Origin of the sequence: Raineyella antarctica, from assembly GCF_900092135.1 — a bacterium.
In the GTDB taxonomy this organism is placed as follows: domain Bacteria; phylum Actinomycetota; class Actinomycetes; order Propionibacteriales; family Propionibacteriaceae; genus Raineyella; species Raineyella antarctica.
On sequence record NZ_FMYF01000009.1, the window covers coordinates 56,876 to 112,045 of the forward strand.

The 55,170-nt window shown below is 71.1% G+C and carries 52 protein-coding genes and 3 riboswitches (2 of these 55 only partly in view); of the genes, 24 read left to right on the forward strand and 28 right to left on the reverse strand.

Translation table 11 applies throughout. The annotated features are described in order from the left end of the window. Window positions 1-661: the 5' portion of a phosphodiester glycosidase family protein gene (locus GA0111570_RS13000; RefSeq protein WP_092612030.1), read on the reverse strand. The gene continues 497 nt to the left of window position 1, outside the view; 661 of the gene's 1,158 nt are visible here — the first part of the coding sequence; it begins with the start codon at window positions 659-661; its stop codon lies off the left edge, out of view. 168 nt (window positions 662-829) lie between these two features. Beyond that, window positions 830-2,329 (reverse strand): amino acid permease, encoded by a 1,500-nt coding sequence (locus GA0111570_RS13005; protein ID WP_217634163.1) that lies wholly within the window; start codon window positions 2,327-2,329, stop codon window positions 830-832. 51 nt (window positions 2,330-2,380) lie between these two features. Beyond that, a riboswitch (glycine riboswitch) is annotated at window positions 2,381-2,484 on the reverse strand. Next, window positions 2,485-2,580: riboswitch (glycine riboswitch) on the reverse strand. 381 nt (window positions 2,581-2,961) lie between these two features. After that, a riboswitch (glycine riboswitch) is annotated at window positions 2,962-3,060 on the forward strand. Between the two features lie 140 nt (window positions 3,061-3,200). On the opposite strand from GA0111570_RS13005, the gene gcvP reads away from it, so the two are divergent. From gcvP to lipA, 6 genes are all read left to right on the forward strand, one after another. Beyond that, a complete protein-coding gene (gene gcvP / locus GA0111570_RS13010) occupies window positions 3,201-6,059 on the forward strand; it encodes an aminomethyl-transferring glycine dehydrogenase (RefSeq protein ID WP_092612033.1) in 2,859 nt (952 codons plus the stop codon). A gap of 54 nt (window positions 6,060-6,113) precedes the next feature. After that, window positions 6,114-7,235 carry a glycine cleavage system aminomethyltransferase GcvT gene (gcvT, locus tag GA0111570_RS13015; protein WP_092612036.1) on the forward strand — a complete coding sequence of 374 codons (1,122 nt, stop codon included), beginning with the start codon at window positions 6,114-6,116 and terminating at the stop codon, window positions 7,233-7,235. A gap of 84 nt (window positions 7,236-7,319) precedes the next feature. Continuing rightward, a complete protein-coding gene (gcvH, locus tag GA0111570_RS13020) occupies window positions 7,320-7,700 on the forward strand; it encodes a glycine cleavage system protein GcvH (protein ID WP_092612039.1) in 381 nt (126 codons plus the stop codon). Then, complete coding sequence (glyA, locus tag GA0111570_RS13025) at window positions 7,697-9,016, forward strand: serine hydroxymethyltransferase (RefSeq protein WP_092612042.1); 1,320 nt, start codon at window positions 7,697-7,699, stop codon at window positions 9,014-9,016. Before gcvH ends, glyA begins: the two co-directional genes overlap by 4 nt. A 37-nt stretch (window positions 9,017-9,053) precedes the next feature. Continuing rightward, the gene (locus tag GA0111570_RS13030; RefSeq protein WP_092612045.1) at window positions 9,054-10,451 is read left to right on the forward strand and encodes an L-serine ammonia-lyase; all 1,398 of its coding nucleotides are present in this window, start codon (window positions 9,054-9,056) and stop codon (window positions 10,449-10,451) included. A gap of 25 nt (window positions 10,452-10,476) precedes the next feature. Further along, window positions 10,477-11,487, forward strand: coding sequence for a lipoyl synthase (gene lipA / locus GA0111570_RS13035; RefSeq protein WP_092612048.1), 1,011 nt, complete (start codon window positions 10,477-10,479; stop codon window positions 11,485-11,487). A gap of 30 nt (window positions 11,488-11,517) precedes the next feature. On the opposite strand, the gene GA0111570_RS13040 is transcribed toward lipA, so the two are convergent. From GA0111570_RS13040 to GA0111570_RS13050, 3 genes are all read right to left on the reverse strand, one after another. Next, the gene (locus GA0111570_RS13040; RefSeq protein WP_092612051.1) at window positions 11,518-12,375 is read right to left on the reverse strand and encodes an aminodeoxychorismate lyase; all 858 of its coding nucleotides are present in this window, start codon (window positions 12,373-12,375) and stop codon (window positions 11,518-11,520) included. Window positions 12,376-12,445: 70 nt separating this feature from the next. Further along, the gene (locus GA0111570_RS13045; protein ID WP_092612054.1) at window positions 12,446-12,820 is read right to left on the reverse strand and encodes an ankyrin repeat domain-containing protein; all 375 of its coding nucleotides are present in this window, start codon (window positions 12,818-12,820) and stop codon (window positions 12,446-12,448) included. Between the two features lie 130 nt (window positions 12,821-12,950). After that, the gene (locus GA0111570_RS13050) at window positions 12,951-13,934 is read right to left on the reverse strand and encodes an aldo/keto reductase (protein WP_092612057.1); all 984 of its coding nucleotides are present in this window, start codon (window positions 13,932-13,934) and stop codon (window positions 12,951-12,953) included. Between the two features lie 191 nt (window positions 13,935-14,125). Between GA0111570_RS13050 and GA0111570_RS13055 the strand changes: the two genes are divergently transcribed. Together GA0111570_RS13055 and GA0111570_RS13060 are read left to right on the forward strand one after the other, a co-directional pair. After that, complete coding sequence (locus GA0111570_RS13055) at window positions 14,126-16,519, forward strand: heavy metal translocating P-type ATPase (protein WP_245703200.1); 2,394 nt, start codon at window positions 14,126-14,128, stop codon at window positions 16,517-16,519. Between the two features lie 100 nt (window positions 16,520-16,619). Next, on the forward strand, window positions 16,620-17,633 hold the full coding sequence (locus GA0111570_RS13060) for a zinc-dependent alcohol dehydrogenase family protein (RefSeq protein WP_092612063.1): 1,014 nt from the start codon (window positions 16,620-16,622) through the stop codon (window positions 17,631-17,633). Window positions 17,634-17,754: 121 nt separating this feature from the next. Here GA0111570_RS13060 and GA0111570_RS17405 read toward each other — a convergent pair whose 3' ends face one another. Continuing rightward, entirely contained in the window at window positions 17,755-18,453 is a 699-nt protein-coding gene (locus tag GA0111570_RS17405; RefSeq protein ID WP_175557485.1) for a hypothetical protein, read from the reverse strand. A gap of 199 nt (window positions 18,454-18,652) precedes the next feature. Here GA0111570_RS17405 and GA0111570_RS13065 point away from each other — a divergent pair, with 199 nt between their 5' ends. Further along, entirely contained in the window at window positions 18,653-20,704 is a 2,052-nt protein-coding gene (locus tag GA0111570_RS13065) for a sensor histidine kinase (protein ID WP_175557486.1), read from the forward strand. Next, a complete protein-coding gene (locus tag GA0111570_RS13070) occupies window positions 20,701-21,396 on the forward strand; it encodes a response regulator transcription factor (RefSeq protein WP_217634165.1) in 696 nt (231 codons plus the stop codon). The genes GA0111570_RS13065 and GA0111570_RS13070 overlap by 4 nt, the downstream gene beginning before the upstream one ends. A 164-nt stretch (window positions 21,397-21,560) precedes the next feature. Here GA0111570_RS13070 and GA0111570_RS13075 read toward each other — a convergent pair whose 3' ends face one another. The 5 genes from GA0111570_RS13075 to GA0111570_RS13095 form a co-directional block, all read right to left on the reverse strand. Then, complete coding sequence (locus GA0111570_RS13075; RefSeq protein ID WP_092612069.1) at window positions 21,561-21,908, reverse strand: type II toxin-antitoxin system PemK/MazF family toxin; 348 nt, start codon at window positions 21,906-21,908, stop codon at window positions 21,561-21,563. Then, window positions 21,895-22,134: a ribbon-helix-helix domain-containing protein gene (locus tag GA0111570_RS13080; protein WP_245703202.1), complete on the reverse strand. Its 240-nt coding sequence runs from the start codon at window positions 22,132-22,134 to the stop codon at window positions 21,895-21,897. The genes GA0111570_RS13075 and GA0111570_RS13080 overlap by 14 nt, the downstream gene beginning before the upstream one ends. A 90-nt stretch (window positions 22,135-22,224) precedes the next feature. Next, entirely contained in the window at window positions 22,225-23,418 is a 1,194-nt protein-coding gene (locus tag GA0111570_RS13085) for a sensor histidine kinase (protein WP_092612072.1), read from the reverse strand. Then, a complete protein-coding gene (locus tag GA0111570_RS13090; RefSeq protein WP_092612240.1) occupies window positions 23,415-24,131 on the reverse strand; it encodes a response regulator transcription factor in 717 nt (238 codons plus the stop codon). Before GA0111570_RS13090 ends, GA0111570_RS13085 begins: the two co-directional genes overlap by 4 nt. Window positions 24,132-24,274: 143 nt before the next feature. Beyond that, window positions 24,275-24,886 carry a CueP family metal-binding protein gene (locus GA0111570_RS13095; protein ID WP_092612075.1) on the reverse strand — a complete coding sequence of 204 codons (612 nt, stop codon included), beginning with the start codon at window positions 24,884-24,886 and terminating at the stop codon, window positions 24,275-24,277. 292 nt (window positions 24,887-25,178) lie between these two features. Between GA0111570_RS13095 and GA0111570_RS13100 the strand changes: the two genes are divergently transcribed. Beyond that, on the forward strand, window positions 25,179-26,507 hold the full coding sequence (locus tag GA0111570_RS13100) for an FAD-dependent oxidoreductase (RefSeq protein ID WP_092612078.1): 1,329 nt from the start codon (window positions 25,179-25,181) through the stop codon (window positions 26,505-26,507). Between the two features lie 18 nt (window positions 26,508-26,525). Here GA0111570_RS13100 and GA0111570_RS13105 read toward each other — a convergent pair whose 3' ends face one another. After that, window positions 26,526-26,987 (reverse strand): GNAT family N-acetyltransferase, encoded by a 462-nt coding sequence (locus GA0111570_RS13105; protein WP_175557487.1) that lies wholly within the window; start codon window positions 26,985-26,987, stop codon window positions 26,526-26,528. A gap of 263 nt (window positions 26,988-27,250) precedes the next feature. Between GA0111570_RS13105 and GA0111570_RS13110 the strand changes: the two genes are divergently transcribed. From GA0111570_RS13110 to GA0111570_RS13120, 3 genes are all read left to right on the forward strand, one after another. Further along, window positions 27,251-27,778, forward strand: a complete 528-nt coding sequence (locus GA0111570_RS13110) for a DUF4395 domain-containing protein (RefSeq protein WP_092612084.1) — start codon at window positions 27,251-27,253, stop codon at window positions 27,776-27,778. A 92-nt stretch (window positions 27,779-27,870) separates the two neighbouring features. Continuing rightward, window positions 27,871-28,632, forward strand: coding sequence for a glycerophosphodiester phosphodiesterase (locus GA0111570_RS13115; RefSeq protein WP_092612086.1), 762 nt, complete (start codon window positions 27,871-27,873; stop codon window positions 28,630-28,632). 82 nt (window positions 28,633-28,714) lie between these two features. Next, a complete protein-coding gene (locus GA0111570_RS13120; protein WP_092612089.1) occupies window positions 28,715-29,149 on the forward strand; it encodes a GNAT family N-acetyltransferase in 435 nt (144 codons plus the stop codon). A gap of 68 nt (window positions 29,150-29,217) precedes the next feature. Here the strand turns inward: GA0111570_RS13120 and GA0111570_RS13125 are convergent, their stop codons facing one another. After that, the gene (locus GA0111570_RS13125) at window positions 29,218-30,153 is read right to left on the reverse strand and encodes a Gfo/Idh/MocA family protein (protein WP_092612092.1); all 936 of its coding nucleotides are present in this window, start codon (window positions 30,151-30,153) and stop codon (window positions 29,218-29,220) included. Between the two features lie 116 nt (window positions 30,154-30,269). Here GA0111570_RS13125 and GA0111570_RS13130 point away from each other — a divergent pair, with 116 nt between their 5' ends. After that, window positions 30,270-31,448 carry an alpha/beta fold hydrolase gene (locus GA0111570_RS13130; RefSeq protein WP_092612095.1) on the forward strand — a complete coding sequence of 393 codons (1,179 nt, stop codon included), beginning with the start codon at window positions 30,270-30,272 and terminating at the stop codon, window positions 31,446-31,448. A gap of 19 nt (window positions 31,449-31,467) precedes the next feature. Here the strand turns inward: GA0111570_RS13130 and GA0111570_RS13135 are convergent, their stop codons facing one another. From GA0111570_RS13135 to GA0111570_RS13155, 5 genes are read right to left on the reverse strand one after another with little or no spacing between them, the layout of a single operon-like run. After that, window positions 31,468-32,586 carry an enolase C-terminal domain-like protein gene (locus GA0111570_RS13135; protein ID WP_092612098.1) on the reverse strand — a complete coding sequence of 373 codons (1,119 nt, stop codon included), beginning with the start codon at window positions 32,584-32,586 and terminating at the stop codon, window positions 31,468-31,470. Beyond that, window positions 32,583-34,385 (reverse strand): thiamine pyrophosphate-requiring protein, encoded by a 1,803-nt coding sequence (locus GA0111570_RS13140; protein WP_092612101.1) that lies wholly within the window; start codon window positions 34,383-34,385, stop codon window positions 32,583-32,585. The genes GA0111570_RS13135 and GA0111570_RS13140 overlap by 4 nt, the downstream gene beginning before the upstream one ends. Window positions 34,386-34,403: 18 nt before the next feature. Continuing rightward, a complete protein-coding gene (locus GA0111570_RS13145) occupies window positions 34,404-36,032 on the reverse strand; it encodes a GMC family oxidoreductase (RefSeq protein WP_092612104.1) in 1,629 nt (542 codons plus the stop codon). Then, window positions 36,032-36,676, reverse strand: coding sequence for a gluconate 2-dehydrogenase subunit 3 family protein (locus GA0111570_RS13150; RefSeq protein ID WP_092612107.1), 645 nt, complete (start codon window positions 36,674-36,676; stop codon window positions 36,032-36,034). The genes GA0111570_RS13145 and GA0111570_RS13150 overlap by 1 nt, the downstream gene beginning before the upstream one ends. Beyond that, window positions 36,673-37,194: a hypothetical protein gene (locus GA0111570_RS13155; protein ID WP_217634166.1), complete on the reverse strand. Its 522-nt coding sequence runs from the start codon at window positions 37,192-37,194 to the stop codon at window positions 36,673-36,675. Before GA0111570_RS13155 ends, GA0111570_RS13150 begins: the two co-directional genes overlap by 4 nt. Window positions 37,195-37,296: 102 nt before the next feature. On the opposite strand from GA0111570_RS13155, the gene GA0111570_RS13160 reads away from it, so the two are divergent. Further along, window positions 37,297-37,782, forward strand: a complete 486-nt coding sequence (locus tag GA0111570_RS13160; RefSeq protein ID WP_092612110.1) for a MarR family winged helix-turn-helix transcriptional regulator — start codon at window positions 37,297-37,299, stop codon at window positions 37,780-37,782. Between the two features lie 79 nt (window positions 37,783-37,861). Here GA0111570_RS13160 and GA0111570_RS13165 read toward each other — a convergent pair whose 3' ends face one another. Together GA0111570_RS13165 and GA0111570_RS13170 are read right to left on the reverse strand one after the other, a co-directional pair. Continuing rightward, the gene (locus GA0111570_RS13165) at window positions 37,862-38,179 is read right to left on the reverse strand and encodes a hypothetical protein (protein ID WP_092612113.1); all 318 of its coding nucleotides are present in this window, start codon (window positions 38,177-38,179) and stop codon (window positions 37,862-37,864) included. Beyond that, entirely contained in the window at window positions 38,179-39,195 is a 1,017-nt protein-coding gene (locus tag GA0111570_RS13170; RefSeq protein WP_092612116.1) for an SDR family oxidoreductase, read from the reverse strand. Before GA0111570_RS13170 ends, GA0111570_RS13165 begins: the two co-directional genes overlap by 1 nt. Before the next feature lie 125 nt (window positions 39,196-39,320). On the opposite strand from GA0111570_RS13170, the gene GA0111570_RS13175 reads away from it, so the two are divergent. Further along, window positions 39,321-41,093, forward strand: a complete 1,773-nt coding sequence (locus tag GA0111570_RS13175; protein WP_092612119.1) for a glycoside hydrolase family 15 protein — start codon at window positions 39,321-39,323, stop codon at window positions 41,091-41,093. A 71-nt stretch (window positions 41,094-41,164) separates the two neighbouring features. On the opposite strand, the gene GA0111570_RS13180 is transcribed toward GA0111570_RS13175, so the two are convergent. Both GA0111570_RS13180 and GA0111570_RS13185 read right to left on the reverse strand, forming a co-directional pair. Continuing rightward, a complete protein-coding gene (locus GA0111570_RS13180; protein WP_245703204.1) occupies window positions 41,165-41,899 on the reverse strand; it encodes a queuosine precursor transporter in 735 nt (244 codons plus the stop codon). 10 nt (window positions 41,900-41,909) lie between these two features. Then, the gene (locus GA0111570_RS13185) at window positions 41,910-42,716 is read right to left on the reverse strand and encodes a COG4705 family protein (protein ID WP_217634167.1); all 807 of its coding nucleotides are present in this window, start codon (window positions 42,714-42,716) and stop codon (window positions 41,910-41,912) included. Between the two features lie 268 nt (window positions 42,717-42,984). Between GA0111570_RS13185 and glf the strand changes: the two genes are divergently transcribed. Together glf and GA0111570_RS13195 are read left to right on the forward strand one after the other, a co-directional pair. Next, window positions 42,985-44,226, forward strand: coding sequence for a UDP-galactopyranose mutase (gene glf, locus GA0111570_RS13190; protein ID WP_217634168.1), 1,242 nt, complete (start codon window positions 42,985-42,987; stop codon window positions 44,224-44,226). Further along, the gene (locus tag GA0111570_RS13195; RefSeq protein WP_092612125.1) at window positions 44,227-45,273 is read left to right on the forward strand and encodes a glycosyltransferase family 2 protein; all 1,047 of its coding nucleotides are present in this window, start codon (window positions 44,227-44,229) and stop codon (window positions 45,271-45,273) included. It begins immediately after the preceding gene. Window positions 45,274-45,295: 22 nt separating this feature from the next. On the opposite strand, the gene GA0111570_RS13200 is transcribed toward GA0111570_RS13195, so the two are convergent. The 3 genes from GA0111570_RS13200 to GA0111570_RS13210 all read right to left on the reverse strand — a co-directional run bounded on the left by GA0111570_RS13200 (window position 45,296) and on the right by GA0111570_RS13210 (window position 48,746). Next, entirely contained in the window at window positions 45,296-46,192 is an 897-nt protein-coding gene (locus GA0111570_RS13200; RefSeq protein ID WP_092612128.1) for a DMT family protein, read from the reverse strand. Window positions 46,193-46,346: 154 nt separating this feature from the next. Continuing rightward, complete coding sequence (locus tag GA0111570_RS13205; protein ID WP_092612131.1) at window positions 46,347-48,041, reverse strand: ABC-F family ATP-binding cassette domain-containing protein; 1,695 nt, start codon at window positions 48,039-48,041, stop codon at window positions 46,347-46,349. Window positions 48,042-48,128: 87 nt separating this feature from the next. Beyond that, window positions 48,129-48,746, reverse strand: a complete 618-nt coding sequence (locus tag GA0111570_RS13210; RefSeq protein WP_092612134.1) for a TetR/AcrR family transcriptional regulator — start codon at window positions 48,744-48,746, stop codon at window positions 48,129-48,131. Between the two features lie 67 nt (window positions 48,747-48,813). Between GA0111570_RS13210 and GA0111570_RS13215 the strand changes: the two genes are divergently transcribed. Continuing rightward, window positions 48,814-50,094: an alpha-amylase family glycosyl hydrolase gene (locus GA0111570_RS13215; protein WP_092612136.1), complete on the forward strand. Its 1,281-nt coding sequence runs from the start codon at window positions 48,814-48,816 to the stop codon at window positions 50,092-50,094. Between the two features lie 28 nt (window positions 50,095-50,122). On the opposite strand, the gene GA0111570_RS13220 is transcribed toward GA0111570_RS13215, so the two are convergent. Further along, window positions 50,123-50,788, reverse strand: coding sequence for a hypothetical protein (locus GA0111570_RS13220; RefSeq protein WP_092612139.1), 666 nt, complete (start codon window positions 50,786-50,788; stop codon window positions 50,123-50,125). Window positions 50,789-51,009: 221 nt separating this feature from the next. Between GA0111570_RS13220 and GA0111570_RS13225 the strand changes: the two genes are divergently transcribed. Continuing rightward, the gene (locus GA0111570_RS13225) at window positions 51,010-51,339 is read left to right on the forward strand and encodes a hypothetical protein (protein WP_092612142.1); all 330 of its coding nucleotides are present in this window, start codon (window positions 51,010-51,012) and stop codon (window positions 51,337-51,339) included. 9 nt (window positions 51,340-51,348) lie between these two features. Here GA0111570_RS13225 and GA0111570_RS13230 read toward each other — a convergent pair whose 3' ends face one another. After that, on the reverse strand, window positions 51,349-51,894 hold the full coding sequence (locus GA0111570_RS13230) for a DinB family protein (RefSeq protein ID WP_217634169.1): 546 nt from the start codon (window positions 51,892-51,894) through the stop codon (window positions 51,349-51,351). Between the two features lie 178 nt (window positions 51,895-52,072). Between GA0111570_RS13230 and GA0111570_RS13235 the strand changes: the two genes are divergently transcribed. After that, on the forward strand, window positions 52,073-52,732 hold the full coding sequence (locus tag GA0111570_RS13235) for a DedA family protein (protein WP_175557488.1): 660 nt from the start codon (window positions 52,073-52,075) through the stop codon (window positions 52,730-52,732). Between the two features lie 77 nt (window positions 52,733-52,809). Further along, window positions 52,810-53,709 carry a universal stress protein gene (locus GA0111570_RS13240; protein WP_092612151.1) on the forward strand — a complete coding sequence of 300 codons (900 nt, stop codon included), beginning with the start codon at window positions 52,810-52,812 and terminating at the stop codon, window positions 53,707-53,709. A gap of 15 nt (window positions 53,710-53,724) precedes the next feature. Here GA0111570_RS13240 and GA0111570_RS13245 read toward each other — a convergent pair whose 3' ends face one another. Continuing rightward, window positions 53,725-54,375 carry a DUF1345 domain-containing protein gene (locus tag GA0111570_RS13245; protein WP_092612154.1) on the reverse strand — a complete coding sequence of 217 codons (651 nt, stop codon included), beginning with the start codon at window positions 54,373-54,375 and terminating at the stop codon, window positions 53,725-53,727. A 130-nt stretch (window positions 54,376-54,505) separates the two neighbouring features. Here GA0111570_RS13245 and GA0111570_RS13250 point away from each other — a divergent pair, with 130 nt between their 5' ends. After that, window positions 54,506-55,170, forward strand: the 5' portion of a protein-coding gene (locus GA0111570_RS13250) for a DUF808 domain-containing protein (RefSeq protein WP_092612157.1). Its footprint extends 325 nt past the window's final position; the window shows 665 of its 990 coding nt (coding positions 1-665); its start codon is at window positions 54,506-54,508; its stop codon lies beyond the right edge, outside the window.

Here is a 55,170-nt window from a genome sequence, read left to right on the forward strand (position 1 = left end):
CATGCCCGTCCTGCCAGTAGCCGCCCTGTGCGTCGTCCATCTTGAAGCCACTGTTGAACGAGGCCAGCACGGTCGAGGCTGCCTTGCCGGTGAGCTGGCTCGACTCGTGCGCGACCGGCCCCGGCTCCTTGCTGCCCGGGTGCAGGACGAACGAGTTCAGCCTCGGGTCCAGCCAGACCGCGTGGACGACGTACGAGGTGTGCACCCCATCGGGCCGCAGGGAGGTGACCAGCGCCGCGGTGTGGCCCTGGTAGGAGTACAGCGGCCGCCACTGGCCCTCGCCCGGCAGGGCCGGTCCCGCCTGCGAGGGCACCGCGGCGGGGCGGCGGGTCTCGGTACGAACCGCCCCGGCGGCGCCCACCTGCAGGTCCCCCTGGGTGGGCGCCCCTCCCGTCTTCGGCGGGTTGAGCTTGTACTGCCACTGCTCGAGGAGGGTGATCAGACCACTCATGTGGTGGTCACGCCCCCACTCCGCGATGCGAGCGGCGGTGCTGTCGGTGCCGGGCGCATCGAGGGCCTGCCCGAGTGAGACCGCCGTCCACAGCACCACCGACGCGACGAGCAGTGCGGGCACGGCCAGCCATCGACGACGCAGCCGGGGGGCCGTGGCGACCGCCCGTCGCGGACGTCCGGACGTGGCGCTCGTGGTGAAACCTGGCACGGGGTCCTTCCTCGGCACACCGGTGGGTGGTGGGCCTCGACCATCGACAGCTCTGCGCCGCCATTGTGCGTCCGGCGCCGTAAGAAACCCCTGAGACGTACGTCCCGCCGGCCACGTGGACCGCGGCCGGCGGGAGGACCGGCCACGTACGGACCGGCGTCGTACGGGTCAGTCGCCGGTCAGCACCTTCTCGTCGGCGGCGACCTGCGGTGCGGGCCGGGGTCCGCCGTTCTTCTCGTCCGCGAGCGCCTGCTGGAACCCGGCGTAGCGGACCAGGTGTGCGGGCCGGCGGCGCAGGATGGCCCAGGCGAGGCCGAGGAAGACGAACCACACGGGCGTGACCAGGAGCGCGACCAGGGTGTCCGGTTGGGTCGTCAGCGTCCACAGGACGAAGCCGAAGAAGGCGAAGACCACCCAGACCATCGTCGTGCCACCGGGCATCTTGAACTTCGATGCCTCGTGCAGCGCCGCCCGGCGCCGGCGGAAGGCCAGGTAGCTGGCCAGGATGATCGACCAGACGAAGATGAAGCAGACCGCCGACACGGTGGTCACCATGTCGAAGGCGCGGCCGATGCTCTGGCCCGCGTACAGGAACGCGACGCCCGACAGCAGCAACACGCAGGACAGGAAGAGGGCGTTGCGCGGCACCTTGCGCGGGGACAGCCGGCCGAACAGTGCGGGTGCGTCGCCCTCCTGCGCCAGGCCGTAGACCATCCGGGAAGTGGAGTAGACGCCGGAGTTGGCGCTCGACATCGCCGAGGTGAGCACCACCAGGTTGACGATGGTGGCCGCAGCGCCCAGGCCGGCGAGGGAGAACATCGCGATGAACGGGCTGTGGCCGGCGATGAACTGGGTCCAGGGCATCACCGACATCAGGATGATCAGCGCGCCGACGTAGAAGAGGAGGACGCGGATCGGGATCGAGTTGATCGCCTTCGGCAGGACGTTCTCGGGATCCTTGGCCTCGGCGGCCGTCGTACCGACCAGCTCGATGCCCACGAACGCGAACACGGCGATCTGGAAGCCTGCGACGAATCCCATGAAGCCCTGCGGGAAGATGCCGCCGTGGGACCACAGGTTGGTGAACGTCGCCGGGCCCGCCTCGGAGCGGAAGCCGACGAAGATCATCACCAGGCCGGTGACGATCAGCGCGACGATGGCGACGATCTTGATCAGCGCGAACCAGAACTCGGTCTCGCCGAAGGCCTTCACCGTCGCCAGGTTGAGCAGCAGGAGGACCACGACGGTGATCACGCCGGGCAGCCACATCGGGATCCCGGGCAGGAGTTCCTGGGAGTAGCCGGCGATGGCGATGACGTCGGCGGTCCCGGTGACGACCCAACAGAACCAGTAGGTCGCGCCGGTGAAGAAGCCGGCCCAGGGGCCCAGTAGATCCGCCGCGACGTCGCTGAACGACTTGTAGTGCAGGTTGGAGAGGAGGACCTCGCCCATGGCCCGCATCACGAAGAACAGCATGAAGCCGATGATCGTGTAGACGAGGATGACCGACGGCCCGGCGGCCGAGATGGTCTTGCCCGACCCCATGAAGAGGCCGGTCCCGATCGCCCCACCGATCGCGATCAGCTGGATGTGGCGGTTGGTCAGCTGGCGGTCCAGCTGCGGCTGTTGCTGCACGCTCCCGGGGGAGTGTTCGGTCATCGTCGTCATAGGAGAACTCCGTTGTTCAAGCGACCCGGAACGGGCCGCGACGAATGGCGTCCTCCCCGCTCTGTCATCGACCTGAGAGATTCGCAACTCCCGACTGTAGGGCGGGGGTGCTTGCACCGTCGGTGAGCCCCTTGGGGGACTACTTTCCAGAGTGTCCTACCGCGGCGGTGCTGGGCCTGAGAGATTCCTGGGGAGGATTTGCTCCTACGGCACCTGCTGACGTGATCGGCAGGTTCTCCCGCCGCGGGTCATTGGCATGTTCAGTTGGTGCAGGCAGGGGGCACAGCGGGTCATCGGAGACGGGCCGTGGCCGGAGCCGCGGACTTCAGTGTGGTCGCCGTCACGTACCGGTGTCAATGGTTTTCTGCTCGTCCTCAGGTGGGTCGCGATCCAGGAGTCCGGCCTCGGGCCGGTGGGCACGGCGAACAACGGGTGGCGTACGGGCCGGTGGGAGGGCGTCGTACGTGATCGTGGGTAGGCGAGATGCGGGGTGGCGTGCGCAGCGAGGGGTGCGCCGGCGCGCGGCCGGACCAAGGATCCCGCCGGGCCGTGGCAACTGGCGGAGGGGGCTTGCTGGCGCAGAAATTGGCGTGTAGCGTGTGCCACACGTCACCAATGGTGGCGACGCCTTCCGAGTTGTGGCGGGAGAGTCCTGTCAGTGAGAATTGGCAGGCGCCGTAGGAGCAAACCCTCCCCGGGAATCTCTCAGGCACCCGTACCGCCACAGCGAGGCAACTCTGGAAAGTAGCCCTTCGGGGCTCACCGACGGTGCAAGCCGGCCCACTGGGTCGGCGGAAACTCTCAGGTCCCACACAGAGCGGGGAGGAACCCAGCCTTTGCCGGCCTGGCCGGCCTGTCACCGGAGTTCCCCATGTTCCCTGCTCAGTCAGCAGCCTTCGTCGACCGACACATCGGTGTCCGCCGCGACGAGGACGTCAAGCTCATGTTGAACGCGGTCGGGCAGGACAGTGCCGACGCGCTCGCCGCGACCGCCGTCCCCGACAGCATCAAGCAGTCCGCCCCGCTCGCCATGGACGCCGCCCTGAGCGAGTCCGAGGTGCTCGACGGCCTGCGTCGCCTGGCCGGCAAGAACAAGCCGCGGGTGCAGATGATCGGCCAGGGCTACTACGACACCCTCACCCCGGCCGTGATCCGTCGCAACGTGGTCGAGAACCCGGGCTGGTACACCGCCTACACGCCTTACCAGCCCGAGATCTCCCAGGGCCGGCTGGAGGCACTGCTGAACTTCCAGACCGCCGTCGAGGACCTCACCGGCCTCGAGATCGCCAACGCTTCCCTGCTGGACGAGGCCACCGCCGTGGTGGAGGCCGTCCTGCTGATGCGCCGGGCGAACAAGAACAAGCAGGCCGCCGCCGGCCGGATCGTCCTCGACGCGGACCTGTTCCCGCAGTCGATCGCGATCGTCACCGCCCGGGCCCGTGCGCTCGCCTTCGAGGTCGAGGTCGCCGACCTGTCCCAGGGGCTCCCGGAGGGCCCGATCTGCGGCCTGGTGATCCAGCAGCCGGGCGCCTCGGGCCGCGTCGCCGACGCCACCGCCCTGGTCGCCGAGGCGAAGGAGCGCGGCGCTATGGTCACCATCGCCGCCGACCTGCTGGCCCTGACCCTGATCACACCCCCCGGCGAGCAGGGCGCCGACATCGCCGTCGGCAGCGCCCAGCGCTTCGGTGTGCCGCTGTTCTACGGCGGCCCGCACGCCGCCTTCATGGCCGTCCACAAGGGCCTCGAGCGCCAGCTGCCCGGCCGGATCGTCGGCGTCTCCAAGGACGACGCCGGTCGTCCCGCGTACCGCCTGGCCCTGCAGACCCGCGAGCAGCACATCCGCCGCGAGAAGGCCACCTCCAACATCTGTACCGCCCAGGCGCTGCTGGCCATCGTCGCCTCGATGTACGCCGTCTACCACGGCCCGGAGGGCCTGCGCGCCATCGCCGAGCGTACGCACGGCCACGCGCTCAGCCTGGCCACCGCCCTGGAGTCCGCGGGCGTCGAGGTCGTGCACGGCAGCTTCTTCGACACCCTGGCCGTCCGCGTCCCGGGCCGGGCCGCCGAGCTGGTCGCGGCGGCCGAGGCCGAGGGCGTCAACCTGCGCCTCGTCGACACCGACACCGTGGGGATCTCCTGCGACGAGGCGACCACGCCCGAGATCGTCGCCACGGTCGCCGGCGTGTTCGGGGCACAGCCCGCAGCCGGCGCCCCGGCCGAGCGTTTCGCCCTGGACCCCGCCGTGCTGCGTACGAGCTCCTACCTGACCCACCCGGTGTTCCACGCCCACCGCTCCGAGACCCAGCTGATGCGCTACCTGCGTCGCCTCTCGGACCGCGACCTGGCGCTGGACCGGACGATGATCCCGCTGGGCTCGTGCACCATGAAGCTCAACGCGGCCGTCGAGATGGAACCCATCACCTGGCCCGAGTTCGCCGGCATCCACCCGTTCGCCCCCGATGACCAGACCGAGGGCTGGCGCGAGCTGATCGCCGGCCTCGAGGCCGACCTCGCGGCGATCACCGGCTACGACCAGGTCTCGATCCAGCCGAACGCCGGTTCGCAGGGCGAGCTCGCCGGCCTGCTGGCGATCCGCGGCTACCACCGCTCGCGCGGCCAGGAGCAGCGCAACATCTGCCTGATCCCCGCCTCCGCCCACGGCACGAACGCGGCCTCCGCGGTCCTGTCCGGGATGAAGGTCGTGGTCGTCGCGACCGCCGCGGACGGCACCATCGACAGCGCCGACCTGAAGGCCAAGATCGAGGCGAACTGCGACACGCTCGCCGCGATCATGATCACCTACCCCTCGACCCACGGCGTGTACGACGCCGACGTCAGCGAGGTCTGCGAGGCGGTGCACGCCGCCGGCGGCCAGGTCTACATCGACGGGGCCAACCTGAACGCCCTGGTCGGCCTGGCCCAGCCTGGCAAGTTCGGCGGCGACGTCTCGCACCTGAACCTGCACAAGACCTTCTGCATCCCCCACGGCGGCGGTGGCCCGGGCGTCGGCCCGGTCGCGGCGCGCGCCCACCTGGCCCCGTTCATGCCCGGTGACGCGGCGACCTGGTCCGGTGCCGAGGGCGAGACCGACCTGCCGGTCGCCGCGACCCGCTTCGGCTCGGCCGGCGTGCTGCCGATCTCGTGGGCGTACGTCAAGCTGATGGGCGGGGAGGGCCTGACCCAGGCGACGAAGTCGGCGCTGCTGGCGGCGAACTACATCGCCAAGCGCCTGGACCCGTACTTCCCGGTGCTCTACACCGGCGAGGACGGCCTGGTCGCGCACGAGTGCATCCTCGACCTGCGCGAGCTCACCGCGCGGACCGGCGTCACCGCCGAGGACGTGGCCAAGCGCCTGATCGACTTCGGCTTCCACGCCCCGACCCTGTCGTTCCCGGTCGCGGGGACGCTGATGGTCGAGCCGACCGAGTCCGAGGACCTGGGCGAGATCGAGCGGTTCATCGAGGCGATGATCGCGATCCGCGCCGAGATCGACCAGGTCGCCGACGGTGACTTCGCGGTCGCCGACTCGCCGCTGCGCCGGGCCCCGCACACCGCGGCCGCCCTGGTCAGCTCCGAGTGGGAGCGCCCGTACAGCCGCGAGCAGGGCGCCTTCCCGGGGCACACGTCCAGCCAGGACAAGTACTTCGCCCCCGTGGGCCGGATCGACAACGCCGGCGGCGACCGCAACCTGGTCTGCTCCTGCCCGCCCGCCGAGGCCTTCCAGAACTGACGGCCCCGGCCCCCCGGCCGCCGGCCCTCTCCCGTATCGACAAGGATGTCTTCCATGGCCCAGAAATTCACCGCCCTGCACGCCGAGCACGAGCGCCTCGGCGCTTCCTTCACCGACTTCGGCGGCTGGCAGATGCCGCTGAAGTACAAGTCCGAGCTCGCCGAGCACCGGGCCGTCCGCGAGGCCGCCGGCCTGTTCGACCTGTCCCACATGGGCGAGGTCCGGGTCACCGGACCGCAGGCCGGCGCGTACCTCGACTACGCGCTGGTCGGCAAGCTCTCGGCGATCGCGGTCGGCAAGGCGAAGTACTCGCTGATCTGCCAGCCCGACGGCGGGATCATCGACGACCTGATCGTGTACCGGCTCGGCGACGAGGACTACATGGTGGTCCCCAACGCCGGCAACGCGCCGACGGTCGTGGCCGAGCTCACCGAGCGTGCGGCGGGCTTCGACGTGAGCGTGGAGGACGTCTCCGGGCAGACCTCCCTGGTCGCGGTCCAGGGCCCCCGGGCCGCCGAGATCATGCGCAAGCTGCTCAGCGCCGAGGACGGGGACCTGGTCACCGGACTGAAGTACTACTCGGCCACCAGGGCCACGGTCACCGGCCACGACGCCCTGGTCGCCCGGACCGGCTACACCGGCGAGGATGGCTTCGAGCTGTTCGTCGCGAACGAGGACGCCGCGGCCGTGTGGGCCGCGGCGGAGGCTGCCGGTGAGGAGTACGGGATGATCCCGTGCGGCCTGGCCTGCCGCGACTCGCTGCGCCTGGAGGCCGGCATGCCGCTGTACGGCAACGAGCTCTCCCGCGACGGCTCCCCGTACGAGGCCGGCCTGGGCGGTGTCGTCGCGCTGTCCAAGGAGGGCGACTTCGTCGGCCGCGCCGCCCTGCAGCAGAAGAAGGACGCGGGCGTCGGCACCACCACCGGCCAGCGGCTCGTCGGCCTGAAGGGCCTGGGCCGTCGCGCGGCCCGTTCGCACTACCCCGTGCTCAGCGAGGGCACCCAGATCGGCGAGGTGACCTCCGGCCAGCCGAGCCCGACGCTGGGCCACCCGATCGCGCTCGCGTACGTCGCGGTCGGGTGCTCCGAGCCCGGCACGCAGCTGGATGTCGACCTGCGTGGAAAGCCCGAGGCGTTCGAGGTCGTCGCACTACCGTTCTACAAGCGACAGAAGTAAGCCCTCGTCCCGCGGGCCCCCGCGGGCGGACCGAACCAGGCGTGCGGTGTGACCGCCGTACGTCCACGAGCACAGGAGCATCCCATGAGCAATGTCAAGACCGGCCTCCGCTACTCCGAGGACCACGAGTGGCTCGACACCGACGCCACGCCCGCCAAGGTGGGCGTCTCCGCCATCGCCGCCGACTCCCTCGGTGACGTGGTCCACCTCGAGCTGCCCGAGGTGGGCGCCGAGCTGACCGCCGGCGTGGCCTGTGGCGAGATCGAGTCGACCAAGAGCGTCACCGACCTGTATGCGCCGGTGACCGGCACCGTCGTCGCGATCAACGACGAGGTCGTCGACAACCCGGCCCTGGTCAACGAGGACCCGTACGGTGCCGGCTGGCTGTTCTCCGTCGAGGTCACCTCCGAGGGCCCGCTGCTGTCGGCCGAGGACTACGCCGCCAAGAACGGTGGCGACCTATGAGCACCGCGCAGGCGCTGCAGTTCGAGCAGGTCCGTTCTGCCTCCCTCGACGCGGACATCGCCACCCTCGATCCCGAGGTCGCCGCCTCGATCGACGCCGAGCTGGCCCGCCAGCGCAGCGGCCTGGAGATGATCGCCTCGGAGAACCACACCGCGTACGCGGTGATGCAGGCCCAGGGGTCGGTGCTCACCAACAAGTACGCCGAGGGCTACCCCGGACGCCGGTACTACGGCGGCTGCGAGCATGTCGACGTGATCGAGCAGCTGGCGATCGACCGGGTCAAGGCCCTCTTCGGGGCCGAGTACGCCAATGTCCAGCCGCACTCCGGCGCCCAGGCGAACGCCTCGGTCATGCACGCCCTGATCAAGCCGGGCGACACGATCATGGGCCTGAACCTGGCCCACGGCGGCCACCTGACGCACGGCATGAAGATCAACTTCTCCGGCCGGCTCTACAACGTCATCCCCTACCAGGTGCGGGAGGACGACCACCGGATCGATATGGCCGAGGTCGAGCGCCTGGCCCAGGAGCACAAGCCGCAGCTGATCGTGGCCGGCTGGTCCGCGTACGCCCGCCAGCTCGACTTCGCCGAGTTCCGCCGGATCGCGGACGAGGTCGGTGCCTACCTGATGGTGGACATGGCGCACTTCGCCGGCCTGGTCGCCGCCGGTCTGCACCCGAGCCCGGTCCCGTACGCCCACGTCACCACGTCCACCACGCACAAGACCCTCGCCGGTCCGCGCGGCGGGATCATCCTGACCAACGACGCGGCCCTCGCCAAGAAGATCAACTCCGCGGTGTTCCCCGGCCAGCAGGGCGGCCCGCTCGAGCACGTCATCGCCGGCAAGGCCGTCGCCTTCAAGGTCGCGGCCTCCCCGGAGTTCCGCGAGCGTATGGAGCGGGTCCTCTCCGGGGCGAAGATCCTGGCCGAGCGGCTGACCCGGGACGACGTCAGCGCGAAGGGCATCGGCGTGGTCTCCGGCGGCACCGACGTGCACCTGGTGCTCGTCGACCTGCGCAACGCCGACCTCGACGGCCAGCAGGCGGAGGACCGCCTCGCGGCGATCGACATCACCGTCAACCGCAACGCCGTCCCGTTCGACCCGCGCCCGCCCATGGTCACCTCCGGCCTGCGGATCGGCACCCCGGCCCTCGCCACCCGCGGGTTCGGTGAGGCGGCGTTCCGCGAGGTCGCCGACATCATCGCCGAGGCGCTGGTCGCCGGACCGGACGACGACCTGACCGCGCTCAAGGACCGCGTCGAGGTCCTCGCCGCGGCCCACCCGCTCTACCCGGGCATCGCCAACCTCTCGTAGGCGACGTATCGGCTATTCAACAAAGAAGGGATCCGGCATGGCTGTCGGCGTCTTCGACCTCTTCTCGATCGGCATCGGCCCCTCGAGTTCCCACACCGTGGGGCCCATGCGGGCGGCAGCGGTCTACGCAGGTGAGCTGCGCGAACGGGGTCTGCTGGACGACGTCGATTCCCTGCGCGTCGACCTGTACGGCTCGCTCGCCGCGACCGGCCGGGGCCACGGGACCTTCACGGCAGTGCTCCTCGGGCTCGAAGGGTTCGAGCCCGAGGAGATCCTTCCCGAGCAGGTCGAGGAGCGGCTCTCGTCCATGGCCGAGACCGGCCTGCTCAACCTCGCCGGTGGGCGCGAGCTCGCCTACCGGGTCGAGGACATCGTCCTGCATCCCCTCACCGTCCTGCCGAGGCACTCGAACGGGATGCGCTTCCAGGTCTCGGCCAGCGACGGGAGCGTCCTGCACGAGGCGACCTTCTTCTCCGTGGGTGGCGGTTTCATCGTCCGGGAGGGCGAGGAGCAGGTCGCCCAGAAGGAGCTCGAGGAGTCGCGGAAGGAACTGCCGTTCCCGTTCCGTACGGCCGCCGAACTCCTCGGCCGCTGTGCCTCGAAGGGGCTCTCCACCAGCGACATCATGCTCCTGAACGAGAAGGCCTCCCGCCCGGAGGCGGACATCCGGGCGGGACTGCTGCACATCTGGCGCGTCATGGAGGACTGTGTCGCGGCGAGCCTGCAGCGGGAGGGTTTCCTCCCCGGCGGGCTCAAGGTCCGCCGTCGTGCGCCCGACTGGTACCGGCGTCTCCTTGAGCTGGACAAGGACCGCGACCCCCGGTACTGGCAGGAATGGGTGAACCTGATCGCCCTCGCCGTCAACGAGGAGAATGCCTCCGGGGGCCGGGTGGTCACGGCACCGACCAACGGGGCGGCGGGAATCATCCCGGCGGTCCTCTACTACGCGCTCAACTACGGCCCGGGGATGCAGGGCGCGACGCAGGAGGCCAGGGACGACGTCGTCGTGCGCTTCCTGCTCACCGCCGGTGCCGTCGGGGTGCTGTACAAGGAGCAGGCCTCGATCTCCGGCGCCGAGGTGGGCTGCCAGGGCGAGGTTGGCTCCGCAGCGTCCATGGCCGCTGCCGCACTCGCCGAGGTGATGGGTGGGAACCCCGCCCAGGTCGAGAACGCGGCCGAGATCGCCATGGAGCACAACCTCGGCCTCACCTGTGACCCGATCGGGGGCCTGGTGCAGGTCCCCTGCATCGAGCGCAACGCGATCGCCGCGAGCGAGGCGATCAACGCGGCGAAGATGGCCGTCTGGGGTGACGGCTCCCACAAGGTTTCCCTCGACGAGGTGATCGTGACCATGCGCGAGACCGGCAAGGACATGAGCAGCAAGTACAAGGAGACGGCCATGGGGGGCCTGGCCGTCAACGTCCCCGAATGCTGACCCCCGAACGGGAAGGAACCCGACGATGACGATCGCGCCCGAGGGCCGTCGCCTGCTGCGGATCGAGCAGCGCAACGCCGAGACCCCTGTCCAGCGCAAGCCGGAATGGATGAAGGCCAAGCTCCACCTGGGGCCGGAATTCGTCCACACCAGCAAGCAGGTCAAGAGGGACGGCCTGCACACGGTGTGCGAGGAGGCCGGCTGCCCCAACATCTACGAGTGCTGGGAGGACAAGGAGGCCACCTTCCTGATCGGCGGCTCGCAGTGCACCCGCCGCTGCGACTTCTGCCAGATCGACACCGGCCGGCCCGCACCGCTGGACCGGACCGAGCCGCTCAGCGTCGCCGAGTCGGTCCGGTCGATGGGCCTGCGGTACGCGACGGTCACCGGCGTGGCGCGCGACGACCTGCCGGACGAGGGCGCCTGGCTGTACGCCGAGACGATCCGCCGGATCCACGAGCTCAACCCGGGCACCGGCGTGGAAATCCTGATCCCCGACTTCTCCGGCCGGCCCGAGCACATCACAGCCATCTGCGAGGCCGCCCCCGAGGTCTTCGCCCACAACCTGGAGACCGTGCCGCGCCTGGTCAAGCGGATCCGCCCGGGCTTCCGGTACGAGCGCTCGCTCGACGTCCTCACCCAGGGCCACGACCAGGGCATGGTGACCAAGTCGAACCTGATCCTCGGGATGGGCGAGACCCGCGAGGAGGTCTCGGAGACGATGCGCGACCTGTATGCGGCGGGTTGCGACCTGCTGACGATCACCCAGTACCTGCGCCCCTCCGAGCTACACCACCCGGTCGACCGCTGGGTGCGCCCCGAGGAGTTCCTCGAGCTCTCCCAGGAGGCCGAGGAGATCGGCTTCCTCGGCGTGATGAGCGGGCCCCTGGTCCGTTCCTCCTACCGGGCCGGCCGGCTCTGGGCCACGGCGATGCGCAGGAAGGGCCGGGAGATCCCCGCCCAGCTGGCGCACATCGAGTCCTCCGGCAGCACCCGCCAGGAGGCCGCGACGATCCTGGCCGCGCGGCAGGCCTGACCGTACGTTCAGCGGGCCGTACGGCTGTGCTCAGAAGCCCGCCCACTCCGTGACGCGGGCGGTGAGGCCGGCGTCCTGCGGGACGGGAGCGCCGTCGAGCTCGAGCACCGGGCAGACGCCGCGGACGGTCGACACCAGCCAGGTGCCGAGACAGGTGGACAGGTCGCCCGGGCGCAGCAACTCCTCGGACGTCCGCCAGCCGGCGGCCCAGGCGGCGGCCATCGCGGTCGCGACGGTGACCGACTCCAGCACGCCGGTCGCTCCGGTGGGCACCGCCACCAGCTCCTGCTCCCGGGCGACCAGCAGCCCGGAGGTCGGCCCCTCCAGCAGGTACCCGTCGGTGGAGACGAACAGCACGTCGTCCGCGCCGCGGGCCGTCGCCTCGCGCTTGGCCGCCACGTTCACCCCGTACGACAGGGTCTTGGCGCCTCCCAGCAGCCACGGTGCGGTGGCGAAGACGTCGGAGCGGTAGCCCCGGTCCAGGGTCACCACCCGCAGCCCGCTACGTGCCCGTTCCTGGGCCGCGCCGTCCACCACGGTCAGCAGCAGCAGGCCGGTCGGGGCGCCGGACAGGTGGGCGGGGCCGCGGGTCAGGATGAGCTTCAGGCTGGCCTCGCCCGGCTCGGGCCACGCCGCGAGGGCAGTGGCGACAAGTTTGCGCCAGGCCGCCAGGTCGGGGACAGGCAGGTCGAGGAGCTCGGCGGAGCGTGCGAAGCGCGCCAGGTGCTCGTCCAGGTGGAGGGCGCGGGCCGAGGACCCGTCGTGCACCACCCGACAGGTGTCGAAGCACCCGTCGCCGCGGGTCAGGCCGGCATCATCGGCGTACAGGACGGGGGTCTCGGGATCGACGACCCCTCGCCCCAGCACGGCGACCAGCTGCGCGTTCATCCCACCAGCGTAGGTGGGGGCGTGGGTGGACGGCTGGCGATCGGACCCGTGGGTCGATCGTGGCGCCTTCTCAGGGCAGCAGGTCGGCCTTCTTCCACTGCACGGCCAGGTCCCGCGCGCTGGGCTGCCCGGCCTGGGGGTCGGCGCCGGCGCGCAGCAGCCGCTCCACGATCGTGGCCTGCCCCCGATACAGGGCAGCGCCCAGGGCCGTACGTCCCCGCTGCGGGTCGACGTAGTGGACGCTGGCGCCGTGCTGGAGCAGCAGTTCGACGGTGGAGAGGTTGCCGTGGGCCGAGGCATGCATCAGCAGGGAGGACTGCCTGCGGTCGACGGTGTCGGCGGAGGCACCCGCGTTCAGCTCGGCGGCCAGGTCCCCGGTGCGGCCCTCGATGGCCATCTCCGTGAGCTCCTCCGGGCCGGCGACGGGCGTGGAACGTTCAGTCATGGTCCTTCACGCTAGTCGCGCCGTTCCCGGTCCCGGATCGAGTTGGCGCTTCTTGGCTCGAGGGGGGCGCGGCTGACATTCGGCGTGAAGGACGGAGGGCACCGGCTCTCGTGGCCCGCCCCAGCGGCTGCTACGCGTGGCCCTCGGGATTGCGGGGGGTGTACGGGGCCACCAGCTCGACCAGTTCCTCGTCGGTCAGGCGGAGGTCGATCGCGGCGATCGCGTCATCGAGGTGAGAGGGCTTGGTGACGCCGACGATGGGCGAGGTCACGGCGTGCTGGGCCATCACCCAGGCCAGCGCCACCTGTGCCATCGAGACCCCATGGTTCTCGGCGACGCGCTGGACCACACCGATCACGGCCGCATCGGAGTCCTCGTTGTTGGAGTACATGCCGCCGCGCACCAGCCGGTCGGTGTCCTGGCGCGGGGTGTGGGTGCCCAGCGGGTGGGTCAGCTTGCCGCGGGCCATCGGGGACCAGGGCAGGATGCCGACGCCCTGGTCGACGCAGAACGGATGCATCTCGCGCTCCTCCTCGCGCATCAGCAGGTTGTAGTGGTCCTGCATCGACACGAACCGGGTCCAGCCGTTCAGGTCGGCGGTGTACTGCATCATCGCGAACTGCCAGGCCCACATGGAGGAGGCGCCGATGTAGCGGGCCTTGCCGGCCTTGACCACGTCGTGCAGCGCCTCCATCGTCTCCTCCACCGGCGTCTCCGGGTCGAAGCGGTGGATCTGGTAGAGGTCGACGTAGTCGGTGCCGAGCCGGGACAGGCTCGCGTCGATGGCGGCCATGATGTGCTTGCGGGACAGGCCACGGTCGTACGGGCCCTCGCTCATCGGGAAGAAGACCTTGGTGGCGACCACCACGTTCTCGCGCCGGGTCATGTCGGCCAGCGCCTTGCCGAGGATCTCCTCGCTGCGCCCGGTCGCGTACATGTCGGCCGTGTCGAAGGTGGTCAGGCCGGCGTCCAGGGCCGTACGGATGACCTCGCGGCTGTCGTCCTCGCCGAGCGCCCACTTCTGCGGGCCCTCGCCGGGAGTGCCGAAACTCATGCAGCCGATGGTGATCGGGCTGACCTTCAGTCCCGAGTTGCCCAGGCGGATCTGGTCCATGGTGTGTGCCTCCGTGTGTACGTCGATGTCCGAGTCGTCGCGGCGCGGGAGTGACCGGGATGGCCGGGACGTTTCGGATCCTGTTCGGAGCCTAGCGAGGACCGGTCCGGCGCGGAGGGCCCGGGAGGAGGAAGGCACCCCTTGCCTATATACCCCCTGGGGGTATGCTGATGGCGAGGAAAGGACCTGCGATGCCTGCTCACTCTGATGCCAGCTTCACCGTCACCACTGTCACCGACCCGGTGTGCGGTATGACGATCGATCCGTCCATGGCGGCTGGCCACGCCGACCACGGCGGCCGGACCTACTACTTCTGCTCCGAGAAGTGCCTGCACACGTTCGAGGCAGACCCCGGCGCGTACGCCACCCCGGCCGAGGGTCATGACCACGCCCTCCATGGCGATGCGGGCCACCACAACGCCGACCACGCCGACCACCGCCGGCGACGCGCGGCCGCCGCCGCCGACCAGAGCCAGGTCGAGTACACCTGCCCGATGCACCCCGAGATCCGTCAGCTGGGCCCGGGGTCCTGCCCCAAGTGCGGCATGGCGCTCGAGCCCGTCGTGATGACCGCCGACTCCGGACCGAACCCCGAGCTGGCCGACATGACGCGCCGCTTCTGGATCTCCTCGGCGCTGGCGCTACTGGTCGTGCTGCTCTCGATGATCGTCCCCTTCATCCCGGCGGCGCGCGATGCGATCCCGCTGGGAGCCTCGCAGTGGATCCAGTTCGTTCTCGCCACCCCGATCGTGGTGTGGGCCGCCGCGCCGTTCTTCGCCCGTGGAGCCCGCTCGCTGGTCACCCGCGAGCTGAACATGTTCACCCTGATCGCCATGGGCGTGGGGGCCGCGTACGTGTTCAGCGTCGTCGCGCTGCTCGCCCCCGGCATCTTCCCCGCCTCGTTCCGCCACGAGGGCCGGGTGGAGGTCTACTTCGAGGCCGCCTCGGTCATCGTCGCCCTGGTCGCGCTCGGCCAGGTGCTGGAACTGCGCGCCCGGGAACGTACGTCCGGGGCGATCAAGGCTCTGCTGGACCTCGCCCCCGCCACGGCGCGCAGGATCCGCGAGGACGGCGCCGAGGAGCAGGTCGGCCTGGACGAGCTGCAGGTCGGCGACCGGGTCCGGGTCCGTCCCGGTGACAAGGTCGCCGTCGACGGCACCGTCGAGTCGGGCAGCTCCCACGTGGACGAGTCGCTGGTGACCGGTGAGTCCCTGCCGGTGTCGAAGTCGGCAGGCGACCGCGTCGTCGGCGGCACGATCAACGGCAGCGGTTCCCTCGTCGTCCGGGCGGAGAAGCTCGGCGCAGACTCGATGCTGGCGCGGATCGTCGACATGGTCGCCCAGGCGCAGCGCTCCCGCGCCCCGATCCAGGGGCTGGTGGACAAGGTCGCGGCGATCTTCGTCCCGGCGGTGATCGGGATCGCGATCGTGGCGTTCCTGGTCTGGACCTTCGTCGGGCCGATGCCCCGCGTCCCGCACGCCCTGGTCGCCGCCGTCTCGGTGCTGATCATCGCCTGCCCCTGCGCCCTCGGACTGGCCACTCCGATGTCGATCATGGTCGGTGTCGGTCGCGGCGCGCGCTCCGGCGTGCTGGTCAGGGATGCCGAGGCGCTCCAGGTGATGGAGACCATCGACACCATCGTCGTCGACAAGACCGGCACCCTGACCGAGGGACGCCCGACCGTCACCCGGATCGTCGCGCTGGACGGCGCCGACGAGCAGCGGGCCCTCCGGCTGGCCGCCGCTGTCGAGCAGGGTTCCGAACACCCGCTCGGCCAGGCCGTCGTCTCCGCAGCGAAGGACGCAGGGCTGGCGCTGCCCGAGGTGCACGACTTCACCTCCGAGGCGGGCGGTGGGGTGCGAGGCACCGTGGACGGCCACGCCGTCCTGGTCGGCAACTCCTCGTACGTCCTGGGCGAGGCCACCGACGCCGACCGGATCGAGGCGCGGGCCGACGAGCTGCGCGCCGACGGGGCCACCGCCATCCACCTGTCGGTCGACGGCAACCCGTACGCCGTGCTGGCGATCGCCGACCCGGTGAAGGAGACCACACCGGAGGCCCTGGCCGGCCTGCGCGAGGCCGGGATCCGCGTGGTGATGCTGACCGGTGACAACCGGACCACCGCCGAGGCGGTCGCCCGCCGGCTCGGTATCGACGAGGTCCGCGCCGAGGTGCTGCCCGAGCACAAGAGCGAGGTCGTCCAGCAGCTGACGGCCGAGGGCCGCAAGGTCGCGATGGCCGGCGACGGCGTCAACGACGCCCCCGCGCTGGCCGCTGCCGCGGTCGGCATCGCGATGGGCACCGGCACCGACGTGGCGATCGAGAGCGCCGGGATCACCCTGCTGAAGGGCGACCTGACCGGGATCGTCCGGGCCCGCAACCTGTCGCACGCGACGATGCGTAACATCCGGCAGAACCTGGTCTTCGCGTTCATCTACAACGTGATCGGCATCCCGATCGCTGCGGGTGTGCTCTATCCGGCCTTCGGGCTGCTGCTGTCCCCGATGATCGCGGCCGCCGCGATGGCACTGTCCTCGGTGAGCGTGATCAGCAACGCGTCGCGGCTGCGTACGGTGAAGATCTGAGCCGTCGGGAGGTGCGCCGAGGCACTGCCACTACCCCTCTCGCCAATGGGGGCACTGACAGTGCCTCCCGGCCGCGGGTGGGGTGTGGTGGGCTGGTCGCATGTTTGGAGCTGTGATTCATGCACCCGGTGACGTCCGCTACGAGGAGCGTCCCGATCCCACGATTCTCGAGCCGACGGACGCCATCGTTCGTACGGTCGCCGCCTGCGTGTGCGGGTCGGACCTGTGGCGCTACCGCGGTATCTCATCGGTGCCCGCACCGACCCCGATCGGGCACGAGTTCTGCGGTGTCGTCGAGGCCGTCGGGGACGCGGTGACGACGGTGAACGTCGGCGACTTCGTGGTCGGCGGCTTCAACCCCTCGGACAACACCTGCCCGGTCTGCCGCAAGGGCGCCCACGCCAACTGCCTGAACGGCGCCCACTACGAGGGGTGCCAGGCGGACATGATCCGGGTGCCGTGGGCCGACGGCACCCTGCTGGCCACCCCGCAACGGCCTGCGGATGACCTGGTCCCCAGCATCCTGGCCCTGTCGGACGTCATGTGTACCGGCTGGCACGCGGCAGTCAGCGCCGGCGTCGGCCCGGGAACGAGCGTGGCCGTGGTGGGGGACGGGGCGGTCGGCCTGTGCGCGGTGCTCGCCTCGGTCCAGCTCGGCGCGCAGACCGTGATCGCGATGAGCCGACACGCGGATCGCCAGCAGGTGGCCCGCGAGTTCGGTGCCACCCATGTCGTCGCCGAGCGTGACGAGGCGGGCATCGCCAGGATCAAGGAGCTCACCGAGGGCATCGGCGCCGACTGCGTCCTGGAGTGCGTGGGCACCGAGGCGGCCCGGAGCCAGGCGGTCGGGTGCGTCCGGTCCGGCGGGAACATCGGGTTGGTCGGTGTCCCGCACGGAGAGCTGCCCGTGAACGACCTGTTCTGGCGCAACGTGGGGATCAAGGGCGGCCCCGCCCATTGCCGGGCCTACCTGCCGCACCTCCTGGACCTGGTCCTCTCCCGGACGATCAACCCCGGCCGGGTCTTCGACCTCGAGCTGCCGCTGTCCGAGATCGGCGAGGCGTACGCGGCGATGGATGAGCGCCGCGCCATCAAGACCCTGGTCCGGCCGTGAGCCCCCTGACGGTCCTGGCCGTCGGTGCGTCCGGCAGCATCGGACGCCACGTCGTCGCCCAGGACCTCGAGGTAGCTGGCCCCGGCCCCATCCGGGACCGGGGCCAGCGGTGGCTCGGGGATCAGCCAGCCATCGTGGCCGCGGGCATCGCTGCTGCGTTCTCGATGGGTGCCTCGGCCCGCTCGTGCAGCAGCAGCCAGGCGTACGCCACGAACCCGCAGACCAGCAGGGCGTTGGAGACGACCGAGCCGACCTCCTCCAGTCCGACGCTGCCCAGGAGGGCGTCGGTGACCCCCGCCAGTCCGACCGCGACCGCCGCCCAGCGGGGGCCGACACCACCGCGCCACAGCCCGAGCCCGAGCAGGAGCGCGCCGGCCGCCATCAGGTAGTGCCCGGCCAGCAGCGGGATGACGATCGTCGTCTCGTGGGTCATCCGTTCGAACAGGGCCACCATCGCCACCCGATCCATCGCCGGATCTGCCATCGCCACGAACATGACGTTCAGCCCGACGAGGGCGACGTTCGCGACCAGTCCGTAGTAGAGCAGGGCGAGGCCCGCGTCGGCGATGGCCGTGCCGCGGCGCATCGGCCGGGAGAGCAGGCCGAACAGCCCCGGTACGAAGAGCAGCGAGGACAGCAGGGTCGCTGCCAGACCCATCGTCGCGGTGGGCCCGGCCGCCGCGAGGGCGTCGAGCAGTTCCCCCGGCGTGCCGTCGCTCTGCGGGGTCAGGAACTCGGCGGTGGTGAACAGCAGCGGGGCGAGCACGAGGCAGGCGGCTGCGATGCGGCGCCGGCCCGGGCTGAGGAACGAACGGTTCATGGCAGGATCCCTCCGTGATCGTCGGGTGCGCGGATCGCTCCCGGCATGTTCGACGCTACGGATCGGCCGGCCCCGCGGGCACCGGGCGGGCCACCGGCCCGACCACCGTGCAGGAGGGGGTGCCGGGGGCGGTTCTCCGCCATCGGCGCGGAGGTTTTCCGCCTTCCCCGAGGGAGGTGACCCAGCGCACAATTGCCGCGTGGCCCCGCGACGACGCGAGCTGGCGATGCTGGCCTGCGGTGCAGTGTGTACGGCCGTCGTCCCGGCGGCCGGGATCGCCGCGGGCCGGATCTTCCCCGCCCTCCTCCCGGTGCCCAACGCCTTGGCCTATCTCGGCGTCGCCGGCTACGCCGCCTGGAAGCGACCCGACCACCGCGCGGCGCAACGGATGGTCCTCTGGGCAGTCACGATGGCGGCCGGCTACGGTGCTGGCGCCGCGTACTCGGCCTGGGTGATCGGCACCGGCCGGACGGACTGGGGCTGGGCCGGGCTGCTTGCCCTCCAAATGCTCTCCTGGCTCGGCGCGCTCGCGCTGGTAGCCCTGTTCCTGGTCTTCCCCGACGGGACGTACCGGCGGCCGTTCGACCGAGGTGTGGTGCGCGGTGCGCTCGTCGCGCTGCTCGTCCTCGCCCTGTGCCAGGTCCTCGGTTCCCAGCGGATCAGCACCGGAGACCTGGTCTGGTCGGACTCCGCGCAGGCGACGAATCCGTGGGCCCTGCCCGCGCTGTCCTGGCTCGGTATCGTCGGGGCGATCGGCCTGGGGCCCGGTGGGGCGCTATTGACGGTGCTCGGGGCGGTGCTGCTCCTGCTGCGCTGGCGCGCCTCGGGCCCGCAGGACCGCCGCCGGATCGCGTGGCCGCTGCTCGGCATCGCAGCCACCGCCGTCGCCTCGCTGGTGCTCGGCGGCCTGCACGCGCTGCTGCCGCCCTGGCCCGACTGGCTGCAGGTGGTCGCCTGGGGGCCCGTTATCCTCCTCGTTCCGGTCACCCTGCTGCTCGGGATGGCCACCGGGGACCTGCTGGACATCCGGCTCGTCGTCCGCCGGTCACTGCTCTACGGCTCGCTGTGGCTGCTCATCACCCTGGCGTTCGTCGGGATCACCGCGCTCGCCGGAGCGGTGGCGGGAAGCCGTACGCCTCTGGCCATGGTGATCGCCACGACGGTACTGGTGGGTTTCGTCGCCGCGCCCGCCCGGCGGCGCCTCGAGGACCTCGCCGATCGCCTGGTGTTCGGCCGTCGGGTCGAGCGCGACCGCCTGCTCGGCGAGGTCGGCCGCCGACTCGCCGCTGCGTCCGGTGTCGAGGATGCCCTCCCGGCCGTCGCGGAGGCGGTCCGGCAGGGCCTGCGGGCGAGCTGGGTCGACGTACGCCTCGAGGGGCACGGAACGGCGATGGCCGGCAGCCCCACGCCCACGCCCGCGGAGGCGGTCCCGGCACTGGTCGTCCCGATCGAGGTGGACGGCGTCGAGTCGGGCCGGATCCGGTGCGGCCCCAAGCTGGACGGCCGCTACGGCGACCGCGACGAGCTGCTGCTGGAGACGCTCGGACGCCAGGCGGTCTGGGCCGCCCGCTACGCCAACCTGTCCCGCGAGCTGTCGGCCAAGGTGGCCGAGCTCGAGGCCTCCCGTACGCGCATCCTGCGTGCCGAGGAGATCGGCCGGCAGCGCCTGGAACGGGACCTGCACGACGGCGTGCAGCAGGAGCTCGTCGGCCTGCTCACCCGGCTGGGACTCGCCTCCCACCAGTTGCGCCGCGACCCGGCGCTGGCCGCCGCGACCCTCACCGAGGCCCACGCCGATGCGCGAGAGGCGTTGGAGGACCTCCAGGAGCTCGTCCATGGCATCCACCCGGCCCTGCTCACCGATCGTGGGCTGGTGGCGGCGGTCGAGGAACGGGCGGCGCGGATGTCGATTCCCGTCGTCGTGCGCAGCGACACCCAGACCCGTACGCAGCGCCTGCCGGCCGCCATCGAGACCGGCGCCTACTTCGTCGTGTCGGAGTGCCTGACCAACGTGGCCAAGCACGCGCCGACTGCGTCGGCCACGGTGGCCTTCGCCACTCACCAGGGGTCGCTGCGAGTGGTGGTCAGTGACGACGGGCCGGGCTTCGAGGCCCGCGCGCCGCTGGGTACCGGGCTCGGCGGCCTGCAGGACCGGGTCGACGCACTGGGCGGCAGCCTCGTCGTCCACAGCGTCCCCGGTGGGGGAACCACCATCACCGCCGACATCCCTACCGATCGGAGCACCCCATGACTGACGAGGTACGGCTGCGCGTGGTGATCGCCGACGACAGCTACCTGGTCCGGGAGGGAACCCGCCGACTGCTGGAGGACTCCGGCCGGGTCGAGGTGACCGCCGGGGTGGGGGATGCCGAGGCTCTCCTGGAAGCAGTACGCGCGACCGGGCCGGATGTCGTGATCACCGATATCCGGATGCCGCCGGGCCACTCGACCGAGGGGATCGAGGCTGCGCACGCCATCCGTGCCGCCTATCCGCGCATCGGGGTCGTCGTGCTCTCCCAGTACTCCGACGCCGACTACGCCGTCCGGCTCTTCTCGCGGGGGACCGCCGGGCTCGGCTACCTGCTGAAGGCCGGCATCGGTGAACTGGACGACGTCCTGCACGCCCTGGACGAGGTCGCCCGTGGTGGCTCGGTGGTGGATCCGAAGGTGGTCGAGCGGCTCGTGGACCATCGGATCATCCAGGCGGAGTCCCCGCTGCGCCGGCTCGGGGAACGGGAGCTCGACGTCCTGCGCGAGATGGCCGAGGGTCGTACGAACGCCGCTATCGGTGCGACGCTGCACCTGTCTGAGTCGACCGTGGAGAAGCACGTCGCCGCAATCTTCGCCAAGCTCGGGCTCTCGGAGGAACCGGGCGTGAGCCGTCGGGTCGCGGCGGTGCTGTCCTACCTGAGGAACTCGCCCGAGGAGGGCGGCCGCGACTGAGCTGGATCCTGGGTGTTCGTCGCGACGATGCGCAACATCGGGATCGTGGCCGGCATGCCCCCACCTGACCTTTCGAGCAGGTGCTCCCCCCTGAACAGGGCTGTCAGCAGCGAGGCCGGCGTGGTCCGCGCGTTGGACCCAGCGGGCAGTAGCCCGCGCACGTGCTACAGGCTGAGGTGGAGTCGGAGCGCGTCGTCGAGTTGGGACATCAGGTGGGTAGGAAGGCGGCCGATCACGGGTCCGAGCCGCTCGATCGAGACTGATCGGACCTGCTCTGCCTGCGCCTTGGAGTCCACGCGGGTCCCAGTCTCGTTAGCGGGCAGCAGTACCTGGAACGGGTACACGTGTGCGACGTTGCTGGTGACGGGGACGACGGTGACCACACCGCGTCCGAGCCTGGCAGCTGTCGTATTGGCATGATCGTTGCTCACGACGATGGCTGGTCGGCGCTTGTTCGCCTCTCCCGCCCGCGCAGGGTCCAGATCGGTGACGCGGATCTCACCGCGAAGCATCGGCGAACCCGTCGGCGATGGTGGACTCCCAGGCCTGGGCGTCTCCCGAGGTCTCCCACTCCTCCCAGGCGGCCGCGTAGGCATCCTCGAGTTCGGCGTCGCCCAGCAGCTTTATCGCCTGCTGGATCGCCGCTGACCGGGACTTCAGGCCTGCCGCTCGGACGTACTTGTCCAGCGCGGCGACATCACTCTCTGAGAGGCTGACGCTCAACTTCATCTGACTCATATCACCAGAGTAGTAGTGGCGGTGCTACCGCGGTAGCTGTCGGATCGACCCCGCACTTGTCGCACCCCGAAGTCGGCATCGCTACGACTGTCAGGCGGTCGGCAGCCACACGGTGAACGTGCTGCCGGCCCCCTCGCCGCCGCTGGCCGCGGTCAGTGTTCCACCGTGCCGGCGGACCAGGGCGCGGCTGATCGTCAGCCCGACCCCCGAGCCGGTGTGGTCGTGCTCGCGGGCCGAGGTGCCGCGGTAGAAGCGCTCGAACACGTGCGGGAGCTGTTCGGCGCCCATCCCCTCGCCGGTGTCCTCGACGACGATCGCGACACCTGGCCGGCCGGCCGCTCGCGTACGGGCCGCCGAGCCGTTGCCCGCAGCGGGGCGTACGGTCACCGTCACGGTCCCGCCGGCTGGGGTGTGTCGCAGCGCATTGGTGAGCAGGTTGACCAGCACCTGGCCCATCCGTGCGGTGTCGACCAGCACCGTCATCGTCGCATCGCTCGAAGGTCCCTCGGTCGGTTCTTCCCCGAGCTCGGTCCGCAGCCCCACGCCCTTGGCCGCGTACGCCGCCGCCAGCTCACTGGTCGCTGCGGTGACGATGTCGGCGGCCCGCACCGGCTGCAGGTCCAGGTGGACCGCGCCCTCCTCGGCCCGGGAAACCGCCGTGATGTCACGGGCCAGCGCAGTCATCCGCTCCACCTCGTGGCGGAACAGCTCCTGCGTCTCGGGGGACCAGCCGATGATGCCGTCCTCCAACCCGTCAAGGTGGGTGGACATGGTGGCCAGCGGCGTCCGCAGCTCGTGGCCCACGTCGGTGAGCAACTGTCGGCGGGTCTGCTCGGTGCGCCGGATCGTCGCCGCCATCGTGTTGAACGCCGCGGCCAGCTCGTCCAGCTCCTCCCCGTTGCCGTGCTCGGGCAGGCCGAGGTCGTACCGGCCGGCGGCCACCTCGCCCGCGGCCCGGGTCAGCCCGACCAGCGGGGTCCGCAGCCGCCGCCCGACGTACCAGCTGACCGCGACCGCGATGGCCAGGGCCAGGGCCAGACCGGTCGCCAGCGCGATCGTGCTGGCGTCTCGGAAGGCGTACTCCATGTGCTGGATCTCGGGGTTGCTCGCCCCGGGCGCCGCCTCCAGCATGTGGCGGTGGAAGATGCTGGGCCCGACCAGGGAGGACACCAGGCCGGCCGTGCCGATGCTCGCGGCCACCACCACGACCTGGGTGACCAGCAGCCGGGTCGACAGGCTGGTCGGACGGCGGAACCGGCGCCTCGTCCGGGCGGGGTCGCTCACCCCTGGCCCATCCGGTAGCCGACGCCGCGCACGGTGAGCACGTAGTGGGGTCGGGCCGGGTCGTCGCGGAGCTTGCGGCGCAGGTTCGCGACGTGCACGTCGACGATGTGGTCGTCGCCGACCCAGTGCTCACCCCACACGGCATCGAGCAGCTGCCGGCGGCTGAACGCCCACTTCGGCCGCTCCGAGAGGGTCAGCAGCAGGCTCATCTCGGTCGGGGTGAGGGCGAGCGGTTCGCCGTCGAGGAACGCCTCGTGCGCGGCGACGTCGATCCGCAGGCCACCGACCACCCGCTCCAGCCCGTCCGCCCCGGTGCCGCCCAGGCCGCCGGCCCGGGACCGGCGCAGCACGGCCTGGACCCGCGAGACCAACGTACGGGTGCTGAAGGGCTTGGTGACGTAGTCATCGGCGCCGGCGGAGAAGCCCATCAGGGTGTCGAACTCGTCGTCCCGGGCGGTGAGCATGATGACGTACGCGTCGGAGAAGGTCCGCAGCCGCCGGCACACCTCCATGCCGTCCATCTCGGGCAGCCCGAGGTCGAGGATGACGACGTCGGGGGACCAGGAGCGTACGGCCGCCAGCCCGGCCGGTCCGGTGTGCTCCAGCCTGGTCGCGTAGCCGGCCCGTTCCATGTAGCTGGCGACCATCCCGGCCAGCGCCTTCTCGTCGTCGACGACGAGGATGCGCGGCGACGAATCGTCGTGGGTCTCCATGCCCTGACCATACGACGCCGGGTCGGGTCCGGCCGGGCCCACCGCGACCGCGCCCTCCGCGACCGCGCCCTCCGCGACCGGACCCTCCGCGACCGGGGCGGCCCGACCCGTTCCCGCCGGCGGCCCACCCCACTCGAACACGGTCAGGCCAGCTTCAGGGTGGTCAGGCAGGTGGGGTCGTCCTTGCCGGTGGCGATCGGGGTGGTCGCCTGCTTGCCGTCGTACGTGACGGTCAGCGTGCCCTGGATGTCCCGCGGCAGCCAGAACCCGGCGAACCCGTTGGCGTGCAGCGTGGTGTCCTCGTCCACCAGCGTCGCCCCGGCCGCGTCGGTGATGGTCACGTGCACCGTGGTGTTCGCCAGCTCGCCCTGGCAGGTGGCGAGGCTGTGGTAGTAGCAGTCGTGCGTGCGGTTCACGTACGGGGCGACCGACAGGTAGAACTTGTCGGCCGGGATCGGCATCGCCACCTTGGCGTCCGCGGTGGAGAGCACCAGCTGGTCGTAGCGAACGGAGCCGGCCGGCCCGCTCTGCTTGTCGTCGGTCGAGGTCTCCAGGGCGGCGATCACCTGCGCGGTGTCCTTGCCCTGCAGGGCCGCGGTGGCGAGTACGCCCTGGACCGCCGCGTCCGAGGTGTCCGGCGCGGAGGTCGTCGCGCTCGTGACGGACGGAGCGGGCGCGGCGGCCTGGTCGGCGGCGGAGCAGCCGGCCAGCGTCAGCGCCCCGATGACGACCAGGGCGGGCAGCAGCTTCTTCATCGATCTCTCCTCGAGTCGGTGTGGCGACCCAGGGTGTGGGTCGCCACCGAGTCCATCAAGCCGCAGGGAGGTCAAGACCGCAGGCTGGCGATGTCAAGAAACGGTCAAGAATGGGTCTCCCGGCAAACCCGGGGCGCCCTACGTCCCTGGATGAGCTCATGGCCTCATGACACCTCGCGCCGCGCCTTGCCTGATTCCGGACCGGCGCTAGCGTGGAGACGACCCCCGGCCCGGCCCCTGGGGTGGACGCGACGACCGCGCCCTCCGGACGTACGACGCCCGGAGACGGCAGATGGCGAACGATGCAGAGGACTACGACCTGATGTACGGGGGGACCTGCATCAACGTCGCCTGTGTCCCGACCGAGGCCCTGGTCGCGAGCGCCGCGGCCCGCCGCCCCGGCGACGACCCGGACACGTGGTTCGCCTCTGCGGTGGAACGCCGGGACGGCCTGGTCGGCGCGATGCGCGCCAAGAACTACGGCATGCTCGCCGACCTTCCCACCGTCACCGTCCACGACGGGCACGGACGGTTCCTGGCGCCGGTCGAGGATCCCGGGGACGGGATCGGCCGTCGCCACGTCGTCACGGTCGAGGCGCCCGACGGGGACGCGATCCGCCTCACCGCCCCGGTCGTGGTGGTCAACACCGGCACCGCGCCCTGCCGCCCCGACATCCCCGGCGCCCACGGCCCGTACGTCCACGACTCCACCACCATCCAGCACATCTCGCCGCGCCCGGCCGAGTTGGTCGTGATCGGTGCCGGGCATGTCGGGCTGGAGTTCGCCTCGATGTTCACCGGTTTCGGGTCGCACGTGACGGTGGTCGACCGGCACGAACGGATCCTCGGACATGACGACGCCGACGTCGCCGCGGTGATCGAGGCCGACCTGGCCGCGAGCGGGATCACCTTCCGCCACGATTCACAGGTGGAGGCGATCCGCGAGCGCGACGGGGGCGCCCTGGTCGTTCTGGCGGACGGCACCGAGCTGGCCGCCGACGCGGTCCTCTTCGCCGTCGGACGTACGCCCCGCAGTGCCGACCTCGGCCTGGCGGAGATCGGGCTCGAGCCGGACGTGCGTGGCTTCCTCCCGGTCGACGAGCATCTGCGCACCACCGTCCCGGGCGTGTACGCGGTCGGCGACATCAACGGCGGGCCCCAGTTCACGTACGTCTCGCTGGACGACTACCGGATCCTGAAGGACCAGCTCGTCGGCGAGGGCCGGCGCAGCACGGCCGACCGGGTGGCCGTGCCGCACGCCCTGTTCATCGAGCCGACCTACACCACCATCGGGATGACCGAGGCGCAGGCCGTCGCCGACCACCGGGTGCTGGTCGCCGCCAAGCCGGTCGCCGCCATCGCCGCGATGCCGCGCCCGAAGATCGAGGGCGATCCGCGCGGCCTGCTCAAGATCCTCGTGGACGCGCAGACCGACCTGGTCCTGGGCGCGTCGCTGTACTGCCTGCACGCCGAGGACCTGGTCAACCTGGTCGCGCTCGCGATGCGTACCGGCACCACGGCCGGTCTGCTGCGCGATGCGATCTGGACGCACCCGTCCATCAGTGAGGGTCTCAACGAGGTGCTGGAGGCGCCGATCCCGTCGACGCTCCAGCCGTCCTGAAGGGCGGGGGAGCCGCTCTCAGAAGCGGCGACGCATGTACGAACGGCCCAGCTTGCCGTCCCGGGCCGGTACGAAGGAGGTGAATCCCTCGCTGGCGTACAGCTTGCGTGCGCGGGCGTTGTGGCACTTCATGTCCATCCACATGCCACGGCAGGCGTACGTCTTCTGGACGTAGTCGACGATGTGGCGGATGAAGAGTCGGCCCAGGCCGCGGCCCCGTCGGGCCGGGTCGATGACCATGCGACGCAGTTCGATGTCGCCGCCGGCGCTGACGCCGGCGAGAACCGCGTAGCCCGCGAGCACGCCGTCCTCGAGGAGGAGGAGGTGCTTCTGGTTGGGGTCGGCAAGAGCCGCCTCATGCCAGTCACGACCGGTGGGGGTGAGCCACTCGGCAGTGTCCGTCGCGTTCTCCAGGCGGAGGATGCGATCAATATCGCCCACCGTGGTGTGCTCCACGGTTACGGCCAGCGTAATTGCCATGTAACGATCATGACACTCGGTGGAAGAGGCTGCGCTAAGGAGCTCTTCCACAACCAGAGTTTGGACAGGCATGGCCGCAATCGTAGGACCGCAGCCGTCGACTGCAAAATGGCCGAGTATCCCCAGTCACAGGGACCTTACAGGAGACCACAAAGAGATTCGTCCCGCTTATGTGGAACATCATCCTTGATTATGGAGGCGAGCCTCACTAGATTGGCTCCAGCCGAGGGCGACCGGCCCTCCAGTCCTACAGGAACACCCGCATGAACACTGTCCTCGTCCCCCGTATCCCCGCCCTGGTGGACGAGGTGAGCGTCCGCCTGATCGCCGGCGTCGTGCTGGCCGTCGGCATCGTTGCGCTGGTCACCCAGCAGTGGTGGCTGTATGCGCTTCTTGCCATAGATTTCACGATCCGCGCCGTTGCGGGCCCGCGGCACAGCCCGCTGGCCCAGCTGGTGAACCGCTGGATCCGGCCGCTGGTCCGGATCGCCCCGCGCCTGACCGCCTTCACCCCCAAGCGGTTTGCGGCCGGCATCGGCGCGGTGATGACCGCGGCACTCACCGTCCTCTGGCTGGTCCGGTTCGCAGCCCCGGCCCCCGGACTGGGCGTCGCGATGCTCGTCATCGCCGCCGTGATGGTGCTCTTCCCCGCCCTGGAGGCTGTGCTCGGCCTGTGTGTCGGCTGCAAGATCTTTGGACTGCTGGGGCGCGTCGGGCTGATCAGCGAGGACGTCTGCGTCGACTGCGTACGCCCCTCGGCGCGCGCCGAGCGCGTCAAGATCCGCGTTTGACGGACCGCTCCCGGGCTTCCACGGCGTCACGCCGGCGTCACGCGGGCGTCACGCGGGCGTCATGCCCGCGCAACAGGCGCTAGCGTGGCGCCGTGACCCTCGTCATCGCCCACCGAGGCTGGTCCGGTATCCACCCCGAGCAGAGCCGGGCGGCGTACGGCGCGGCCATCGACCTGGCCGCCCGTACGGGACGGCGCCTCGGGCTGGAGTGCGACATCCACTTCAGCGCCGATGACAGACTCATCTGCCTGCACGACCTGGACCTGGCCCGGACCGGCGGGCTGGCCGTCGCCGCCCGTGACCTGACCCTCGCCGAGCTGAAGGCCGTCGACATCGGTTCCTGGAAGGTCGGTCCGGGGGCCACGCCCGAGCAGCGCGAACTGCTGTCCGTCGCAGAACTGCTCGACCTGGTCGCCGCCGCCCGGGCCGAGGGCACCGACGTGTTCGCCGTCCTGGAGGCCAAGCATCCCAACCCGCGGGGGACCGACGTCGAGCGCGCCCTCGCGCAGGAGCTGCGCGGCCGCGGCTGGACCGGCGCCGATGCCCCGGTCCGGATGATCAGCTTCGACCCCGACGCGGTGGCGACCTTCGCCGAGCTGCTGCCCGACGTACCGCGGTCCCAGTTGCAGTTCCCGACGCCGTGGACCGAGGGCGTCCGGGCCCCGGCGATCAGCCCGTGGCTGGGGATGGTCCGGCGCGACCCCGACCTGGTCCGGCGCGCCCACGACGCCAGCCTGGAGGTCCATGTCTGGACCGTGAACGAGCCGGCCGACATCGACTTCTGCCTCGACCTGGGCGTCGATGCGATCACCTCCGACCATCCCGACCGGGTGCTGGAGCGCGTCGCCCCCTGACCGCCTCCCCCGAACCCCCGCCACGACCGGGGGTCCGGTCCTACGCTGGAGGCACGAGCCAGCCGAGTGCGAGGGAACCCTGATGGAGATCGTCAACCTGCCGGCCGGGGACCCGCGATGGGCCCAGGCCCTGCCGATCCTGCAGCAGCTGCGAACGCACATGAGTCGTCAGGACCTGGAAGCGGTGCTGTCCTCCCCCGATGCCCAGCGACCCTCGTTCTTCGCCGCCTTCGACGGTGACGACTGCGTGGGCGTGTGCGGGTGGCGGCTGGTCGCCACCACCTCGGTGGGCCGCAAGCTGTACGTCGACGACCTGGTCACCGACGACTCGGCCCGCTCGCGTGGTATCGGGTCGGCGCTGCTGGCCCACGCCGAGGAGATCGCCCGCCGGTCCGGGTGCGCGGTGCTCGACCTGGATTCGGGCGTGCAGCGGCACGGTGCCCACCGCTTCTACCTGCGCGAGCGGATGGACATCACCTCCTACCACTTCGTCAAGCGCCTCGAGGTGCTTGACTGAGGCCGGCGTGCTCGGCTGACGCCAAGGTGCTCGGCTGAGGGCCTGAGTGCTCCGCCGACGGGCCGACCTCAAGCCAGGACCCGCTCGACCAGTCCGGCGGTCCGCAGCGCGCTGTCACCGGTGCTGGGGCAGGTGCCGCGCCCGTGCAGCTCGGCCACGATCGAGGCGACCAGCGGGCCGTGGACGTGCGGGGGATCGGCCACCGGGTGCTCGACGGTTCCTGCCGCCGTGGTGACCCGGATCGGGGTCGGCGCGAAGGTGGCGAAGCGCAGCGTCCCGGCGGTCCCGACCACGACGTTCTCCTCGACCTCGTCGGCCGAGCCGAAGGTCCAGGTGCCGGAGGCCGGGACCTCGCCCAGCCGGAAGCTCGCCGCGACCGTGTGCGCATCGGCCGTCGCGACGCCGCCCCCGCCGCTGATCGGCCCGACCAGGTGGTCCAGGACGTCGAGGGTGTGGCAGGCGGTCTCGGCGAACTCACCGCCCCGGTTGAGGGCCGGATCCCAGCGCCAGCCGGTGAACGCGGCCGGTCGGCGCCAGGTGGACTGCACCGACAGCACCTCCCCGATCGCGCCGTCCTGCAGCAGCCCGCGGATCGTGGCGAACCGCGGCAGGGCGCGCCGGTAGTACGCCACCCACAGCTTCACCCCGTTGGCCCGGGCGGCCTCGACCATCGCGGCCGCCTCGGCCTGCGACATCGCCATCGGCTTCTCGACCAGCACGTGCTTGCCCGCCCGGGCCGCGGCGATCGCGTACTCGGCATGGGAGGCGGTGGGGGTGGCGATGTAGACCACGTCCACGGCCGGGTCGTCGATCACCTCGCCAGGATCGGTGCCCCAGGTCTCGATCCCGTGGCGTACGGCATAGTCCCGGGCCTTGCCGGGGTCGCGCCGCATCACCCGGACCAGGGTCGAGCCATCGATCCGGAAGATCTCCGGTGCCGCCTTGACCTCCGTGACGTCGCCGACGCCGATGATGCCCCACCCGATCCGTGTGCCACTGTCCATGGGCCCCATCCTGCCGTGCGAGGCACCCTTCCCCCTCCCGGGGTCCACCGCGCCCATCGGGGGCTCGTGCGCTTTCGGGGTACCCGCATCCTTTCGGGGGCTCGTACGCTTGCGGCATGGCCCGCGGGATCAGGACGGTACGCCGACCGGGGGACGCGGACTCGCCCGCGTTCGACCTGGCGTACGTCCGCGAGCACGAGGGGGCGAGCAGTGTCCCGGTCGGGGTGATCCCCGGCGGTCCTGGCCTGGCATCGATCCGGGTCTACGCCGGCTTCCGGCGCTCGGCCCCCGACCTCGACCTGCTCATGGTCGAGCACCGCGGTGTCGGCCATTCCCGCAAGGACCTCACCGGCGCCGACCTGCCCCCATCGGCGATGACGGTCACCGCCGCCGTCGACGACATCGCCGCCGTGCTGAACGCCGAGCACATCGACCGCGCCGTGATCGTCGGCAGCTCGTACGGCACCTACCTGGCCCAGGGCTTCGGGATCCGGCACCCGGAACGGGTGCACGCCATGGTGCTGGACTCGACGATGCTGTCCGCGGAGGACCACCACGAGGTCCGGGCCCACGCCCGCAGCCTGCTCTGGGAGGGGGAGTCGGCCGGCACCGCGGCGGCGGCCGCGCAGATCCGCACACTGGTGGAGGACCGTGGCATCGACCCGCTGCCCCTGGGGCTCACCAGTGCCGTGCTGTACGACCTCGCCGGCCCCGAGCGGCTGGAGCGCTACCTCGGGACCCGGACCCACCCCCGTACCGGGCTGATCGACGTGGCCCTGCGGACGTTCCACGACGGCGGCCTGACCCGTCCGATCCGGTACGTGATGGAGTTCGACCTGGTCGGCCACCTGGCGATGCGCGAACTGCAGTTCGCCCCCGAGCCGGACGGTCTGATCTTCGACCCGGCGTACGAGACCGCCGCCCTGGCCGACCGCTTCCCGGCGTACCAGGGCGAGCCCTTCGACCTGCCCGCGGCATTGCCGCACTTCGACTGGCCGCTGGTCGTGCTGTCCGGGGAGCGGGACCTGCAGACCCCACCGTCACTCGGGCTGCGTGCTGCCGAGCTGGCCCCGCAGGGGCGGTTCATCGACCTGCCCGGCGTCGGGCACGGCGCCCTGGAGGCCCACCCGGCGGCGCTGCTGGCCGCCGTCCGCGAGCTGGTCACCGGGCGTTCGGCCGGGCTCCAGGGGCTGGCGCGCAGCGGGCTGGTCCGGCACCTCGCGCCGGTCGTCGGCGGGTTGCTGGTGATCGACCGGGTGTGGCTCACGGTCGCCGGGGCCGGCCCCTGGGGCTGAGCGCCCGGGCCCGTGCCCGTCAGATCCGATAGGGGCGCGCGTCGGCCTCCCGGAGCTCGAGCCCGTTGCCCGGCCGGCCCGAGTCGGGCGTGATCGTCCCGCCGGCGGGGTCGAGGGTGCCCTCGAACAACATGCCCTCGATCCGGACGTGGTCGTGGAACCACTCCAGGTGCCGGAAGTTCGGCGTCGCGGCCGCCACTGCCACGCTCATGTGCGGTGCGCAGTGGCCGGAGACCTCCAGCCCGTGGGCGGCCGCGATCGCGCTCGCCCGCTGCCACTGGCTGATCCCGCCGCACCGGGTGACGTCGACCTGGAGACAGTCAACCGCCTCGGCGGCGCACATCCGCTCGAAGTAGAAGATGCCGGTGCCGTACTCCCCGGCGGCGACGTCGGCCGTGATCGCGTCCCGGACCTCGCGCAGGCCCTCCAGGTGGTCGCTGGAGACCGGTTCCTCGAACCAGGTCACGTCCTGGTCGGCGGCGGCGCCGAAGACGCGGAGCGCCTGCTTGGCGGTGTACGCGCCGTTGGCGTCGACGAACAACTCGGTGTCGCCCCCGATGGCGGCGCGGGCCTGGCCGATCCGTTCCAGGTCGCGGCGGGTGTTGCGGCCGCGGTCCTCGCCGATCTTGATCTTCACCCGGGGGATCCGCTGCTCGACGGCCCAGCCCTCGAGCTGGGCCCGCAACTGGTCCGCGTCGTACGTGGTGAAGCCCCCGCTACCGTACACGTCCACCCGGTCACGGACCGCCCCCAGCAGGCGGTGCAGGGGGAGTCCGAGGAGCCGTGCCTTGAGGTCCCAGAGGGCGTTGTCCACCGCGGAGATGGCGTACGCCGCGACACCGGGGCGGCCGACGTTGCGGACGGCACGTGCCATCGCCTCGGCGGCGGCCGGGATGTCGAGGACCCCGATGCCCTCGAGCGCGGGTTCGAGGGCCCCCTTCACCAGCTCCCCGCAGGCCGGTGGCCCGTACGTCCAGCCCATCCCGGTGTGGCCTTCGGCGCTGACCCGTACGAGCACGAGGGTGGTCGAGTCCCAGGCGAAGGTGCCGTCCGCCTCCGGGGCGTCGGTCGGGATCCGGTAGGCGGAGACGTCCAGGGCGCCGAGCAGCGGGCCCGCATCGCTCGCCGGCCCTGTCATGGCGTCTGCTGGTCGTGGTGCGGGATGAATTCCTGTGCCTTGGTCTTGATCCCCTCCTTGATCACGCCCCAGCGGCTGGAGTCGCCCTTGATCATCGCCTTGGCGGTGTTCATCGCCTGCTCGAGGGTGGAGTGCGGCGGGATCGGCGGGATGTCCGGGTCGGTGCGGACGTCCAGGACGGTGGGCACGTCGGCCGCCAGGGCGTTCTCCCAGGCCGCGCCGAGCTCGTCGGGGTCGGTGACCCTGATCCCCCGTAGGCCCAGCAGCGAGGCGAAGCCGGCGTAGTCCACATCGGGCAGGGACTGGGACTCGCGGAAGGCCGGGGCTCCGCCCATCGCGCGCATCTCCCAGGTGACCTGGTTGAGGTCGTCGTTGTGCAGGATCGCCACGATGAGCCGGGGATCGGCCCAGTCGCGCCAGTAGCGCTGGATGGTGATCAGCTCGGCCAGGCCGTTCATCTGCATCGCGCCGTCACCGGCGAACGCAATGACGGGCCGGCCGGGGTTCCCGAACTTGGCGCCGATGGCGTACGGGACACCGGGTCCCATCGTGGCCAGGTTGCCCGACAGCGAGCCGCGTACGTCGCCGCGGAACTTCAGCTGCCGGGCGTACCAGTTGGCGGCGGAGCCGGAGTCGGCGGTGATGATCGCGTCGTCGGGGAGGCGGTCGGAGAGCTCGGAGAACAGCCGCATGGGATTGATCGGGTTCGCCTCGACCATCGCCTCGTCGTGCATGGTCTCCCACCACCGGCCGACCTTGGCCTCGATGTCCTCGCGCCAGCCGCGGTCCTCCTTGCGCACCAGGTGCGGGATCAGGGCACGCAGGGCGCTCGCGGCGTCCGAGACGATGTTGACCTCGTACGGGTAGCGCATGCCGATCAGCCCGGGGTCGATGTCGATCTGGACCCCGCGCGCCTGGCCCGGCTCCGGCATGAACTGGGTGTACGGGAAGCTCGACCCCACGGTGAGCAAAGTGTCGCAGTCGGTCATCATCTCGTAGCTGGGCCGGGTACCCAGTAGGCCGATGGAGCCGGTCACGTACGGCAGGTCATCGGGCAGCGAGTCCTTGCCGAGCAGGGCCTTGGCGACTCCGGCGCCGAGCAGGTCGGCGACCGCCCGGACCTCCGCGGCGGCGTCCCGGGCGCCGTGGCCGATCAGCATCGCGACCTTGCTGCCCTGGTTGAGCAGCTCCGCCGCCTGCCGGATGGCCTGGTCGTCCGGCTGGATGCTGGGCCACTGGACGCCCAGGCTCGAGGGGACCATCTTGAACGCGTGCGAGGGCGCCGAGTACTCGAGCTCCTGGACGTCGCTGGGGATGACGATGGCCGTGGGCGCACGCTTGCCGACCGCGATGCGGATGGCGCGGTCCAGCACGTTGGGCAGCTGCTCGGGGACGGTCACCATCTGGATGTAGTCGGAGGCGACGTCCTTGTACAGGCTGAGCAGGTCCACCTCCTGCTGGTAGGCCCCGCCCATGGCGGTGCGGGCCGTCTGGCCGACGATCGCGACGACCGGCACGCGGTCCAGCTTGGCGTCGTAGAGGCCGTTCAGCAGGTGGATCGCGCCGGGACCGGAGGTGGCCATGCAGACCCCCACCCTCCCGGTGAACTTGGCGTAGCCGACCGCCTCGAAGGCGGACATCTCCTCGTGGCGGGACTGGATGAACCGGGGTCGATTCTCGGCCTTGCCGAAGGCTGCGAGGATGCCGTTGATGCCGTCGCCGGGGAACGCGAAGACGTCCTCCACGCCCCACTGGCGCAGGCGGTCGAGCAGGTAGTCGGCGACTGTCTGTGATGCCATGGGTTTCGGTGACATGGGTCATGCTCCCTTGCGATTCGCGAGGATCGAGGCGGTCCTGGCGGCGACCGCCATGATGGTGAGGGCGGGGTTGGCGCTGCCCTGGGTGGGCAGCACGCTCCCGTCGGTGATGTAGAGGTTGGGAACGGCGAAGCTGCGGCCGGTGGCGTCGACCACCCCGTGGCGTTCGTCCGCCGCCATCCGGGCGCCGCCGACCAGGTGCGCGAAGCGCTTGATCGTGATCACCTCGTCGGCGCCCGCGGCCTTGAGGATCTTCTCCATGACGGACTGCGCGGCGTCCATGAGCATCCGGTCGTTGTCGCACTGGCTGTAGCTGAACCGGGCGACGGGCAGGCCGTACCGGTCCTTCTCCTCGGCGAGGGTGACCCGGTTGTCGGCCTGGGGCAGGAACTCGCACAGCGCCCCCAGGCAGGCCCAGTGCGGGTAGTCGGTCATGTAGCGGCGCAGGTCGGCCCCCCAGTGGCCCTGGGCGGATACGTGCTCGGCCCAGGTGATCGGCAGCGGGGAGACGGTCTGGATCGAGAAGCCCCGCTTGTACGGCTTGGAGGGGTCGGTCTCGTAGAAGTCCTCGCTGCTGACCTCGGGTGGGGGTGCCTTGTACATCCGCACCTCCTGGTCGAAGCGGCCGGCGGTCTGCGGGGCGCCCTGCACCATCAGGTAGCGGCCGACCTGGTCGAAGTCGTTGCCCATTCCGTCGGGGAAGCGCTGGCAGGCCGAGTTGAGCAGCAGCCGCGGGGTCTCGATCGAGTAGCCGGCGACGGCGACCACGCGGGCGCGCTGGAAGTGCTCCCGCCCGCCGCGCAGGTAGTGCACGCCGGTGGCCCGCCCGGTCCGTTCGTCGTAGCCGATCCGGGTCACCATGGCGTCGGCGCGCACCTCGGCACCGTGCGCCAGCGCATCGGGGATGTGGGTGATCAGCGGCGAGGCCTTGGCGTTGACCTTGCAGCCCTGCAGGCAGAAGCCGCGGTAGATGCAGTGCGGCCGGTTGCCGAAGCGTCCGTTGGAGATGGCGACCGGTCCGACCTTGGCGGTGATGCCGAGGGCGAACGCCCCCCGGAGGAACACCTCCCCGTTCCCCGAGACGGGGTGCGCGGTCTGCGGGTACGAGTGCGGGTCACCCCAGGGCCAGTCCTCACCGGCGACAGGCAACTCCTGCTCGATCTGCTCGTAGTAGGGGCGCAGGTCCTGGTAGTCCACGGGCCAGTCCGCGCCGATGCCCTCGCGGGAGAAGGTGTGGAAGTCGCTGGGATGGAAGCGCGGGGTGAAGCCCGCGTAGTGGATCATCGAGCCGCCCACGCCACGTCCGGAGTTGTTGGAGCCGAGGGGGACCGGGTCGGTCCCGTCGATCACCCTCGGCTCGGTCCAGTACAGGTGGTGGGAGCCCGCCTCGTCGCTGACCCAGTCGCGTTGGGGGTCCCAGAACGGCCCGGCGTCGAGGGCGACGGCCTTCCAGCCGGCGCGGGTGAGGCGTTGCAGCAGGGTGGAGCCGCCGGCACCGCAGCCCACGATGACGATGTCGACCTCGTCGTCGTCCTTGAACCGGTGCATGTCCTCGCGCAGCCGGTGGTCGAGCCCCGGATAGGGGGGCAGCAGCCAGGCCGACTCGTTGCGGTCCCGTACGGAAGACATCAGGGGTTCTCCTCCGCTCGGATCGGGTCCTCCTCGGGGCGGATGTCCGCCACCTCGAAGGGCTCGCGCCGATCGACGCCGAGGTTCTTGTAGCCGCGGGGGTAGGCGGGGCCGGGGAACCCGATCTCGTCCCAGGCCCAGGGGTGGGAGTAGAAGGCGGTGCAGGCGTAGCGCGTCCACAGGCTCCACACCCGGGACGCGGTCATGCCGTGCCACGGCTTCGAGGCCAGGTCCTGGATCCGGTCGAGCAGCACCGCCTGCTCCGCGCGGGAGGCCTCGGGGAAGCCATGGCCGTACGCGTCGTTCGCGTCCTCGTCCAGCGCAGCCAAGGTCTCCCGCCAGGCCTGCCCGTCCTCGGGCATGTCCGCATAGCGCCAGCCGTCGGTCTGGGACTCGGCGAGCCGGCTGTCCACCATGTTGACGATCGGGATGCGGGGGTCGGCCTGCTGGTCGAGCAGCCGGTCGAACAGGGCGGTCGCGATGGCCTCCTCGCGGGGGGTGAAGAAGCGAATGTCGACGGGGCGGCCGAGCCGGGACAGGACGACGCCCTCGGTCACCTTGTCCCAGTGGTCCGCCTGGTCAACGGTGGTGAAGCCGGGGTAGCGGCCGCCGCCACCCTCGGGCGAGAGCGGCAGGCCGTTCACTTCTCCCGCCTCAGCACCGCGGCCAGCAGGCCCATCCCGCCCACCATCGTCACCAGCAGCGGAGCGAAGACCGGCGGGCCCATCTCGAGGTTGTAGCGCAGGTTGGAGAATCCTCCGGGCTTCTGGGCGACGCCCCGCAGGTGCAGGTACGTACCCTGCAGTCCGTTCGCGACGATCGTGGCGCTGACCAGGGGCAGGAACGTCTTCGCCAGGCGGCGGCTGAAGAAGCCGGCGACCCCGGCCGCTGCCCCGAACGGGCCGAGCACCACGGGCACCCACATCCACCGGTTGCCGAAGCTGGCCTTGTCGTGCTCGAAGAAGATCTCGAGAGCGGTGACCACGGCGCCGAGGGCGGTGAGCGCCGACAGGGACCGCTCGAAGCGGCCGGTCTCGATGTTCTTCACCCAGCGGTCGATGCCGTGCTGGGTGGCGATCGGGCGCTTCTCCCGGACCACGCGCCTCGCGGCGCCGAGGCGTACGGGGCTGCGGCGGTGCAGGCTCTTGGTGGCGGACGTCATCGGAGTCCTCCTCGGGCTCGGGCTCGGGGCCGTGGCGCAGGACGAGCCGGACGGCCGACGCAATCGTTGCGCACGCGCAATGGCTGAGGTAATACTGTGGGGATGGAGAGCTCGCGATTCGGCGAACGCCCGGCCCAGGTCGAGGCGGTGCTGAAGGCCGCCGATGTGCTGCTCCGGGTCGCGGCGCGCTCCGTGGTCGAGGTGGAGGACCGGGTGACGAGCCCGCAACTGCGCGTCCTGGTGCTGGTCGCGCTCCGCGGGCCGCAGAACCTGGGGGCGGTCGCCCGGGAACTGGGCGTCCATGCCTCCAATGCGACCCGTACGTGCGACCGACTGGTCAGTGCGGGACTGCTCAGCCGCCGGGAGGACCTGGTCGATCGCCGGTACGTGCAGCTGGACCTGACCGAGGCGGGCCGCGCGCTCGTCGGGACGGTCCTCGACCACCGACGTCGGGCGATCGCCGACGTGCTGGAGCGGATGCCGGCCGCCTCCCGCAACGACGTGGCCGAGGCGATGGACAGCTTCGCCGCCGCAGCAGGCGGGGAGGGGATCGAGGACGGCCGCTTCACCCTCGGGTCGGGCGGCTGACAGCCCCCGCTCACCCTCGGGTCGGGCGGCTGGCCGGACCCGATCCCGGGACAGTGCTGCCGGGGGCCGCTCCGTACGCTCATCGGAGCTCCGCCACGCCGAGGGCCAAGGCAGCCACGGCACTGATCGCGGCGGCGACGCGTCGTCCGCGATCCGGTTCGGCGAGGAGCGCCAGCATGCTCAGGGCATGCACCACGTCGACCGTCCCGCCGACGCGACGCGCCTTGTGCGAGTCGCCGGCCGTGAGGACGGCCTGCAGCAGGTGGCGCGCGCCCAGGACCCGCAGGGCGATCCGGGCCGGCCGGTCGCCAGGCTCGAGCAGCCGGCCCTCGACGGCGTCGGGGGCCACCAGCAGCACGAGCCCGTAGCCGGCCCGGACGATCTCCAGGGTGCGCATCACGACCTGCCTCGAGCCAGCGCCACGCCGATTCCTGCGCCGGCGGTGGCGAGACCGGCGAGGGCGCCGAACACCGTGCCGTGGTGGTGGGAGGCCCACAGCTGGACGCTGCGGGGCGAGGACTTGTCGTCGAAGATGCCGTGGGCGCCGAAGTCCTCGATGTCGTCGGCCGGTTCCCAGAGGTTCACCGGCTGGTCCGGGTCCTTGGGCTGGGAGGTCTGCTGGGAGGAGAAGCCGGTCCGGGCGAGGTAGCGGTCGAGGATGCCGGGGGCGATGGCGTTCGCGGTCAGCGTCAACGCGGTGCTGCTGCCGACCCAGTACTCGCGGCGCTCCGGGTGGTCTGCGGCATAGACGACCGCCCGGGCGGCCACCTCCGGCTGCTTGATCGGGGGGACCGGCTGGGCGTGGTGCGGCAGGCGCGAGAGGACCCAGGAGAACTGGGGGGTGTTCACCGCCGGCATCTGGACCATCGTGGTGTGGATCTTGCTGCGCTCGTGCAGCAGTTCGGTGCGCAGCGACTCGTTGAACCCCTGGATGGCGTGCTTGGCGCCGCAGTAGGCCGACTGCAGCGGGATGCCCCGATAGGCCAGGGCGGACCCGACCTGGACGATCGTGCCGCGGTCTCGGGGGCGCATCCGCTTCAGCGCCGCCATCGTTCCATACACGTACCCCAGGTAACTGACCTCGGTGACCCGTTTGAACTCCTCGGGCCGGATCTCGTCGAAGCGGGCGAAGACCGAGCTGAAGGCGACGTTCACCCAGACGTCGATCGGGCCGAGTTCCTGCTCGACCCGCTCGGCGGCGGCGTCCACGGCCTCGGCGTCGGCCACGTCCACGCTGATCGGCAGGGCCCGTCCCCCGGCCGCCTCGACATCGGCGGCAGCACCGGCCAGACCGGCCTCACCCCGGGCGAGCAGGGCCACTGCGGCGCCCTGTCGTCCGAAGGCCCGCGCGGTCGCGCGCCCGATGCCCCCACTGGCGCCCGTCACGACGACGATTCGTTCTGCTGTCTCCATCTGGATCGCTCCTTCGGCTGTCAGCGGAAGGGCCCGATCTCCACGGCAGCCGTGGATCCGGGCCGTCTCTCTCCGACGGTAACGCAATGATTGCGCCCACGCAATGGCCGCTTTATCGTTAATCCATGGGTGACCTCGCCGATGAATTCCCGCCCCACGTCCTCCGTGAGTACGCGATGCTCGCGGACGGGGAACGCGCGGCGCTGCTGGGTCCCCGGGGTGACATCGCCTGGATGTGCGTGCCGCAGTGGCACGACGACGCCGTCTTCGCCACCCTGCTGGGCGGCCGGGGGAGCTTCGCCGTCACGCCGGCCGACCCGCGGTACGTGTGGGGCGGCCGGTACGAGGACGGCACGCTGGTCTGGATCAGCCGCTGGACCACCGGGTCCGGGATCATCGAGTCCCGTGAGGCGCTCGCTCGTCCCGGCGATCCGCACCACGCCGTCGTCCTGCGGCGGATCCGGGCCGTGCTGGGCCCCGCGGTGGTCCGGGTCGTCCTGGATGTCCGCGCGGGGTTCGGCCACCATGCCATGACCCGGATCCACCGCCGCGACGACGGCACCTGGACCGCCCGGAGCGGTCCGCTCCGGGTCCGTTTCACCGGTGGCGATTCGGCGGAGGTCCACGATGGCGTGCTGGAGCTCGAGCTCCGGGTGCCCGAGGGTGAGCACCACGACCTGGTCCTGGAACTCTCCGACGAGAAGCTTCCTGACCAGTCGGTCGATCCGGGCCAGGCCTGGAGCGCCACCGAGTTCGCTTGGCGCCGCGACGTGCCCCGGTTCGACAACACCATCGCCGCCGATGACTCCCGCCAGTCGTACGCCGTGCTGCGGGGGATGACCGGCGGGGGAGGCGCGATGGTGGCGGCCGCCACCATGGGGCTGCCGGAGCGGGCCGAGCAGAAGCGCAACTACGACTACCGCTACGCCTGGATCCGTGACCAGTGCTTCACCGGCGTCGCCGTCGCGGCGTGCAAGGAATTCCCCCTCCTCGACGACGCCGTACGCTTCGTCTCCGCCCGGCTGCTGGAGGACGGACCAGGGTTGCGGCCCGCGTACACGGTCGATGGGGGCCGGGTGCCGGACGAGCGCGACGTGGGCCTTCCGGGCTACCCGGGCGGCTCGGGCAAGGCCGGCAACTGGGCCAACCAGCAGTTCCAGCTCGACGTGTTCGGCGAGGCGCTGCTGTTGTTCTCGGCGGCCGCCGAGAACGACCGGCTCGACCTGGAGCAGTGGAAGGCGGTCGAGGTGGCGGCCGACGCGATCGCCCAGCGCCACGGCGAGCCCGATGCGGGGATGTGGGAGCTGAACGACGACCGGTGGGCGCACTCCCGGCTGATCTGCGCGGCCGGACTGCGCGCGATCGGCCGGCACGCGCCGGGCCGCCAGGGGGCCCTGTGGTCGTCCCAGGCCGACACCCTGATCGCCGACGTGACCACCGACTGCCTGCATCCGACCGGGCGCTGGCAGCGGGCCCCCGACGACGAGCGCGTCGACGCCTCACTGCTGCGGCCGGTGCTGCGGGGCGCCCTCGCGCCCCAGGACCCCCGCTCGGTCGCCACGCTCGAGGCGATCCGCAAGGACCTGTCGAGCAAGGGGTACCTGTACCGCTTCCGCCAGGACGACCGCCCGCTCGACCGTTCCGAGGGGGCGTTCCTGCTCTGCGGGTTCGACCTGGCGATGGCGCTGCACCAGAGCGACCAGCCGCTCGAGGCCGCCCGGTGGTTCGAACGCAACCGGGCCGCCTGCGGGTCCCCGGGCCTGTTCACCGAGGAGTACGACGTGGAGCAGCGCCAGTTGCGGGGCAACTTCCCGCAGGGCTTCGTCCACGCCGCCATGCTCGAGTCCGCCCGCCGGCTGGCCGAGCCGCCTCCGCCGTGGGGAGGCCTGCACGCCTGAGCATGGACGGACGGGTCAGGCGTGGACGGGCCGGGCCCGGCCCGGTCGAGCCCTGGTCGGTCGACGCCCGATCAGTCCAGCGCGGCCTCGGTCGCGGGGGCAGTGTTGGGCTCGGCCGCCAGGGCCGCCTGGTAGCTCGGCTCCCGACGCTTGATCGCCCGGATCGCGTACGCCGTGACCGGCATCACCGCGTACTGGACGGCGACCTTGTAGACGAAGCCGACGATCGTGTAGTTCGCCCACTGGCCGAGGGTGCTGATGCCGATGGCGGTCGCGGCGACCGAGCAGAACACCACCGTGTCCAGCAGTTCGCCGGCGCCGGTCGACCCGGCGAGGCGGCCGATCAGGCCCTTCTCCAGCCGGCGGCGCTTGCCGGACCACATGATGAAGGAGTTCATCGACTGGCCGGCCACGAAGCCCAGCATGCTCGCCAGCACGATCTGCCATACCGGACCCAGGGCGGTCTCCAGCGCAGCCTGCTTCGCGATGCCGTAGTCGTCGGTGAAGCCCGGCAACGCGATGATGATGGCGTACGTGACGACCGCCCCGATGCTGGTCAGGAAGCCGGCGGCGATCGCGCGGCGGGCAGCCCGTACGCCGTAGATCTCGGTGATGGTGTCCCCGAGGATGTAGGCCAGCGGGAAGAGGAAGAAACCACCGTCGGTGATGACCGGGCCGAGGACGACGCCCTTGGATCCGCCGATATTCGAGAGAATGACGACCACGCACATCAGTGCGAGCATCGTGGCGTAGTGGGGGGAACCTGCGTCCGCGTACGCCACCCGGCGGTCTGTTGGGTTGGTCACGGGCGCGATTCTAGGCGGTGGCGCCCTGGAGATCGGCCACCCGGATGTCCCCCGCGACCGCTCCCTCGGGTTCGCGGCGGGCGATCAGCGCCACGCAGGCCAGAATCAGGACCAGGAGGACGGCCGAGACGGGCAGGTCGCCCCAGCCGATGCCGCCGAGCTTCGGTTCCTTCCCGAGCCAATCGGCGAACGAGGCGCCGAACGGGCGGGTGAACACGTACGCCGCCCAGAAGGCGGCCACCTTCCCCAGCCGCCCGGCGCGCCCGAGCAACATCGGCACGGCGAAGACCACGCCGAAGAGCACGCCGGAGGCGAGGAATCCCAGGTGGAAGGTGTGGGCGGTCAGGTCACCGGCCGCGGTTCCGAGTGCGAAGGTCGACAGCACGACGCCCCAGTAGAACACCTCACGCCGGGTGGTGGTGATGCTGTGGATGTCCAGGCAGCCCTCGACGCGTCGCCAGGCCACGAACAAGCCGCCCAGGCAGGCAGCGTAGAAGGCGACCGAGGCGCCGTACGGGACGCCGAGGGTGTGCACGACGTCGGCGGCCATCGTGCCGAAGAGCGCGACGGCCCCGACGGTGGCCCAGTAGAGCCACGACCGGTAGCAGCGGGCGCGCAACTGGGCCACGATCGCGAGGACGAACAGCGCGAAGCCGGCGATCACCGCGAGGTACGGGTCGATCGCGTTGACCAGGTAGTCCGAGGCGCTCTCGCCCAGCGCGGTGGTCAGGATCTTGGTGATCCAGAACAGCGCCGTGATGGCGGGGACCTTGGCGCGCAGTGTGCGGACAGGGGTCGGCTCAGCAAGGAGGGTCACGATCCGGAGGCTACGGACCCGTGGGCATCCGCTGCGAATCCTGGCCGGCCCTCCTCAGACTCCACTCATCCGGTCCGGGTCGGGGGTACTGCGGCACCGATCCCATGTGATCCATGCCATCCCGATGCAGGATGCGGGCGCCCCGCCCACTAGCATCTCTCACACTGCCACTGTGTTGCTGACGCCCCGTGGCGTCGCGGACCGGCCGATCGCTCGCGCAGCGGCCCGGTCGGTGGCCGCTTCAAGCGATGAGGAGAGCAGGACTGTGGTGGAGACCGGTGGAGGCCGTACCGCGGACGACGCGGGCGGGCAGGACGTGGGTCCCCAGAACCTCGGAGACACGGACATCAGCGCGTACGACGCCGTGGTGGTCGGAGCAGGCTTCGCCGGGGTGACGCTGGCCCGGGAACTCGCCGAGCGCGGTGGCCGGCGCGTCCTGGTCCTGGAGCAGCGCCCGCACATCGGCGGCAACGCGTACGACCACGTCGACGACGCCGGTGTCCTGGTACACAAGTACGGACCACACATCTTCCACACCAGGATCGACCGGGTGTTCGATCACCTGTCCCGGTTCACCAGCTGGAACGGCTACTCCCACGAGGTGCTGGCGGACGTCCACGGCACCTACCTGCCGGTGCCGTTCAACAAGGTGTCGATGCGCCTGGCGTTCGGTGCGGAGCGCGGCGAGCAGCTGATCGCGAAGATGGTGGCCCGCTTCGGCGACGGCGCCAAGGTCTCGATCAATGAGCTGCGCGAGGAGGCCGACCCGGACCTCGCCGAGGTCGCCGAGTACGTCTACCGGAACGTCTTCCTCTACTACACCCTCAAGCAGTGGGGCACCACGCCCGACAAGATCGACGCCTCGGTCACCGCGCGCGTGCCCGTCTTCCTGTCCGAGGACTGCCGCTACTTCCAGGACCCGTTCCAGGGCCTGCCGACGGACGGCTACACCGAGCTGATCGGACGGATGCTCGACCACCCCGGGATCACCGTTCACACCGGTATCGACGCGCGGGCGGTGCTCGACCTGGCCACCCCCGGTGTGGTCAAGGTCGCCGGGCAGCCGTTCGCCGGCACGGTCATCTACACCGGGCCGTTGGACGAGCTGTTCGACTGCCGGTTCGGGCGACTGCCGTACCGCTCCCTCGACTTCGTCTTCGAGACGTACGAGCAGGACCACTTCCAGCCGGTCGGCACGGTCAACTACACCGTCTCCGAGGACTACACCCGGATCACCGAGTTCAAGTACCTGACCCGCCAGGAGTTGCCGGGTCGTACGACGATCGTGCGTGAGTACCCGAAGGACTACGAGCCGGACGCCGGGATGGATCCGTACTACCCGGTCCTGGACGCGGAGCACCTGGCGTTGCATGGCCGCTACGTCGCGCTGACTCGGGAGCTGCCGGACTTCCACCCGATCGGGCGCCTGGCCGAGTACCGCTACTACAACATGGATGCCACCGTCGCCAACGCACTCGAGTTGGCCGACCGACTCCTCGAGGAGAACTGAATGGCCACCGCAACGCCGGCGACCCGTCCGACGCTCACCATCGCGATCCCGTGCTACAACTCCGCCGACTACATGGACCACTGTGTCGAGTCGTTGTTGGTCGGCGCGGACGACATCGAGATCATCATCGTCAACGACGGATCGACCAAGGATGACACCCCGGCCAAGGCCGACGCCTGGGCGGAGCGCCATCCCGGCCTGATCCGGGTCATCCACCAGGAGAACGCCGGTCATGGCGGAGCGGTCAACGCCGGACTGGCTGCCGCGACCGGCCACTACTTCCGCGTCGTCGACTCCGACGACTGGCTCGACCGCGACGCACTCAGCCTCCTGATGACCAAGCTGCGGCTCTCCCTCTCCAAGGAGACCCCGGTCGACCTGTTCGTCACCAACTACGTGTACGAACACATCGCCACCGCGAGCCGCAAGGTGATCACCTACCGCGGCCCCCTGCCGGTGAACCGGCCGTTCAGCTGGGACGAGATCGGCCATTTCGGCCGGGGCCAGAACATCCTCATGCACGCCGCGACGTTCCGTACGCAGGTGTTGCGTGACAGTGGGCTGAAGCTTCCCGAGCACACGTTCTACGTCGACAACATCTTCGTGTACGTGCCGCTGCCCCATGTCCGCACGCTGTACTACCTGCCGGTCGACCTGTACTCCTACTTCATCGGACGTGACGACCAGTCGGTCAACGAGCCGGTGATGATCAGCCGGCTGGACCAGCAGATGCGCATCACCGACGTGATGTTCGAGGCTTACCGGCTGCCCGACGACGTGCCGAACAAGCGTCTGGCACGCTACATGGCGAGCTACCTCGCCCTCATCATCGCCGCCTCCTCCACGATCGCGCTGCTGAAGGGCGGCGAAGAGGGCCTGCAGCAGCGCCGGGAGATGTGGGAGCGGTTCCACCGGCACGACCCGGAGATGGCCACCCGGCTGGGGCGCCATCACATCGTGTACGGGAGCAACCTGCCCGGACCGGCGGGCCGTCGGCTCAGCCTTGCTGGCTACCGGCTGGCGCAGAAGTTGTACCACTTCAACTGATCCCGTCCGGCCGGCCGGACGGTCACTTGAGCAGGGCCCGGTCCTGCCAGGACTTGTCCAGTCGCGTCAGCAGGACGACGCCGGTGACCGCGAGGGCGGCGAACACCCCCATCATCGCGCCCACGCCCACCGTCATCAGCCGTCCCTCGCCCAGCACAGCGATGCCGTAGGCCACCGCGATCACCGGGCTGGTGATGGTTGTCGAACCGACGACCACCTCACTGGGGCCGGTGGCCAGGCCCTGTTGGATCATCCAGCCCGCCGTGGTGCTGCCGATCACCAGGGCGACGAGGATGACCCACATCAGCGGGGAGTGTTTCCAGTCGGCGGTCCGGATGAAGGCGATCACGGACTTCACCAGTGCCGCCTCCAGGCCGTAGAGCATCGCCCCTCCCGAGGACCACAACAGGCATCGCCAGTGCTGGGGGCCCTTGGCCCCCAGCAGCCCGAAGACCAGCGTGAGCAGGTAGACGACCAGCGCTCCCGTCACCACGGCCGCGCCGTGCAGGGCCGACTGCGTCACGGCGTGCAGGGCACTGACGGTGGTGAACGCGGCGGTGCTCGCCACGGTGAAGGCGACCGCCAGTCCGACCCGCCCCCGGACCCGCTGGCGGTGCAGGCGGGCCTGGATCAGGATCGACCAGGGGAACGCGAGCAGGCCGACCGGCTGGACCACGGTGACCGGCGCCAGTGCCAGCGCGGCCACCTGGAGGACCGCCGACGTCCCCAGCAGTGCCATGCCGGCCAGCCATCGCTTCGAGCGCACCGCCTCCCAGAGGGCGCGGAACCCGACCGGCCGGTTCTCGGCATTCCGGCGGACCTGACGGCGTACGGCCCGATGCTGGAACGACGACGACAGGGCGTAACAGAACGAACCGACCACGACGAGCGCGATCGCGAGAGGGATATTCTGTTCCACGACGGGCTTCCCGGGAGGTGCAGGATGATTTTCGTTTCCTCCCAACCTAGGGCCACTTCGGTCCGTCGGGGCCCGCGGAGTGCGGATTGGGCGGCATACCGGGGCCGTACGGGGATGACCCCGGCGTGCGCTGTCCCAGCCTCGGGCTGCGCCCTCAGTCTCGGCCCAGCCCGATCTCCTGGCCCGTCCAGCCGCGGCGCAGCCAGCGGTCGTGGCTGGCCACCACCACCGCGCCCGGGTAGTCCGGGATCGAGGCGACCAGCTCGTCGGTCAGCAGCAGCGAGAAGTGGTTCGTCGGCTCGTCCAGCAGCAGGACGTCCGGTGGATGGGCCAGCAGGATCGCCAGGTCTAGCCGGCGGGCCTGGCCCACGCTGAGCGTCCCGACCGGCCGGCCCTCGTCGCGACCGGCGACCAGCCCGAACGTACGCAGCGGCGTACGCTGCTCGGCCCGGTCCCCGACCGCGTCGCGATAGGTCTCCCGGACCGTACGGTCAGGGTCCCGCTGCACCACGTCCTGGCCGAGCATCGCCACGGACAACCGGCCGACCCGGGTCACCGACCCGCTCGCCGGCGCCAGCGCCCCGGCCAGTACGGCCAGCAGGGTCGACTTTCCCGCCCCGTTGGGCCCGGTGACGAGCAGTCGCGCGTCCGGTGCGAGGGCGACCGAGGTGGCGGCGAGCCGTCCGGGCACCGCGACGGAGGTGGCGGCCAGCACCGCCCCCGGCGTACGTCCCCGCGACGAGGGACGCCCGGCCAGCCCGCCGAACTGCAGGGTCGCCGGCGGCTTGCGCACCTGGCCGGCCTCGAGCCGCTCCAGTGCGGTGCTGGCGTCGTTGACCCGGCGCGCGACGACCTTCGCATTGCGGTCGCTGTAGAACTTCTTGGCCACCCCGACGGCGTGGAACTCGCGGTTGGCGTGGCCGACGGTGTGGTCGTCGCGGACCCGCCCGCGCAGCCGGCCCAGTTCCTCCTGCTCGTCGCGGTACTGGCGCTCCCAGCGTTCGTGCTCGGCCTCGCGACGGGCCAGGTAGGCGGTGCAGCTGCCGGAGAACCGGGTCACGCCGAAGCCCGACCCCGGGGAGTCCTCGTCGTGACGGACCGAGGCGTGCCGCAGCGGCGCCGGATCCAGGTCCAGCAGCGTGGTGGCGACCTCGTCGATGAAGGCACGGTCATGGCTGGCCATCAGCACCGGCCCGGACCAGCCGGTCAGCAGCTCGCCGACCAGGGTCGCGGCACGCTCATCGAGGTGGTTGGTCGGCTCGTCGAGCAGCAGCGTGTCCGGGCGGCGCAGCAGCATCCAGGCCAGCGAGAGGCGGGACACCTCCCCGCCCGACAGCTGCGTGGCAGGCCGGTCGCGGGGGATCGCGGCCAGGCCGAGCCCGTCGACCAGCCGGTCGAGCAGGTGGTCCAGGTCCCAGGCCTGGCGACGCTCGGCCTCGGCCAGCGCGGCCTGGAAGCGGTCAGTGGCGGCCGGGTCCCCGGTGGCCATCGCCTCGCCCTCGGTCTCGACCCGGCGCGTGAGCTCGCGCAGCGGGGCCGTCGCGTCGTCGAGGGCCTCCGCGACGGTGTGGTCCAGTGCGAAGGGCGGCTGCTGGTGGAACAGCCCGACCCGGCCGGGGGCGGAGACGGTCCCGGCATCGGGCTCGTCCAGCCCGGCGACGATCCGCAGCAGGGTGGACTTGCCCGAACCGTTCTCGCCGATCAGGCAGGCGCGCTCGCCGGAGGAGACGGTGAACGAGACGTCGGTGAGCACCCGACGGTCGGGGAACGACCGGGACAAGCCGTCCACCCGCAGGTGGTCCGGGCCGGAGGCGGCCGACGTGGCGAAGGGGGTGAGCGCTGCAGACATGGAGATCCTTGGACAGGGTGAGGATTCCCGCCGGGCGGTGCCGCGGACGCGGGAGGGACTCAGATCTCAGGACAGCATGGGTCCACTTTAGCCGAGCGCGCCCCAGTCGCCGAGTGCCCCTTGGAGGGCGCCCAGGGCCGCCTCGACCAGCGGCCAGCGCTCGTCCTGCGGGCACCCTGCCTGCACCCAGTGCAGGCAGGCGCCGTCGACGAAGCCGAACCAGCCCCACAGGGCGTACGTGTACCGCGCTCCCTCGGCGGGGCGTAGCAGGGTCCGGAGCTCCTGCTCGTCGATGGCCCGTGCCTCCCGGCGTACGACCAGGGCCTCGGGGGGCTCATTGCCGGACAGGAATGGCGCGGCCCAGGTGAGCGGGTGCGCGGCCGCGTGGCCGAGTTCGATCGCCAGCACCGCCGCGACCCGGTCGCGGGCCGAGGTGTTGGCCGGCAGGGCGGCGACCGCCGCGTGCCGGCGGTCGGCCAGGTCCTCCAGTCGGGCGCGCAGCACCGCAGCGTAGAGGTCGGCCTTCGTCCCGAAGTAGCGGTAGGCCAGTGCCTCGGAGGCCTCCGCCGCGGCGGCGACGGCGGACACCGAGACCCGGGCGTACGGGGCCTCGTCGAAGGCGGCGCCCGCGGCGGCCAGGATCATTGCGCGACGGGTCGCCTCGTCGAGTCGTCGGCGCGGGGCGCGGTCGGTCCGGGGGCTCATCGTTGCACCCTACCAGCTAGTGAGCTAGCCTCAACAATGTACTGAGCCCAACTCACTAAGGACTGCGATGACCCTTCTCGACTCGGCGATCTGGTGGCACGTCTATCCCCTCGGCGCGCTCGACGCCCCGATCCGCAACCGGCAGGACCGGAACGACCAGGGCGTGGTGCACCGCCTCCCGCAGCTGGCCGGGTGGCTGGACCACGCCGTCGGGCTGGGCTGCTCCGGACTGCTCCTCGGTCCGGTGTTCGACTCCACCGCACACGGCTACGACACCCTCGACCACTTCCGGATCGACCCCCGTCTGGGCGACGAGGCCGACTTCGACGCCCTGGTCGGCGCAGCGGTCGGCCGCGGCCTCGCCGTGGTGCTGGACGGGGTCTTCAACCACGTCGGCCGGCACCACCCCTGGGTGCAGCGGGCGCTGGCCGAGGGGCCGCACGGCGAGCACGCCGGGCTGGTCCGGATCGACTGGTCCACCGGCGAGGGCCGTCCGTACGGCTGGGAGGGCGCCGGGGACCTGGTGCCGCTGAACCACGACGACCCGCGGGTCGCCGACCTCGTGGTCGAGGTGATGCTGCACTGGCTGCGCCGCGGTGTCGCCGGCTGGCGCCTGGACGTCGCCTACTCGGTCCCGTCCTGGTTCTGGGGGACGGTGCTGGCCCGGGTCCGCTCCGAGTTCCCCGAGGTGGTGTTCATCGGTGAGGTGATCCACGGCGACTACGCCGCGATCGCGCAGGCCGGGACGCTGAACTCGGTCACCGGCTACGAGCTGTGGAAGGCCTCCTGGAGCGCGCTGGCCGACCGCAACCTCTGGGAGCTGGCGTGGGCTCTGGAGCGCCACGACGCCTTCTCCGCCGCCGTGACCCTGCAGACCTTCGTCGGCAACCACGACGTCGACCGGATCGCCGACACCGTGGGCGATGCCGGTGCCGCGCTGGCCCTGGCGGTGCTGATGACCGTCGCAGGCTCACCGAGCATCTACTACGGCGACGAGCACGCCTTCCGGGGCCGCAAGGGGAGCGGTGCCGGCGCCGACGACCCGCTGCGCCCGGCGCTGCCTGCCACGCCCGCCGACCTCGCGCCGGACGGCTGGTGGATGTACCGGCTGCACCAGGACCTGGTCGCGTTCCGGCGCCGCCACCCGTGGCTGTCTCACGCCCGCACCCGGGTGGTGGGCAAGGACTGCACCTGGCTCACGTACGAGTCCCGTGGTCCGGAGGACCAGGTCGTCCGGGTCGAGCTCGGCCTGGACCCGCACGCCCGGTTCCGGGTCTACGCCGGGGATGACGAGGTCGGCTGGGACGCCCGGGCCGCCGGTCGGCTGGGCACGGTGGTCGGCGCCTAGTGGTGCGGGCGCCTGGTCGAGCGGGTGTCTAGTCGAGCGGGTGCTCCTGGTCGTGCCGGTGCCTCTGGTCGTTCCGCGGCCGGAGCTCCTCGATCGCCTGGCGCACGACCGGGTGGTCCGAGAGCTTCTCGACCAGCACCACGTCGTCCATCCGCGGGGCGGACTGGCGCTGGTAGATGTCGAGGAAGCCGGTCATCGCGGCGGTGAGGAAGGCGGTCGAGCACGGCTCCCAGCCGTGGTCGGCGAGGCGGGTCAGCCATCCCTCGCGCAGCTCGTCCCACTCCTGCTGGCGGGTGTCGAGGCAGTCGGCGGCGAACCCGACCGTGTCGACGATCTGACCATGCCGGACCACGTGAGCAGGCAACTGGATGATCGCCTGGTCGCGGTCCCAGCCGGTGACGCGGCCCGGATCGGTGAACTCGATCTGGGCGCAGAGTTCGCGGATCTCCTCCCGCGGCTCCAACAGGACGTCGGCGAAGAGGGTCGCCCGGGAGCGGGCCGCCAGCACCTGGTCCAGCAGGTCCAGGTCGGTGCTGCCTGCCGGGAAGACGCCGCGCGGCAGGGGGTGGGGCACGAGCTCGGCGCGGTGGTCGAGCAGGTCACCGACGGTCCTGGCGGATTCGCAGAACCTGTGCAATTCGCGGGCCCACAGGTGGGACTCCGCAACCGTTCCGGTCCAGGTGAACTCGATCATCGCGCCCTCCTATGGCCCAGTGTGCCGTGTTGGGCGGTGCGGTGGTACGCGCCTCGACTGGGCCGATACCGGGACGGTGGCAGCATGGCGCCATGCATGGTCCCAACGATGCGCCCCCTGGCCATGGCCGTCCGCGACGATCCGGGGACCACCGAACTGGACCGGTTGCGGGCACCGCACGTCTTCGGCAACCTCAAGGTCCGGCCCGTGCGGGTCAGGCGTTGAGCCATGCCACCCCGGCGAGCGCGACCCGGCTGGCGATCATGCGCCGGTACAGCATCGTCGGGGAATGGTCGGAGTTCCTGGCCGTCTGGCGCCGGATCGTCCCGGTGCGGGAGCGCCGTGGTTTCTGCTGCCTCTTCGCGGTCGCGGACGAGGCGGAGGACATGTTCACCTGGGCGTTCGACTTCGACGGTGACTGGGCGGACGTCGGTCCGGCCCAGCGCGGCTATCACCAGGACCCCGAGCGGGTCGGGTTGCGACGGGTCTTCGACTTCATGGCCGACTACGCCATCCATCCCGCGACGCAGCTGATGTTCGACAGGAGCTGAGGCCGCTGGTCAGCGTTCGGCGTCGGCCAGGTGGTGCTGTACCTCGTGCAGCCAGTACTCGGCCAGCGTGGCGATGGTGAACCGCATCCCGTCGCCGCGCAGTCCCGGGCGGTGCCAGGCATCCTCGTCGAGGGCCTCGAACAGCTCGGCCGCGCGGGCGGTTGCGATCATCTGGTCGGAGGCGACGGTCCGCGGGTCGCGGGCGTTGTAGTCACCCTCGACCGCGGCCTGCTCCCCGTCCCAGGCACGGAACGTCGGGCTGTCCAGCGAGCGCATCTGCTCCACCCGGGTGGTGAAGACCCGGGTGACGTCGAGCACGTGGCAGGCGTACTCCAGGGGTGACCAGACGTCGGGCTCCGGCCGGACGGCGACGTCCGGCCGCGCCAGAACGGCCTGCCAGCGGGGGACCGAGGCGCGCAGCCGCTCCGCCACCGTGGCGTGGGGCTGGCCGGGCGTGAACCCGCAGTCGGGGCAGCTCTCGCCGATGACGAACGTCCAGTCCCTGGTGTCGGGACGGGCCGGTGTGCTGTGAGCGGGCTGGTGTGCGGTATCCACACCATCCATCGTAGGTACCAACGGCGGCCCCGCACAGGGCCGACGTCGGCCACTCGTCCGCTTGGCGCTCGGCCGTCCTGGGCCGTCTCCGGGCAGCGGCTCGGCCGACCCTCAGATGCGCGAACTAAGCTGCCAGCGTCCGCCCGGTCAGCTCCGGGATCCTGCTCACGGGAGCCGCATGTCGATCATCTCGTTCCTCCAGACCATCCCCCCGCTCGCCGTGTACCTGGTGATCGGGCTGCTGGTGGCGATCGAGAGCGTCGGCGTTCCGGTCCCCGGGGAGACGGCGCTGATCACCGGAGCCGTGATGAGCACCCATGCGGCCCTGCACGTCTCGGCGGTCTGGGTCTTCGTCGCGGCGTTCAGCGGAGCGGTGCTCGGCGACTCGTTCGGCTACTCGGTCGGCCGCCGGTACGGTCCGGCGCTGCTCGTACGCCTCGGCCGCCGCTTCCCACGCCATGTCTCCGCCGACCGCGTCGCGTACGCCGAGTACCTGTTCGAGCACTACGGCATGGGCACCGTCTTCGTGGGCCGCTTCATCGCGCTGCTGCGGATGCTGGCCGGGCCGCTTGCCGGCATGCTCCACCTGACCTACCCGCGGTTCCTGCTCGCCAATGCCTCCGGCGCCGCCTGCTGGGCCGGCATCATCACGGTCGGGATCCACCTGCTGGGGACCGCGGCGGAGAGCTGGTTCGCCGGAGGGGCGTGGGTGCTGCTGCTCGTCCTGCTCGTCGTCGGCCTGGTCGGGGGGCGGGTACTGGCGCGCACCTTCGACCACCGCGTCGAGGCGTACGCCCGGGAACGGCTCGCTGCCGGAGAGATCCCGACGGCGGAGTGAGGCGCCGGCCGATCGTCTGACGGGGCCGAACCCGCGGGGTTACCGTGCTGGAAGGGACCCGAGGGCGGGAGTGTGCCATGAGTGACATCGTCGTGTGCTGTACGGATGGGTCGGAGCTGTCGCTGCGGGCGATCGAGGCCGGGCTCGCCCTGGTCGACCGGACCCGGCTGCGTCCCCTGCTGGTCAGCATCGTGCCGGAACCCCCGGTGGCCACCCCGGTCGGGATCGCCGCCGACGCGCTGACCCTCTCGACGGTGCCGATCGAGGGGATGATCCTCGCCCAGGCGGACGCGCTGGACGAGGCCCACCGGGTGGTGGCGGTGGCCGCCGAACGGTTCGGCGTCCCCGAGGAGGACACCCGGGTCGAACTGGGCGAGGTGACCTCGTACGTGACGGCCCTGCTGGAGCAGACCGGGGCCGCCCTGGTCGTGGTCGGTTCGCGGGGACTCGGCGCAGGGGCGAGGTTCGTGCTCGGATCGGTGTCGGATCACCTGGTCCGGCACGCCCCCTGCCCGGTGCTGGTCGGCGGCGACGAGGTCCCCACCACCCCGGACGGCCCGGTCGTGCTGTGCCTGGACGACTCGCAGCGGTCGGTGCACGCCGCCGCCTCGGCGCTAGGGGTCCTCGACCCGTCCCTGCCGGTGGCCGTGGCCACCGTGACCCGTCCGGCGGTCCAGGGCCTGCCCGACGACGGACTGGCCCAACTGCAGGAGAACAAGCGACTGATGGATGCGGACGAGCTGCTGGGCCGGGCCGCCGGCGAGCTCGGCCGGCCGGAGGCCGAGCACATCCTGCTCGATGGGGCGGATCCGGCCGAGGCGCTGCTCGAGCTGGCCGGCTCCCGCCCCGTACGTGTCCTGGTCGTCGGCACACACGGCCGCAACCTGGTCACCCGTGCAGTCCTCGGCTCGGTGGCCGACCAGCTCGTCCGCCGCAGCACCTCACTGGTGTGCGTGGTCCCACCCGCCGAGGACTAGCTGGCCGACAGCCGGCTAGTGCCCCGAGTTCGACGCGATCGATGCCACCAGGTTCACCGTGGAGGCCAGTACCACCGCGCCCAGCAGGTAGCTGAGCAGCGTGTGGCGCAGCACCGTGTGGCGGATGGTCCGGTCGGTGATGTCGGTGTCACTGACCTGGTACGTCATCCCCAGCGTGAAGCTCAGGTAGGCGAAGTCCCGGAAATCGGGATCCTCGCTCTGGTTGAAGTCGACGCCCCCGCCGTTCTCGTAGTACAGCTGCGCGTAGCGGATGGTGAAGACCACGTGGACCAGGAACCAGGACGACGCCACGCAGAGCAGCCCGAGTCCGGTCTCGACGATGGAGGAGGGGCCCGTCTGCGAGCCGGCCGCGAGCAGGACACCGACGCCGACCAGGCTGGCGAGCGCGGCGAACAGCAGGATCACGTCGCCGTACCCGCGGCCCGGGTCCTCCTCGGTCGCATGGGCGCGGGTGGCCGCCCCGTCGAGCCGTCCGATGATCGCCCAGGTCCACAGGCAGTAGACCGCCGCGGTGACGATCCAGCCGGCCACTCCGGCTGCCTCGGCGCGCCAGAGGGCCTGCACGACCACCCCGGCTGCGATGCCCACCAGGGCACTGACGGCCAGCCGGAACAGGACCCGGCGATGGACAGGACGCGTACTCATCTCGATCTCCTCATGTCCGGCGACAGCCTAGGGGCCCTGCCTGGATCGGCACTGAGCGGCAGGTGTGCCACAGCCGACTGCTAGCTTCACGTACGTACCCCGTACCCACGATGCCCCCTGGAGGTAACCCATGGCCGGTGGACTCGCCGCGCTGCTGGACGACGTCGCCCTGATCGCCAAGGCGGCCAGCGCGACCAGCACGAAGGCCGCCGCTGTCGTCGTCGACGATGCCGCCGTGACCCCGCAGTACGTCTCGGGCATCCACCCGTCCCGGGAGCTGCCGATCATCTGGAAGATCGCCCGGGGATCACTGGTCAACAAGGCGATCCTGATCGTCGTGTTGATGGTGCTCGACCACTTCCTTCCCATCGTGCTGACACCGCTGCTGATGCTCGGGGGCCTCTACCTGTCGTTCGAGGGCGCCGAGAAGGTGATGGAGGCCGTCGGTGGCGGCCACAAGAAGGAGGCGCCCCCGGCCGGTGAGGGCAAGCACGCCGGTCGTGAACCGGTGTCCTCGCTCGGCGCCGTCCATGAGAAGAAGATGGTCAAGGGCGCGATCATGACTGACTTCATCCTCTCCGCCGAGATCATGGTGATCTCGCTGACCAGTCTCAACGGCGGCGCCGAGGGCGGGATGGGCCTGGTCTCCAAGGCACTCACCCTCGCGGCAGTGGCGATCCTGATGACCGTGATCGTCTACGGCGCGGTCGGGCTGCTGGTGAAGCTGGACGACATCGGCCTGGCCCTGGAGGAGAAGGAGTCCGCCGGCCAGCGGCGCCTCGGCAGCCTGCTGGT

Coding starts and splice junctions, on each gene's coding strand:
- GA0111570_RS13005 (WP_217634163.1), bottom strand. CDS start 2,329: ATGACGACGATGACCGAACACTCCCCCGGGAGCGTGCAGCAACAGCCG.
- gcvP (WP_092612033.1), top strand. CDS start 3,201: ATGTTCCCTGCTCAGTCAGCAGCCTTCGTCGACCGACACATCGGTGTC.
- gcvT (WP_092612036.1), top strand. CDS start 6,114: ATGGCCCAGAAATTCACCGCCCTGCACGCCGAGCACGAGCGCCTCGGC.
- gcvH (WP_092612039.1), top strand. CDS start 7,320: ATGAGCAATGTCAAGACCGGCCTCCGCTACTCCGAGGACCACGAGTGG.
- glyA (WP_092612042.1), top strand. CDS start 7,697: ATGAGCACCGCGCAGGCGCTGCAGTTCGAGCAGGTCCGTTCTGCCTCC.
- GA0111570_RS13030 (WP_092612045.1), top strand. CDS start 9,054: ATGGCTGTCGGCGTCTTCGACCTCTTCTCGATCGGCATCGGCCCCTCG.
- lipA (WP_092612048.1), top strand. CDS start 10,477: ATGACGATCGCGCCCGAGGGCCGTCGCCTGCTGCGGATCGAGCAGCGC.
- GA0111570_RS13040 (WP_092612051.1), bottom strand. CDS start 12,375: ATGAACGCGCAGCTGGTCGCCGTGCTGGGGCGAGGGGTCGTCGATCCC.
- GA0111570_RS13045 (WP_092612054.1), bottom strand. CDS start 12,820: ATGACTGAACGTTCCACGCCCGTCGCCGGCCCGGAGGAGCTCACGGAG.
- GA0111570_RS13050 (WP_092612057.1), bottom strand. CDS start 13,934: ATGGACCAGATCCGCCTGGGCAACTCGGGACTGAAGGTCAGCCCGATC.
- GA0111570_RS13055 (WP_245703200.1), top strand. CDS start 14,126: ATGCCTGCTCACTCTGATGCCAGCTTCACCGTCACCACTGTCACCGAC.
- GA0111570_RS13060 (WP_092612063.1), top strand. CDS start 16,620: ATGTTTGGAGCTGTGATTCATGCACCCGGTGACGTCCGCTACGAGGAG.
- GA0111570_RS17405 (WP_175557485.1), bottom strand. CDS start 18,453: ATGAACCGTTCGTTCCTCAGCCCGGGCCGGCGCCGCATCGCAGCCGCC.
- GA0111570_RS13070 (WP_217634165.1), top strand. CDS start 20,701: ATGACTGACGAGGTACGGCTGCGCGTGGTGATCGCCGACGACAGCTAC.
- GA0111570_RS13075 (WP_092612069.1), bottom strand. CDS start 21,908: ATGCTTCGCGGTGAGATCCGCGTCACCGATCTGGACCCTGCGCGGGCG.
- GA0111570_RS13080 (WP_245703202.1), bottom strand. CDS start 22,134: ATGAGTCAGATGAAGTTGAGCGTCAGCCTCTCAGAGAGTGATGTCGCC.
- GA0111570_RS13090 (WP_092612240.1), bottom strand. CDS start 24,131: ATGGAGACCCACGACGATTCGTCGCCGCGCATCCTCGTCGTCGACGAC.
- GA0111570_RS13095 (WP_092612075.1), bottom strand. CDS start 24,886: ATGAAGAAGCTGCTGCCCGCCCTGGTCGTCATCGGGGCGCTGACGCTG.
- GA0111570_RS13100 (WP_092612078.1), top strand. CDS start 25,179: ATGGCGAACGATGCAGAGGACTACGACCTGATGTACGGGGGGACCTGC.
- GA0111570_RS13105 (WP_175557487.1), bottom strand. CDS start 26,987: ATGGCAATTACGCTGGCCGTAACCGTGGAGCACACCACGGTGGGCGAT.
- GA0111570_RS13110 (WP_092612084.1), top strand. CDS start 27,251: ATGAACACTGTCCTCGTCCCCCGTATCCCCGCCCTGGTGGACGAGGTG.
- GA0111570_RS13120 (WP_092612089.1), top strand. CDS start 28,715: ATGGAGATCGTCAACCTGCCGGCCGGGGACCCGCGATGGGCCCAGGCC.
- GA0111570_RS13125 (WP_092612092.1), bottom strand. CDS start 30,153: ATGGACAGTGGCACACGGATCGGGTGGGGCATCATCGGCGTCGGCGAC.
- GA0111570_RS13130 (WP_092612095.1), top strand. CDS start 30,270: ATGGCCCGCGGGATCAGGACGGTACGCCGACCGGGGGACGCGGACTCG.
- GA0111570_RS13135 (WP_092612098.1), bottom strand. CDS start 32,586: ATGACAGGGCCGGCGAGCGATGCGGGCCCGCTGCTCGGCGCCCTGGAC.
- GA0111570_RS13140 (WP_092612101.1), bottom strand. CDS start 34,385: ATGGCATCACAGACAGTCGCCGACTACCTGCTCGACCGCCTGCGCCAG.
- GA0111570_RS13145 (WP_092612104.1), bottom strand. CDS start 36,032: ATGTCTTCCGTACGGGACCGCAACGAGTCGGCCTGGCTGCTGCCCCCC.
- GA0111570_RS13155 (WP_217634166.1), bottom strand. CDS start 37,194: ATGACGTCCGCCACCAAGAGCCTGCACCGCCGCAGCCCCGTACGCCTC.
- GA0111570_RS13160 (WP_092612110.1), top strand. CDS start 37,297: ATGGAGAGCTCGCGATTCGGCGAACGCCCGGCCCAGGTCGAGGCGGTG.
- GA0111570_RS13165 (WP_092612113.1), bottom strand. CDS start 38,179: ATGCGCACCCTGGAGATCGTCCGGGCCGGCTACGGGCTCGTGCTGCTG.
- GA0111570_RS13170 (WP_092612116.1), bottom strand. CDS start 39,195: ATGGAGACAGCAGAACGAATCGTCGTCGTGACGGGCGCCAGTGGGGGC.
- GA0111570_RS13175 (WP_092612119.1), top strand. CDS start 39,321: ATGGGTGACCTCGCCGATGAATTCCCGCCCCACGTCCTCCGTGAGTAC.
- GA0111570_RS13195 (WP_092612125.1), top strand. CDS start 44,227: ATGGCCACCGCAACGCCGGCGACCCGTCCGACGCTCACCATCGCGATC.
- GA0111570_RS13205 (WP_092612131.1), bottom strand. CDS start 48,041: ATGTCTGCAGCGCTCACCCCCTTCGCCACGTCGGCCGCCTCCGGCCCG.
- GA0111570_RS13210 (WP_092612134.1), bottom strand. CDS start 48,746: ATGAGCCCCCGGACCGACCGCGCCCCGCGCCGACGACTCGACGAGGCG.
- GA0111570_RS13215 (WP_092612136.1), top strand. CDS start 48,814: ATGACCCTTCTCGACTCGGCGATCTGGTGGCACGTCTATCCCCTCGGC.
- GA0111570_RS13220 (WP_092612139.1), bottom strand. CDS start 50,788: ATGATCGAGTTCACCTGGACCGGAACGGTTGCGGAGTCCCACCTGTGG.
- GA0111570_RS13235 (WP_175557488.1), top strand. CDS start 52,073: ATGTCGATCATCTCGTTCCTCCAGACCATCCCCCCGCTCGCCGTGTAC.
- GA0111570_RS13240 (WP_092612151.1), top strand. CDS start 52,810: ATGAGTGACATCGTCGTGTGCTGTACGGATGGGTCGGAGCTGTCGCTG.
- GA0111570_RS13245 (WP_092612154.1), bottom strand. CDS start 54,375: ATGAGTACGCGTCCTGTCCATCGCCGGGTCCTGTTCCGGCTGGCCGTC.